Source organism: Fundidesulfovibrio agrisoli, assembly GCF_022808715.1.
Lineage (GTDB): Bacteria > Desulfobacterota > Desulfovibrionia > Desulfovibrionales > Desulfovibrionaceae > Fundidesulfovibrio > Fundidesulfovibrio agrisoli.
Genome location: NZ_JAKZKX010000018.1, coordinates 34,692 through 82,205, shown reverse-complemented (window position 1 = coordinate 82,205; position 47,514 = coordinate 34,692). Strand labels below are relative to the sequence as shown.

The 47,514-nt window shown below is 68.0% G+C and carries 43 protein-coding genes; 23 read left to right on the top strand and 20 right to left on the bottom strand.

Annotated elements, in window-relative coordinates:
* Window positions 1-97 precede the first annotated feature (97 nt).
* The 3 genes from MLE27_RS13170 to MLE27_RS13160 form a co-directional block, all read right to left on the bottom strand.
* On the bottom strand, window positions 98-1,492 hold the full coding sequence (locus MLE27_RS13170) for a CHASE2 domain-containing protein (protein ID WP_243312544.1): 1,395 nt from the start codon (window positions 1,490-1,492) through the stop codon (window positions 98-100).
* A 196-nt stretch (window positions 1,493-1,688) separates the two neighbouring features.
* Complete coding sequence (locus MLE27_RS13165) at window positions 1,689-3,095, bottom strand: methyl-accepting chemotaxis protein (RefSeq protein WP_243312543.1); 1,407 nt, start codon at window positions 3,093-3,095, stop codon at window positions 1,689-1,691.
* Window positions 3,096-3,463: 368 nt separating this feature from the next.
* Window positions 3,464-5,230 carry a methyl-accepting chemotaxis protein gene (locus tag MLE27_RS13160; RefSeq protein ID WP_243312542.1) on the bottom strand — a complete coding sequence of 589 codons (1,767 nt, stop codon included), beginning with the start codon at window positions 5,228-5,230 and terminating at the stop codon, window positions 3,464-3,466.
* Window positions 5,231-5,550: 320 nt separating this feature from the next.
* On the opposite strand from MLE27_RS13160, the gene MLE27_RS13155 reads away from it, so the two are divergent.
* Both MLE27_RS13155 and MLE27_RS13150 read left to right on the top strand, forming a co-directional pair.
* Window positions 5,551-6,465, top strand: coding sequence for an NAD(P)-dependent oxidoreductase (locus tag MLE27_RS13155; RefSeq protein ID WP_243312541.1), 915 nt, complete (start codon window positions 5,551-5,553; stop codon window positions 6,463-6,465).
* Between the two features lie 287 nt (window positions 6,466-6,752).
* Window positions 6,753-7,547, top strand: coding sequence for a YkgJ family cysteine cluster protein (locus MLE27_RS13150; RefSeq protein ID WP_243312540.1), 795 nt, complete (start codon window positions 6,753-6,755; stop codon window positions 7,545-7,547).
* Between the two features lie 50 nt (window positions 7,548-7,597).
* Here the strand turns inward: MLE27_RS13150 and MLE27_RS13145 are convergent, their stop codons facing one another.
* Both MLE27_RS13145 and mscL read right to left on the bottom strand, forming a co-directional pair.
* Entirely contained in the window at window positions 7,598-8,677 is a 1,080-nt protein-coding gene (locus MLE27_RS13145; RefSeq protein ID WP_243312539.1) for an adenine nucleotide alpha hydrolase family protein, read from the bottom strand.
* A gap of 94 nt (window positions 8,678-8,771) precedes the next feature.
* Window positions 8,772-9,185: a large-conductance mechanosensitive channel protein MscL gene (mscL, locus tag MLE27_RS13140; RefSeq protein ID WP_243312538.1), complete on the bottom strand. Its 414-nt coding sequence runs from the start codon at window positions 9,183-9,185 to the stop codon at window positions 8,772-8,774.
* Window positions 9,186-9,353: 168 nt separating this feature from the next.
* On the opposite strand from mscL, the gene recA reads away from it, so the two are divergent.
* The 4 genes from recA to MLE27_RS13120 all read left to right on the top strand — a co-directional run bounded on the left by recA (window position 9,354) and on the right by MLE27_RS13120 (window position 14,189).
* On the top strand, window positions 9,354-10,403 hold the full coding sequence (gene recA, locus MLE27_RS13135) for a recombinase RecA (protein WP_243312537.1): 1,050 nt from the start codon (window positions 9,354-9,356) through the stop codon (window positions 10,401-10,403).
* Complete coding sequence (locus MLE27_RS13130; RefSeq protein ID WP_243312536.1) at window positions 10,403-10,972, top strand: hypothetical protein; 570 nt, start codon at window positions 10,403-10,405, stop codon at window positions 10,970-10,972. The genes recA and MLE27_RS13130 overlap by 1 nt, the downstream gene beginning before the upstream one ends.
* Before the next feature lie 57 nt (window positions 10,973-11,029).
* Complete coding sequence (gene alaS, locus MLE27_RS13125) at window positions 11,030-13,675, top strand: alanine--tRNA ligase (RefSeq protein WP_243312535.1); 2,646 nt, start codon at window positions 11,030-11,032, stop codon at window positions 13,673-13,675.
* Between the two features lie 88 nt (window positions 13,676-13,763).
* The gene (locus MLE27_RS13120; RefSeq protein WP_243312534.1) at window positions 13,764-14,189 is read left to right on the top strand and encodes a VOC family protein; all 426 of its coding nucleotides are present in this window, start codon (window positions 13,764-13,766) and stop codon (window positions 14,187-14,189) included.
* Window positions 14,190-14,240: 51 nt separating this feature from the next.
* Here MLE27_RS13120 and purN read toward each other — a convergent pair whose 3' ends face one another.
* Genes purN through MLE27_RS13100 form a run of 4 tightly spaced genes read right to left on the bottom strand, consistent with a single transcriptional unit; the run spans window position 14,241 to window position 17,330 of the window.
* Window positions 14,241-14,912 (bottom strand): phosphoribosylglycinamide formyltransferase, encoded by a 672-nt coding sequence (gene purN, locus MLE27_RS13115; protein ID WP_243312533.1) that lies wholly within the window; start codon window positions 14,910-14,912, stop codon window positions 14,241-14,243.
* 5 nt (window positions 14,913-14,917) lie between these two features.
* Window positions 14,918-16,435 carry a uroporphyrinogen-III C-methyltransferase gene (gene cobA / locus MLE27_RS13110; protein ID WP_243312532.1) on the bottom strand — a complete coding sequence of 506 codons (1,518 nt, stop codon included), beginning with the start codon at window positions 16,433-16,435 and terminating at the stop codon, window positions 14,918-14,920.
* Between the two features lie 19 nt (window positions 16,436-16,454).
* A complete protein-coding gene (locus MLE27_RS13105) occupies window positions 16,455-16,829 on the bottom strand; it encodes a carboxymuconolactone decarboxylase family protein (protein ID WP_243312531.1) in 375 nt (124 codons plus the stop codon).
* 6 nt (window positions 16,830-16,835) lie between these two features.
* On the bottom strand, window positions 16,836-17,330 hold the full coding sequence (locus MLE27_RS13100; protein ID WP_243312530.1) for a peptidylprolyl isomerase: 495 nt from the start codon (window positions 17,328-17,330) through the stop codon (window positions 16,836-16,838).
* 182 nt (window positions 17,331-17,512) lie between these two features.
* On the opposite strand from MLE27_RS13100, the gene MLE27_RS13095 reads away from it, so the two are divergent.
* Entirely contained in the window at window positions 17,513-17,761 is a 249-nt protein-coding gene (locus MLE27_RS13095) for a hypothetical protein (protein ID WP_243312529.1), read from the top strand.
* A gap of 18 nt (window positions 17,762-17,779) precedes the next feature.
* Here MLE27_RS13095 and MLE27_RS13090 read toward each other — a convergent pair whose 3' ends face one another.
* The 5 genes from MLE27_RS13090 to MLE27_RS13070 form a co-directional block, all read right to left on the bottom strand.
* The gene (locus tag MLE27_RS13090) at window positions 17,780-18,832 is read right to left on the bottom strand and encodes a permease (RefSeq protein WP_243312528.1); all 1,053 of its coding nucleotides are present in this window, start codon (window positions 18,830-18,832) and stop codon (window positions 17,780-17,782) included.
* Between the two features lie 193 nt (window positions 18,833-19,025).
* Complete coding sequence (locus MLE27_RS13085) at window positions 19,026-20,189, bottom strand: ABC transporter permease (RefSeq protein WP_243312527.1); 1,164 nt, start codon at window positions 20,187-20,189, stop codon at window positions 19,026-19,028.
* Between the two features lies 1 nt (window position 20,190).
* Window positions 20,191-21,351: an ABC transporter permease gene (locus tag MLE27_RS13080; protein WP_243312526.1), complete on the bottom strand. Its 1,161-nt coding sequence runs from the start codon at window positions 21,349-21,351 to the stop codon at window positions 20,191-20,193.
* A complete protein-coding gene (locus MLE27_RS13075) occupies window positions 21,326-22,027 on the bottom strand; it encodes an ABC transporter ATP-binding protein (RefSeq protein WP_243312525.1) in 702 nt (233 codons plus the stop codon). Before MLE27_RS13075 ends, MLE27_RS13080 begins: the two co-directional genes overlap by 26 nt.
* A complete protein-coding gene (locus tag MLE27_RS13070; protein WP_243312524.1) occupies window positions 22,024-23,238 on the bottom strand; it encodes an efflux RND transporter periplasmic adaptor subunit in 1,215 nt (404 codons plus the stop codon). The genes MLE27_RS13075 and MLE27_RS13070 overlap by 4 nt, the downstream gene beginning before the upstream one ends.
* 165 nt (window positions 23,239-23,403) lie before the next feature.
* Between MLE27_RS13070 and MLE27_RS13065 the strand changes: the two genes are divergently transcribed.
* The 13 genes from MLE27_RS13065 (at window position 23,404) to MLE27_RS13005 (ending at window position 37,187) form a co-directional block, all read left to right on the top strand.
* Window positions 23,404-24,222: a tetratricopeptide repeat protein gene (locus MLE27_RS13065; RefSeq protein WP_243312523.1), complete on the top strand. Its 819-nt coding sequence runs from the start codon at window positions 23,404-23,406 to the stop codon at window positions 24,220-24,222.
* Window positions 24,219-25,037 carry a cyclic di-GMP-binding domain-containing protein, MshE-related gene (locus MLE27_RS13060; RefSeq protein WP_243312522.1) on the top strand — a complete coding sequence of 273 codons (819 nt, stop codon included), beginning with the start codon at window positions 24,219-24,221 and terminating at the stop codon, window positions 25,035-25,037. Before MLE27_RS13065 ends, MLE27_RS13060 begins: the two co-directional genes overlap by 4 nt.
* Window positions 25,038-25,134: 97 nt before the next feature.
* Complete coding sequence (locus MLE27_RS13055; RefSeq protein ID WP_272881631.1) at window positions 25,135-25,863, top strand: amino acid ABC transporter ATP-binding protein; 729 nt, start codon at window positions 25,135-25,137, stop codon at window positions 25,861-25,863.
* 30 nt (window positions 25,864-25,893) lie between these two features.
* Window positions 25,894-26,709, top strand: coding sequence for an ABC transporter substrate-binding protein (locus MLE27_RS13050; protein WP_243312521.1), 816 nt, complete (start codon window positions 25,894-25,896; stop codon window positions 26,707-26,709).
* A 104-nt stretch (window positions 26,710-26,813) separates the two neighbouring features.
* Entirely contained in the window at window positions 26,814-27,512 is a 699-nt protein-coding gene (locus tag MLE27_RS13045; RefSeq protein ID WP_243312520.1) for an amino acid ABC transporter permease, read from the top strand.
* 3 nt (window positions 27,513-27,515) lie between these two features.
* The gene (locus tag MLE27_RS13040) at window positions 27,516-28,211 is read left to right on the top strand and encodes an amino acid ABC transporter permease (protein WP_243312519.1); all 696 of its coding nucleotides are present in this window, start codon (window positions 27,516-27,518) and stop codon (window positions 28,209-28,211) included.
* Window positions 28,212-28,236: 25 nt separating this feature from the next.
* On the top strand, window positions 28,237-30,861 hold the full coding sequence (locus MLE27_RS13035) for a hypothetical protein (RefSeq protein WP_243312518.1): 2,625 nt from the start codon (window positions 28,237-28,239) through the stop codon (window positions 30,859-30,861).
* A 132-nt stretch (window positions 30,862-30,993) separates the two neighbouring features.
* Complete coding sequence (locus tag MLE27_RS13030) at window positions 30,994-31,806, top strand: methyltransferase domain-containing protein (protein ID WP_243312517.1); 813 nt, start codon at window positions 30,994-30,996, stop codon at window positions 31,804-31,806.
* A 14-nt stretch (window positions 31,807-31,820) separates the two neighbouring features.
* Window positions 31,821-32,621 carry a class I SAM-dependent methyltransferase gene (locus MLE27_RS13025; RefSeq protein ID WP_243312516.1) on the top strand — a complete coding sequence of 267 codons (801 nt, stop codon included), beginning with the start codon at window positions 31,821-31,823 and terminating at the stop codon, window positions 32,619-32,621.
* Between the two features lie 8 nt (window positions 32,622-32,629).
* Window positions 32,630-33,577 (top strand): glycosyltransferase family 2 protein, encoded by a 948-nt coding sequence (locus MLE27_RS13020; RefSeq protein WP_243312515.1) that lies wholly within the window; start codon window positions 32,630-32,632, stop codon window positions 33,575-33,577.
* Window positions 33,577-34,713 carry a dTDP-4-amino-4,6-dideoxygalactose transaminase gene (gene rffA / locus MLE27_RS13015; protein WP_243312514.1) on the top strand — a complete coding sequence of 379 codons (1,137 nt, stop codon included), beginning with the start codon at window positions 33,577-33,579 and terminating at the stop codon, window positions 34,711-34,713. Before MLE27_RS13020 ends, rffA begins: the two co-directional genes overlap by 1 nt.
* 105 nt (window positions 34,714-34,818) lie before the next feature.
* On the top strand, window positions 34,819-35,934 hold the full coding sequence (locus tag MLE27_RS13010) for a DegT/DnrJ/EryC1/StrS family aminotransferase (RefSeq protein ID WP_243312513.1): 1,116 nt from the start codon (window positions 34,819-34,821) through the stop codon (window positions 35,932-35,934).
* Between the two features lie 194 nt (window positions 35,935-36,128).
* Complete coding sequence (locus MLE27_RS13005; RefSeq protein ID WP_243312512.1) at window positions 36,129-37,187, top strand: linear amide C-N hydrolase; 1,059 nt, start codon at window positions 36,129-36,131, stop codon at window positions 37,185-37,187.
* 198 nt (window positions 37,188-37,385) lie between these two features.
* Here the strand turns inward: MLE27_RS13005 and purU are convergent, their stop codons facing one another.
* Window positions 37,386-38,270 carry a formyltetrahydrofolate deformylase gene (gene purU / locus MLE27_RS13000; RefSeq protein WP_243312511.1) on the bottom strand — a complete coding sequence of 295 codons (885 nt, stop codon included), beginning with the start codon at window positions 38,268-38,270 and terminating at the stop codon, window positions 37,386-37,388.
* 64 nt (window positions 38,271-38,334) lie between these two features.
* Window positions 38,335-41,010, bottom strand: coding sequence for a bifunctional acetate--CoA ligase family protein/GNAT family N-acetyltransferase (locus tag MLE27_RS12995; protein ID WP_243312510.1), 2,676 nt, complete (start codon window positions 41,008-41,010; stop codon window positions 38,335-38,337).
* Between the two features lie 155 nt (window positions 41,011-41,165).
* On the opposite strand from MLE27_RS12995, the gene MLE27_RS12990 reads away from it, so the two are divergent.
* Window positions 41,166-42,890 (top strand): AMP-binding protein, encoded by a 1,725-nt coding sequence (locus tag MLE27_RS12990; RefSeq protein WP_243312509.1) that lies wholly within the window; start codon window positions 41,166-41,168, stop codon window positions 42,888-42,890.
* Between the two features lie 367 nt (window positions 42,891-43,257).
* On the opposite strand, the gene MLE27_RS12985 is transcribed toward MLE27_RS12990, so the two are convergent.
* From MLE27_RS12985 to MLE27_RS12970, 4 genes are all read right to left on the bottom strand, one after another.
* On the bottom strand, window positions 43,258-44,109 hold the full coding sequence (locus MLE27_RS12985; RefSeq protein WP_243312508.1) for a zinc dependent phospholipase C family protein: 852 nt from the start codon (window positions 44,107-44,109) through the stop codon (window positions 43,258-43,260).
* A 182-nt stretch (window positions 44,110-44,291) separates the two neighbouring features.
* Window positions 44,292-44,597 (bottom strand): EF-hand domain-containing protein, encoded by a 306-nt coding sequence (locus tag MLE27_RS12980; protein ID WP_243312507.1) that lies wholly within the window; start codon window positions 44,595-44,597, stop codon window positions 44,292-44,294.
* A 68-nt stretch (window positions 44,598-44,665) separates the two neighbouring features.
* Complete coding sequence (locus tag MLE27_RS12975; protein ID WP_243312506.1) at window positions 44,666-45,583, bottom strand: DUF475 domain-containing protein; 918 nt, start codon at window positions 45,581-45,583, stop codon at window positions 44,666-44,668.
* Window positions 45,584-45,713: 130 nt separating this feature from the next.
* Window positions 45,714-46,274: a manganese efflux pump MntP gene (locus tag MLE27_RS12970; protein WP_243312505.1), complete on the bottom strand. Its 561-nt coding sequence runs from the start codon at window positions 46,272-46,274 to the stop codon at window positions 45,714-45,716.
* 137 nt (window positions 46,275-46,411) lie between these two features.
* Here MLE27_RS12970 and MLE27_RS12965 point away from each other — a divergent pair, with 137 nt between their 5' ends.
* Both MLE27_RS12965 and MLE27_RS12960 read left to right on the top strand, forming a co-directional pair.
* On the top strand, window positions 46,412-46,903 hold the full coding sequence (locus MLE27_RS12965; protein WP_243312504.1) for a hypothetical protein: 492 nt from the start codon (window positions 46,412-46,414) through the stop codon (window positions 46,901-46,903).
* Window positions 46,896-47,444 carry a MerR family transcriptional regulator gene (locus MLE27_RS12960; RefSeq protein ID WP_243312503.1) on the top strand — a complete coding sequence of 183 codons (549 nt, stop codon included), beginning with the start codon at window positions 46,896-46,898 and terminating at the stop codon, window positions 47,442-47,444. The genes MLE27_RS12965 and MLE27_RS12960 overlap by 8 nt, the downstream gene beginning before the upstream one ends.
* Window positions 47,445-47,514: the final 70 nt, after the last annotated feature.

Genomic DNA, 47,514 nt, shown 5'->3' with positions numbered 1-47,514 from the left:
TCGGCTTGCTTCAGGATGCTCAGGATCTGACTGTCGGAGTAGCGGGACGTCTTCATGTAAAATCTCCTCGCCTGGGTTTACGAGAAAATTCTACTTTTCAGAACAACCTTTTATTGGGGGGATTACCCGCCATGAGCTCCCCCGGGGCCATGCGCTCCGAAAAGGAGGTGAACCCGGCCAGGTCGGAGAAGAGCACCGTGGCCTCGGCCTCCTCCCCGCCCGGCTCCAGGAGCTCGGGCCGGGCCAGAAGCATGTCCACCACCGCCGGGGACACGTAACGCGAGAACGCGGCGCGCATCTGCCTGCGCTCCCGCGCGGCGCGGGCGTAGCCCTCCAGCAGCAGGAAACCCTCCACGGCCAGGATACCGCCGGTGAGGCCCAGGGCCGGGAACCAGGTCAGCTCGGCGGCGAAGAGCGCGTAGGAGGACCCCAGCGCGCCGCCAGCCCCGCCCAGCGAGGCCAGGGCCGCCGGCAGGGGCCGCAGGCGCCGCAGCAGGAGCGCGGCCCCAGGGACGAGCGCCAGCGCGGCCGCCGCCACGGCCCAGCCCGGGGCCACGGCCCCGGCCCGCCCGGCGAGAAGCTGGGCCAGGATGGCCGCGTGCACCTCCACCCCGGGCACGTTGGCCCCGGCCTGGCGGCTGAACGGGGTGCGGAAGGCGTCGGCCTGCACGGTGAGCTCCGGGCTGGCCGCCAGGGACCGGCCCACCAGCACGATTTTGTCCTTGAGGAAGCCGGGGGGCAGGGAGGCCCGCCAGTCCAGGGCCTGCGTGTAGGAGACCGTGCGCACGCTGCGCGCCGGGCCGGGATGGTCCACCAGCCCGCCCGCGGGGATGCTCTTCCGCCCCGGCTCCAGGGCGAGCAGGGCGGCCGCGGGCAGGGTGGCCTGCCCGGCCAGGATGCTCGAGAAGCGGCGCACCGTGCCGTCCGGGTCCGGGGTGAGCATGGCCAGGCCCGTGCCCAGGGCGGCGCGCTCGAAGCGTGGCAGGGGGCGCACCAGCATCACCCGGCTGAAGGCCGCGTCCTCGGCCGCGTCCACGGTGGAGGCCAGCAGGACGCGGCCGTTTGCGCGCAGGGCGTCCTCCAGGGCCTGATCGTCCTCCGGGGTGGAGGGCTCCGCGAAGATCACGTCCAGGACGACGAGGCGCGCGCCCGCGTCCGCGAGCTCACGCAGCAGGGCCGCGTGCACGCGCCTGGGCCAGGGCCAGGCCAGGCCCAGCTCCTGGATGGAGGGCTCGTCGATGGCGGCGATGACGATGTCCGGAGGGGCGGTCCTGGGGCCGCGCAGCAGGAAGAAGAGGTCGAGCAGTTGGGATTCGAGCTGGCGCCCTGGCGGGCTGGCCTGGAACAGCACGGCCGCCGCCGCGATGAGCAGCCCGGCGCAGAGCGCGGCGGCCGGCCCGCAGCGCCTGTTGTCGGGCGTGCTCTCGGGCGCTCCGGCGGGGGCCGTGCGCTGCGGCTTCTGGGCGCGGCTGCCGTCTGCTCCTGGGGGCATGGGTCGGCTCTCCTTCCGGGTTCTGCCTCCCGAAGGGGAGACGGCGGTTACCCGATGCTACCAGAGGAGGCGAGAGGCAGTAAATCGGAGTTTGCCCTGCTTGGGAAGTCCGAGAGAGGGCGCGACAGCGGGAGCCCGCGGCCGATCCCCTGATCGGGGGCCTGCCGCGGGCCGTTTCGTTCCTTGGGTGTTTTGGTCAGGTCAGGGCTCGCCGGGCGGCGTTGCCTTGCAGGCCCTCGATGATCTCTCGCAGCACCCGGGCGCGGCCCGCCAGCTCGTCCACGGCCCTGGCGGCCAGGGTCATGTCCTGGGCGGTGGCCCGGGAGATGTTGCTCACGTCCTCCACGGAGCGGTTGATCTGCTCGCTGGCGGCGGACTGCTGCTCGCTGGCCGCCGCGATGGAGCGCACCTGGTCCGCCGTGGCCTCCACCAGGCGCACGATCTCTTGCAGGGATTGGCCGGACTGCCCGGCCAGGCCCGTGGCCTCGTCGATGCGTTGCACCGCGCGCTCCACGCTCTGGATGCTGTGCGCGGTTCCCTGCTGGATGCCGGAGATGGCCTCGCCCACCTCCTTGGTGGCGGTCATGGTCTTCTCGGCGAGCTTGCGCACCTCGTCGGCCACCACGGCGAAGCCTCTTCCCGCCTCGCCCGCGCGGGCGGCCTCGATGGCGGCGTTTAAGGCCAGCAGGTTGGTCTGGTCGGCTATGTCGCTGATGACGTTCATGATCCTGCCGATGGCGTCGGCCTGTCCGCCAAGGTTGGCCATGTCCTGCTTGAGGGCCAGGGCCTCGGTCTGCACCTGGGCGATGCCGTCCACCACCTTGCCCACGACTCCGGCCCCGTCCTCGGCCTGCCTGCGGGCCTGGGAGGAGGTCTCCGCCGCCTGGGAGGCGTTGCGCGCCACCTCCAGCACGGTGCCGTTCATTTCGGACATGGCCGCCAGCGTCTCCGCGATGCGCGTGTTCTGCTGCTCGGCCCCGGTGTGGGAGGAGGCGACGATACCGGCCAACTGCTGCGCGGCCTGGGCCACCTGCCCGCTGATCTCGTCGGCCTGGGCCGACCCGCTGGCCACGCGGGCGTTGGTCTCCAGCAGGCTGGCCTCCTGCACGCGCAGTTCGGTCAGGTCGGCGTAGACGCACAGCGAGCCCATCAGCTTGCCGTCCAAGCCGTAGAGCGGGGAGGCGTCGATGCGCAGGCTGCGCTTGCCGCCCTTGCGCCCGGTGAGCTCCACCTCTTTGGTGATCTCGCGGTTCTCCTGCATGGCCACGCCGAGCACCGTGGGGCGGGAGGCGTCGCCGTAGAAGAAATAGGCCACGTTCTGGCCGTAGTAGTCGTTGGGGACGCCGTCCTGCTCCAGGATGCGCAGCAGGTTCTTGTTGGTGAAGCGCAGCACCTGCTCCACGTCCACCACCACGCACGGGGTGGCCATGCCCATGAGCACGCCCCGGGCGAAGCCGAGCTCGCCAAGCAGCTTGTCCACCGCGGCCTTTGCCGTCGCGGCGAAGAAGCTTGCGGTGCCGCAGGCCTCATGCTGCAGGTCTTCAACGCGCGCCGAATAGTCGCCTTCGGAGATGCGCTTGAGGGGCTTCGCGAGCGCCCGCAACGTTGTTTCGTTTTTCGATAACAGCATCGCCGTCAATATTGATAAAGATATGAAGACGAGCGATGCGACAAGGCCACCTGTGATTGATACACCAGACGCCCAAAGCAGCATCAATGTGGCGCAGGAAGATACTGTCAGAGCGGAGACCCACCATGGAGAAACGAGAAATCTTACGCCCATAGCATTACATCCCGTGTTCGAATTGTTGAAGTTTTCAATTCTTGTCTCGATAGTAGCGAAACGGAAAGCGCAAGGGAAGGGCTTAGCTGTGGCAGATGCCTGCACAATGCGGGGTGGATGCAATGAGGGATGAGGCTGAAACGGAGCCCCGGGGCCGTCAGGCGGCCCCGGGGCGGGAAAGGGATGGGCTAGGAAGCGGCGATGGCTTCGCGGCGCATGCCGTCTACGAGGTCCTTGAGGTTGGCGGCCGCGCCGGAGAGGCGCTCGAGGTCTCGCCCGGCGGAGATCATCTCCTCCGAGGTGCGAACGGCGATCTGGCTCACCGCGCTCACGGCCTGGTTGATCTCCTCCGAGGCCTGGGACTGCTGCTCGGAAGCCGTTGCGATGGCCCGGACCTGGTCCGCGGTGCCTTCGATCCGGGCCACGATCTCCATGAGGGTCCTGCCCGCGCCGCCGGCCAGGTCGGAGGTTCTGCTGGCTGCCGTGGCCGTGCCCTCCATGCCCACGATGTTCTCCTTCACGCCGGCCTGGATGGCCGCGACCACGGAGGACACCTCGCCCGTGGCCTGCATGGTCTTCTCGGCCAGCTTGCGGACCTCGTCGGCCACGACCGCGAAGCCGCGCCCCGCGTCGCCCGCGCGGGCCGCCTCGATGGCGGCGTTCAAGGCCAGCAGGTTGGTCTGGTCCGCTATGTCGGAGATGACGGTCATGATCCTGCCGATGCCCTCGGCGTGGGTGCCCAGGCTGTCCAGGCTGGTCTTCATGGCCACGGAGCGGTTGCGCACCTCGTCCGTGGCGGCCACCACCTCCTGCACGACCTCAAGCCCCTTGCGGGCCTGCTTGCCCGCCTCGCCGGAAATTTCCGCGGCCTTGGCCGCGGTGCCGGCGACCTCCAGCACGGTGGCGGCCATCTCCTCCATGGCGGTGGCGGTCTCCATGGTGCGCTGGCTCTGCTCGCGGGTGCCGTCCACCACCTGCTCCACTCGGGAGCCCAGTGCCTGGCCCAGGGAGGCCATCTCCCCGGCGAAGCTGTCCAGCCGTTCGGCGGCCTCGCGCAGGCCCTCCAGGCGGGATCGCTCGGCCATGGCCCGGGCCTCCAGGGCTTCATGGCGGGCCAGCTCGGCCTCCTCGGACTTGGCCAGGGCATCCGCCTTTTCGGCGTGCACCTCCTCGAAGGCAGCCTGAAGCTTGCAGGCCATGTCCAGCATGGCGGAGTGGACGCCCCTCTCCTTGCCGGTGCGGGCCGTGAGCACCCGGGCAAGCTCGCCCTTGGCGATGGCGTCGGCCAGCGCGGCCACCACGGCCGGCTCCGCGCCCAACTGGTTCAGGATGCTGCGGGAGACCCACACCGCCGCCGCAAGCCCGATGCACAGGGAGACCGCGAGCAGCCCGAGCTGCAGCTTGAGGTCGCCCGAGATGTCGGCGACCACGGCCTCCACCTGTTCGTCGGCCTCCTTGTACTGGCCCTCCTGCAAGGGGGCGATCCGGTCGGCAAGGGCGTCCGTCTTGGCGTCGAAATCCTTCATGATGAGGTTGCCCGCCTCGCGCCCGTCCTTCACGTAGACCCCGGCCATGCGCTTGCCCAGGGCGTACATCTCATCGAAGAGCTTGCCGATGGCCTCGACCTCGGCGAGCATCCTGGCGTCCTTCTCGCGGGTGAACATGGCTTTGAACTCGCCCAGGGCCTCGCGGAACGCGGCGGCGGACTTCTCGGCGTCGGCCAGGCCGTCCTCCTCCCCGGTGGCGGAGACGTCGGTGAGGTACTGCTGCACCTCCACCGCCATGAGCTTCATGGTGGCCGCCCGGCCCGCGAAGGGCAGGCTTTCGGAGCGGACCAGGGCAGCCCTCTCGCGGACCGTTCCCAGGGACAGGGCCATTATTGCCGCACCCACCGCCATGGCGGCGAGCACCAGCCCGAAACCGAACATCATCTTGGAACGAACGGAAAACTGCATGAACTCCTCCAAAGGTGGTCATCAACGCTGGGGTTGATTCGGGATGGTGCGTGCGAATCGGATCGCACGGCATTCATCGCAAAGAATACAATGATTTGACAATTGTGTTCAAGCGTTATGTTGAACTTGGTGACGATGTGATGGCAGACGGGTAGCCCTCTCATATCGCGCCTGCAACCGTCTCCGATTTTGGGGGGATCGGCGTCCCCGCGCCGGCTATTCGCCAGGCGAAGCAATGTCCGGGTTCGTGGCCTTTTCCGCCACTCTGGGCTATGACGCGGCGAGATCACGGAATCGTTACTGCGAAGCGAGGAACAGCCATGACGAACACGACAAACCTGCGCCCGGCGGACCCCTCCGTCACGCGCATCGGCTGGATCGGCACCGGAATCATGGGCAGCTCCATGTGCGGGCACCTGATGGACGCCGGATATGCGATGACCGTCTACAACCGCAGCAAACTCAAGGCGGAGCCCCTGCTGGCGAGGGGGGCAACCTGGGCCGACACCCCCAGGGACGTGGCCCAGGCCTCCGACGTGGTGTTCACCATCGTGGGCTTCCCCAAGGACGTGCGCGAGGTCTATTTCGGCGCGGACGGCGTGTTCGCCGGGGCAGGGACGGGGGCCGTCCTGGTGGACATGACCACCAATAGCCCCAGCCTGGCCGTGGAGATCGCGGACAAGGCCGAGGACGCCGGGATGTTCGCCCTGGACGCCCCTGTCTCCGGCGGGGACGTGGGCGCGCGCAACGCCGCGCTCTCCATCATGGTGGGCGGCGCGCCCGAGGTGTTCGAGGCGGTGCGCCCCCTGTTCGGGGCCATGGGCAAGACCATCGTGCACCAGGGGCCGGCGGGCAGCGGGCAGCACGCCAAGATGTGCAACCAGATCGTCATCGCCGGGCACATGATCGGCGTGTGCGAGAGCCTGCTCTACGCGGTGCGCGCGGGCCTGGAGCCCTCCAGGGTGCTGGAGTCCATCGCCACGGGCGCGGCGGCCTGCCCGGCCCTGAACAACCTCTGGCCCCGCATCTTGAAGGACGATTACGCCCCGGGCTTCATCATCGACCACTTCATCAAGGATATGGGCATCGTGGTGGAGGAGTCCAAGCGTATGGGCTTCAGGCTCAAAGGCCTGATGCTCGTGGAGGAGATCTACCGCGAGGCCCAGGCCATGGGCTTCGGGTCGAACGGAACGCAGGCCCTGTACCTGGCCTTGCAGAAGATCGCCGAAGACTAGCCCCGGCCGGTTGAGAAATGGATTGCGCGGCGCGCGGGTTCCCCCGCGCGCCGCGTTTTTTCGTGGGCGGGGGATCGCCGCCCTCCTGGCGGCGCATGGGGCGAAACCCGTTCCGGGCGGCGGGTCGCTTGCTTGCCCTGCCCGGGCTTGGTAGGCTGCCGGTGAGAAAGGCTGGCGAACGAGTCGCCATCGGAAAGGGCGGCGATCCTCGATCGGGCCGCCAACGCGCCTCGCGTTCACGGGGGAGATCCGACCCGGCTTGCGAGCATGCTCATTGTGGGGAAGGCATGGACATCCGCATAAGCGACGCCGCTTCGGGGAAGAATCTTCACATCGATTTTGCTTCGGGGATATCCGTCTCATGCGCGTTCTTCCCGCCGGAAGGGGAGGTCGCCCTGGTGGACATCCTGCCGGAGATATTTTCACTCTCGAACGAGCTGATCGCTCACGCATTGGCGGCCGCCGCCGCGGAAGGCTCCCGCGCGTCATGCGAGAAGGGGTGCGTCTCCTGTTGTTATCAGCTGATCGTGATGTCCGATCACGAGGCGCTGCTGCTCGCCCACATAGTCTCCTTGATGGAGCCGAAGGAGCGGGCGCGGGTGAAAGCAGCGCTGCGGTCCATGCTCCAGATCCTTGAGAGGCATGGCCTGCTGGCCGAGATGCTCGACTCCCACGCGAATTGCTTTACCGATTCGAAACGCCTGGTGGAGGTGCAGAAAAAGTATTGGGAGCTCCAGCTGGCTTGCCCGTTTCTTGTGGACGGGGCCTGCTCGGTATATGCATTCCGGCCTCTGGTGTGCCGCCAATACATGGTCAGTTCGCCTCGGGAATGCTGTGCGCAGATCTTCAAGCCGGGCAATATGATGAAAAAGATCCCTCTGGCGTACGATTTGGGAAGCGCGCTCGCCTCGTTCAATGGCGCGGCGGCAAAGCCGACGCTTGCCGTGCCCATCCCCGCCGTCCTGCTCGTCAACGGGCTGCTGGAGAGCTTCCCGCGCCCCAAGGCGAGCGCAGAAGCGATGATGGCCGCATTTCTTGCCCACCTGGAAGAGAACTTCACCAGAAGCGCCGCTCGTCCTTGAAGTCATGGCGCGCCGCGCCGCATCCCCGGGTGGCGCGGCGACCCTCCGCCTCAATACCCGTCGTCCTGGTCTCCCTCGCCGAACATGGCCCGCTTGGCGGGCAGGCAGCTCTCCCAGTCCAACTCCGCGAGCCCAAGGCGCGATGCGCGTTCGGGCGTCACTTCCAGCTCCGTGGTCTCGCCGCCGCGAGTGGCCAGCACAATGATGGGGCCGTTCCTGCTCCCGGCCGCCGCCACGGCCTTGGGCGAGTAGGAGGCCAGCAGCGCGGCGGCGTCCTCCAGGGCGGCGCGGCTCCAGTCCGCCCCGGGCAGGGGCCGGATGAGCCCGAAGGGGCTCGGGTGGTCCTTCACGTCCAGCAGGATGTCCCCGGCCTGGGCCAGTTCGGCCAGGGCGGCGTTGTCCTCCTGGTTGCGGCCCATGGCCAGCCAGTGCGGCCCGGCCCAGAACTGCCTGCCCACGTTGGCCAGGTGGAAGTCCGCTGCGCGCGGCGGGTCGGCGTGCTCGAACAGGGGCACGTAGCGTTTGGCCGAATCCAGGATGGTCAGCTTGCAGCCCCCGGCGGGCTGCGGATACTCGGTGATGCCCAGGCGCTTGGCCAGGGCGAACTGGGGCTTGCGGGTGCGGCCGTTGAAGTTGTGCAGCTTCTCGCGGTCCACCAGGCCGTCGATTTCGGCGGGTGAGGGCTTCATGTTCAGGGCCGAGAGCGGGCGCAAGAGCACGTCGCGCACGCCCGCCTGGCGGCTGATAACGTCCAGGGCGTCGCGCCGCTGGGACATGGGGCGCTGGCCCTTGACCTCCCCGGTGAGGATCATCTTGGCGCCGTAGACGGGCATCAGCTCCTTGCAGCGCCTGAGCATGAGGATTTTGCAGTCCACACAGGGGTTCAGGCACTTGCCCACGCCGTGGGGCGGGCGCGAGGCCAGCAGCGCGACGAATTCGTCGCCCACGTCCACGGTCTCGATGTCCAGCCCGTAGGTTTCGGACCAATGGGCCACCTTGTCCGGGTGGCCGAAGAAGGGGCTGACGAAGTGCAGGCCGAGCACGGAAAGCCCCTGCTCGATGATGGTTTTGGCGGCCAGGATGGAATCCAGGCCGCCGGAGAACATGGCCAGGGCGTCGTATTGTTTCATGGCGGGGAAAAGAGTCTCCTTCATGCGGATGCGGCCGCCCCCGAAGGAGCGTCGCCCGGCGCATGCCTATCAGCGAGCGCGGCAAAAGGCGAGGCTAGGCCTTTTGGGCCTTGAGCAGGTCGCGGATCTCCGTGAGCAGGGCCACGTCCGCCGGGACGGGCGGCGGCGGGGCGTCCGGCGCGGGGGCCTCCATCCTGCGCTTGAGGGTGTTCAGCCCCTTGACCATCAGGAAGATGGCGAAGGCCACGATGATGAAATCCACCAGGGCCTGGATGAAGTTCCCGTAGTTCAGGGTGGCGCCCTTCATGCCCTCGATGGGCGGGGCCAGGGTGAGCTTGAGGCTGGTGAAGTCCACCCCGCCCAGGAGCATCCCCACGGGCGGCATGATGACGTCCGCCACCAGGGAAGAGACGATCTTGCCGAAAGCCGCGCCGATGATGACGCCCACCGCCAGGTCCATGACGTTGCCGCGCATGGCGAATTCCTTGAACTCTTTCAAGAAGCTCATAGGCCCTCCTCACGGGGTTTGGGGGGAGCGTAACCGTTCCCCGGCGGCGGGACAAGCGTTGCGGCCCGGAAACGGCCTGGTTGTCCTGCAAAAATGGACGTTGCCCCGGGGCGGGGCATTTGCTATGGCCTCATGGCATTTCCCACTTTCGAACAAGGACGCACCCACATGGCCAAGAAAGCCGCTGCCAATCCCCAGGACGCCCGCCTGGAGGCGCTCGCCACCGCGCTGACCACCATCGAACGCAAGTACGGGCAGGGCTCGGTCATGCGCCTCGACGAGGACGCCCACGTGGCCATCCCCGCCATCCCCACGGGCTCCATCGGCGTGGACGTGGCCTTGGGCATCGGCGGCATCCCCCAGGGGCGCGTCACCGAGATCTACGGCCCCGAGTCCTCGGGCAAGACCACCCTGGCCCTGCACATCATCGCCCAGGCCCAGAAGAGGGGCGGCACCGCCGCCTTCATCGACGCCGAGCACGCCCTGGACATCACCTACGCCCGCCGCCTGGGCGTGAAGACCGACGAGCTGCTCATCTCCCAGCCGGACTTCGGCGAGCAGGCCCTGGACATCACGGACATGCTGGTGCGCTCCAGCGCCGTGGACGTCATCGTCATCGACTCCGTGGCCGCGCTGATCCCCCAGGCGGAACTCGAGGGCGAGATGGGCGAATCCCAGGTGGGCGGGCAGGCCCGGCTCATGAGCCACGCCATGCGCAAGCTCACGGGCACCATCCACAAGTCCAACACGGCGGTGATCTTCATCAACCAGATCCGCATGAAGATCGGCGTCACGGGCTACGGCAGCCCCGAGACCACCACGGGCGGCAACGCGCTCAAGTTCTACGCCTCCACCCGCATGGACATCCGCAAGATCCAGACCCTCAAGGACAAGGAGGAGGTCTACGGCTCGCGCTGCCGCGTGAAGGTGGTCAAGAACAAGGTGGCCCCGCCCTTCCGCGAGGCCCAGTTCGACATCCTCTACGGCACCGGCATCTCCCGCGAGGGCGAGATCATCGACATGGGCGTGGAGATGAACATCGTGGACAAGTCCGGCGCGTGGTTCGCCTACGGCACCGAGCGCCTGGGCCAGGGCAAGGAGAACGTCCGCGCCTTCCTGCTGGAGCACCCGGACATCCGCCAGCAGATCGAGGACAAGATTTACGAGCACCTGGGCCTGAAGGAAGCCTCCGAGGCGCAGGAAGCGGGCGAGGCCTGATGCTCCCGCACGGAGCGGCTGCGCGCCTCGGGGCGATACTGTGGGCTTCTCTGGCCCTGGCCGCCCTCTGCGGCTGCGCGGCGCAGAAGCGCGGCGCCGCCGTTGCGCCCGCCCCGGCCCCGGAAATGGCCGGGATGCCCTCCGTGCGCGGCATGGACGGCTACGCCTTCTACTTCGACCCGGCCCGCTGGGAAATGATGGAGGACATCTCCAACCCGGCGTACGAGTACCAGTTCGCGAACCGCTCCGGCAGGATGCTCGGCGCTGTCTGGGTTGACCAGACGCCCATCGACCCGGCCAGGATGGAGGCCGCGGCCGTGCGCAACGCCGAACGTCTGACCTTCGACGTGCGCGTCTCACAGAGCGGCGCGGTGGAGCTGGGCGGGCTGCCCTGCCGCTACCTGCGCCTGTTCGGGCGCAAGGACGGCGCGGAGATGGTGATAGAGTACACCCTGTGCTTCGTGGGCTCGCGGTCCTACGTGGTGATGACCACGGCCGTGGGGCCCCTGAACAGGGAGATGATCGAGGACATGAACGCCTTCCCCCGGGGCATGCGGCCCGGGGGCTGATTCATACGCCGGCCCGTGAGGGCCTGCGGGCATCGCCGCTTCCCAAGGAGACTTTTCGTGATCAGCGCCACTGAAATCCGTCGCAAGTTCCTGGATTATTTCGTCGCCAACGGCCACACCGAGGTGGCCAGCTCCTCCCTGGTGCCCAGGGAGGACCCCAGCCTGCTCTTCACCAACGCGGGCATGGTGCAGTTCAAGAAGGTCTTCCTGGGCCAGGAGAAACGCGACTACACCCGCGCCGCCACCTCCCAGAAGTGCCTGCGCGTGGGCGGCAAGCACAACGACCTGGAGAACGTGGGCCGCACCGCCCGCCACCACACCTTCTTCGAGATGCTGGGCAACTTCTCCTTCGGCGACTACTTCAAGGAGGAGGCCATCCGCCTGGCCTGGGGCTTCCTCACCGATGAGATGAAGCTCCCCAAGGACAAGCTCTACGCCACCGTCTACCTGGACGACGACGAGGCCCACGGCCTGTGGCGCAAGATCGCCGACGTGCCCGAGAAGCGCATCATCCGCCTGGGCGACAAGGACAACTTCTGGTCCATGGGCGACACCGGCCCCTGCGGCCCCTGCTCCGAGATCCTCATCGACCAGGGCGAGCACATGAGCTGCGGCCCGGATTGCGGCATCGGCAAGTGCGACTGCGACCGCTTCCTGGAGATCTGGAACCTGGTGTTCATGCAGTTCGACCAGATCGAGCCGGGCAAGCGCGTGCCCCTGCCGCGCCCCTCCATCGACACGGGCATGGGCCTGGAGCGCATCTCCGGCGTGTGCCAGGGCGTGTACTCCAACTTCGATTCCGACCTGTTCACCCCCATCATCGCGGCCACGGCCGAGCTGGCGGGCGTGAAGTACCGCGCCGACGAGGAGAGCGACACCGCCCTGCGCGTCATCGCGGACCACAGCCGGGCCATGGCCTTCCTCATCGCGGACTCCATCCTGCCCTCCAACGAGGGCAGGGGCTACGTGCTGCGCCGCCTGATCCGCCGCGCCTTCCGCTTCGGCCGCCTCATGGGCCTGCGCGACCCCTTCCTGCACCGGGTGGCCCCCGTGGTGGTGGACGTCATGGGCGTGCAGTACCCCGAGATCGTGGAGGGCATGGACTTCATGACCCGCGTGGTCCGCGAGGAGGAGGAGCGCTTCTCCGCCACGCTGGACAAGGGCCTGGAGATCCTCGAGGAGGAGATGGCCGCCTCCCGCAGGAACAACGTGAACATCATCTCCGGCGAGGCCGCCTTCAAGCTCTACGACACCTACGGCTTCCCCCTGGACATCATCACCGACGTGGCGGGCAAGCAAGGCTTCGGCGTGGACGAGGCGGGCTACACCGCCTGCATGCAGGAGCAGAAGACCCGCGCCAAGAAGGCCTGGAAGGGCTCCGGCGAGACCGACGTGGCCGGGCAGTTCAAGAAGCTCCTGGAGACGGGGCTCAAGTCCCGCTTCGTGGGCTACGGGCAGCTTGAGGCCCAGTCCCGCGTGATCGCCCTGCTGGGCGAGGACGGCCTGCCGGTCGAGCGCATCATCCAGGGCGAGGGCGGCAACGCCGTGTTCGCGCAGACCCCCTTCTACGGCGAATCCGGCGGCCAGATGGGCGACAAGGGCAGCGTGGAGACCATGACCGGCTCCGCCGACGTGCTGGACACCCTCAAGCCCAGCCCCGAGCTGACCACGCATCGCGTGTTCGTCAACGAGGGCGAGCTGCTGCTGGACCAGGAAGCCAAGCTCATCGTGGACGAGGACCAGCGCCTGGCCTCGGCCCGCAACCACACCACCACCCACCTGCTGCACGCCGCCCTGCGCGAGGTGCTGGGCGAGCACGTGAAGCAGGCGGGCTCCCTGGTGGGGCCGGACAGGCTGCGTTTCGACTTCACCCACATCTCCGCCCTGACGCCCGAGGAGCTCTCCCTGGTGGAGCGCAAGGTCAACGAGGCCATCCTGGCCGACATCGCGGTGGACCGCGCGGTCATGGGCTACCAGGAGGCCCAGGCCAAGGGGGCCATGGCCCTCTTCGGCGAGAAATACGGCGACGAGGTCACCGTGGTCTCGGTGCCCGGCGTCTCCACGGAGCTGTGCGGCGGCACCCACCTGCGGGCCACGGGCCAGGCCGGCGGGTTCGCCATCATTTCGGAGACCGGCGTGGCCGCCGGCGTGCGCCGCATCGAGGCCGCCACGGGCTGGAACCTGCTGGGCCAGATGCAGGCCGCCAAACGCGAGCTGGACGAGGCCGCCGAGGTGCTGCGCGCCCGCCCGGGCGAGCTTGTGGAGCGCCTCAAGGCCATGCAGGCCCAGGTCAAGGCCTTGACCAAGGACAAGGAGCAGCTCCAGGCCAAGTTGGCCTCGGGCCAGGGGCGCGACCTCATGGACTCCGTGGAGGAGGTGGGCGGCGTGAAGCTGCTGGCCGCCGAGGTGCAGGGCGCCACCATGAAGTCCCTGCGCGACACCATGGACGACGTGCGCTCCAAGATGCCCTCGGGCGTGGCCTGCCTCATCGGCGCGGGCGAGGACGGCAAGGTGGCCCTGGTGCTGGCCGTCAGCAAGGACCTGCACGCCAGGTTCACCGCCCAGACCCTCATCAAGGATGTGGCCGCCCTGGTAGGCGGCTCCGGCGGCGGCAGGCCGGACATGGCCCAGGCCGGAGGCACCGACGCCTCGGGCATCCAGGCCGCCCTGGCCAAGCTCAAGGAGTTGGTGGGCAAAGCCTAGCGGCTGGACGCAATTCGGAGATAACCTGGCCGGCAGTCGTATCCAAACGGCTGCCGGCCTTTTTCAATTCTCAGCGGAGGTGAGGCCCATGGCCGCTCAATCCATCACCACAAATCTCATGGTCGGGGACGTCAACCGCTCCATCGACTTCTGGGTGGGCCTGCTGGGCTTCAGCGTGGCCGAATGCGTGGACGTTGAGCACAGGATGTACCACGGGCGCATGCCCGGCGCGGACCTGATCTGGGCCATGTTCGTCTCCGGCCCGGCGGCGGTGATGGTCAACCGCCGCGACAGCCTGGAGCGCGAGCTGCCCCTGTTCACGGGCCGGGCCACGGGCGGCACGCTGACGCTCTACGTGGTCGTGGAGGACCTGGAGGGCCTGCACCGGCGCATCCAGTCCATCGTGCCCACCATCAAGGAGCCGGAGACCAGCTTCTACGGCATGAGGGAGTGGTACGTGCGCGACCCGGATGGGTACGTGGTCTGCCTGGCGCAGAAGGTTGGGGAGGACTAGGAGGGCCGCTTCAACAGCGAGAAACTTGGCGGCCAGGTGACGAAAAACGGGCTAGAATCCTTGCTCCAGCGGCGGGTTGACCAGCGCGCCCTCCACCACGGCCTTGGGCAGCCCCGCGTCTCGCAGCCGCACCTTGCGCCCTTCGATGCTGAGCCTCCCGGTGGCCAGCCACTGCACGGCCTGGGGCAGGATGCGGTGCTCCATGGCCAGGATGCGCTCGCCCAGGCTGGCGGCGTCGTCGTCGGGGTAGGCGGGCACGGCGGCCTGGATGACCACGGGTCCGTGGTCCATGATCTCGTCCACGAAGTGCACGGTGGCCCCGGAGATGGCAACACCGTAGTTTGCGGCGTCCCGTTGCCCGTGCGCGCCCGCGAAGCTGGGCAGCAGGGCGGGGTGGATGTTGATGATCCGGCCGGGGAAGGCGTGGATGAACACCGGGGTCAGCAGCCGCATGAACCCGGCCATGACCACGGCCTCGGCCCCGGACTGCCGGATGGCGGCCACCATGGCCGCGTCGAACGCGGCCCGGTCCGGGTAGTCGGCGTGGGGCAGGGCCACGGCCTTGATGCCGCAGGCGCGGGCGCGCTCCAGGGCAAGGGCCTCGGGCTTGTTGGAGAGCACCAGGGCGATGCGCGCGTCCAGGGCTCCGGACTCCACACGCTCGATGAGCGCCTGGAGGTTCGACCCGGAGCCGGAAACCAGGACGGCGATGGGCAGGGTCACGGCGCTCAGGATTCCTTGGAGCTTTCCGCCACGGCCTGGGCCAGGGCCGGGATGGTGTAGCTCTCGGGCTGGATGTCCGGCGTGAAGCCGTACTTGGCCAGGGTGGCGGCCGTGATGGGCCCGATGCAGGCGATCTTGATCTTCTCCCGCAGGGGGGTAAGGCGGTCCGCCGGGATCATCTGGAAGAAGTTGTCCACCGTGGAGGAGCTGGTGAAGGTCAGGTAGTGGATCTCGTCGCCTTCGATGCCCGCCACGATCTCGTCCGGGTCGTGGCTGGCCAGCTTGGTCTCGTACACGGGCAGCACCTCGACCTGGGCTCCGGCGCGGCACAGCTCGTCCGGCAGCACCTCGCGGGCCTTGAGCGCGCGCGGGATGAGCACGCGCTTGCCTCCGATCTGCAAGGCCAGCAACCCCTCCACCACGGACTCGGCCACGTACTTGTCGGGCACGAAGTCCGCGCGGATGCCGCGCTCGGCCAGGGCCTGGGCCGTGGCGGGACCGATGGCCGCCACCATGAGCCCGCCCAGGGCGCGGGCGTCCTTGCCCATGGCTTGCATCTCGTGCCAGAAATATTTGACCCCGTTCACCGAGGTGAACACCAGCCAGTCATAGCAGCCCAGGTTGCCCACGGCCTCGCGCACCGGGGTGGTGTCGGCCAGGGGGGCCACCTCGATGGTGGGGAACTCCCAGGTGCAGGCGCCCAAGTCGCTGAGCACGCGGGTCAGGTCGCTGGCCTGCTCGCGGGAGCGGGTGACCACCACGCCCTTGCCCAGCAGGGGGCGCTGCTCAAACCAGTTGAGCTTGTCGTGCAGCTGCACCACCTCGCCCACCACCAGCAGCGACGGGGCCTTGAAGCCCTTCTCGCGGGCCTCGCGGGGGATGTCCTTCAAGGTGGAGACCATGGAGCGGTGGCGGCAGGTGGTGCCCCAGCGCACCAGGGCGGCCGGGGTCTCGGGGCTGCGCCCGCCCTCGATCAACCGGCGGGAGATGTCTTCCAGATTCTTCACGCCCATGAAGAAGACCAGGGTGGACGCGGCCTTGGCCAGGGCGTCCCAGTTGTGGGCGGATTCGTCCTTGGTGGGGTCCTCGTGGCCGGTGATGAAGCTCACGGAGGAGGCGTACTTGCGGTGCGTGATGGGGATGCCCGCGTAGGCCGGGGCGGCCACGGCGCTGGTCACGCCGGGGATGACCTCGAAGGTCAGGCCGTCTTCCAGCAGCTCCTCGGCCTCTTCCGCGCCGCGCCCGAACACGTAGGGGTCGCCGCCCTTGAGCCGGGCCACGACCTTGCCCTCCTTGGCCTTGGCCACCAGGAGCTTGTTGATCTCGCCCTGGGGCAGGGTGTGGTCCCCGCCTTTCTTGCCCACGTAGATGATCTCGGCGCCGGGGCGGCAGTAGTCCAGGAAGGCCTTGTTGGCCAGGTAGTCGTAGACCAGCACGTCGCAGGTCTCGAGGATGGCCTTGGCCTTGACGGTCAGAAGTCCGGGGTCGCCGGGGCCTGCGCCGATGAGGTACACGTTGGGCATGGTGATGTGGCCTTGGGGCTTAGCGTTTGTTCTGCTGGAAAACGCCCTTGGCCGTGGCCAGGGCGTTGAGCGAGGCAGGGAACCCGGCGTAGCCGGATATCTGCACGAAAATCTCCGTGATCTCCTCGGGCGTGAGCCCCGCGTTCAGGGCGTTCTTCACGTGGGCCTGGAGCTGGGGCTGGGCGTGGCCCAGCGCGGCCAGGGCCGCCAGCGTGACGATCATGCGCTCGCGCAGGGGAAGGCCCGGGCGGGTGTAGACGTCGCCGAAGAAACCCTGGATCATCTCCACCATCTCCGGGGCCAGGCCGTCGAGCAGGCCCCGGAGCAGGCGGTCGTTATCGGGGTTCAGGCGGGCCAGGAGTTCCCGGCCCCGCCCGATGCGATCTTCAGCCACGCGGGGCTATTCCTCGCGCAGCACGCTGTTGATGGTTACGGGCTCCACGGGCACGTCGTCGTGGAAGCCGGCCCTGCGGGTGCGGACCTTCTTGATCTTCTCCACCACGTCCATTCCATCCACCACCTTGCCGAACACGCAGTAGCCCCAGCCGTCGGGGGTCTTGCTCTTGTGGTCGAGGAAGAGGTTGTCGTTGACGTTGATGAAGAACTGCGCGGTGGCGCTGTTGGGGTCCATGGTGCGGGCCATGGCGATGGTGCCCTTCACGTTGGAGAGCCCGTTGTCGGCCTCGTTGATGACGGGGGCGTGGGTCTGCTTCTCCTTCATGGTGGCGGAGAGGCCGCCGCCCTGGATCATGAAGTTGGCGATGACCCGGTGGAAGATGGTGCCTTCGTAGAAGCCCTCGTCCACGTATTTGAGGAAGTTAGCCACGGTCTGGGGGGCCTTGTCGGGGAAAAGTTCGATGGTGATAAGGCCCATGGAGGTTTCCATAAGAACCATGTGTGCTCTCCTTGCTGGCGCGTTCGGTGTGCGGGGCATTTATCCCACATCCGGCCCGGAGTCCATCCCTGGCCCGGCTGGCCCGCAAACCTGCAACAATTGCTAAAATTGTAAATTTCAGGTGCAATCCGGGCGGCAAGGTGCTAGCTTGCTCCCAGATCGTTTCCTCAAGGAGAATCATTATGAACAAGTCTACATGGGAAAAAGTGTTCGAATACGCCTCCATGCCGGTGCACGGAACCCTCTCCCGCAAGCTGCGCAAGGGCCTGAAGATCCAGATCAACGAGGGCAAGGTCTACGAAGGCGCCGTGCTCTTCCTGGGCGAGGACTTCCTGCGCGTGACCGAGAAGAGCGGCACCGAGTCCATCAACACCTACTACGACTGGGAAAAGCTGCTCTGCGTGCGCACCATCGGGCAGACCGAGGAATAGGCGCGATTACGCTTCGTTTCAGCACGGCCGGGGGGCGCGTCCTCCCGGCCGCAGTTTTTTGAGCTCCTGCCGGGCCACCAGGGCCAGCAGCAGCGCGGCGCAGGCGTACCCGAACCAGCCGTCGGCCTCCTCCATCGAGGCGTGCACCCACCCCGAGACCCCCAGCCCGAGCCCCAGATAGAGGGCGTCCACGGCCAGGCCGAACAGCAGCGAACAGCCCGCGATGCAGGCCAGGTAGATGCCCGTGGCGCGCAGCCCCAGCATGCGGGCCACCACGGTGATCCCCGCGGCGTTGGTGGCCGGGCCCGCCAGCAGGAAGACCAGGGCCGCGCCGGGGGAGAGCCCCTTCATGGCCAGGGCTGCCGCGATGGGCGTTGAGGCAGTGGCGCAAACGTAGAGCGGGATTCCCAGGGCCAGCATGGCCAGCATGGGCCACAGGCCCGTGCCCAGGACGCGCTCCATCCCGTCGGCGGGCAGGATGGCCCCGATGAGGCCCGCCACCAGCACGCCCAGCAGGAACCAGCGCCCGATGCCGGAGAGCATCTCCCCGAAGGCGTACTCCAGCCCGGCCCGCAGCCTGGAAAGCAGCGGCGGCTTGCGCACGGCGAAGGCGTCAAGGGGGATGAGCGGCCTGGGCCTCGCCCCGGCGGGGGCTTCGTCCGGGGCGAAGCGGTTCACCAGCACCCCGGCCAGCGCGCCGGTGACGAAGGCGGCCACGGGGCGCACGATGGTCATCAACGGGTCGAGCAGGGCCCAGTTCACGGCGATGGAGTCCACGCCGGTCTCGGGGGTGGAGATCATGAAGGCCGCGGCCGCGCCCTTGCTGGCACCGGCGTCGCGCAGCCCGGCGGCGGCCGGCAGCACCCCGCAGGAGCACAGGGGGATGGGCACGCCCACCAGCGCGGCCTTGAGCACGGGCCAGAGGCCGGTGCCGCCCAGGTGCTTGGTCATCAGGGACGGGGGCACGAGTGCTTTGAGCAGCCCGGCCAGGAAGAAGCCGAACAGCATGAACGGGGCCGATTCCAGCAGGACGGCCCAGGATTCCGTGAGGATGTGGAGAATGAAATTCATTTTCAAAATCTAGTCCCGGTAGCCCGGAGTGTCAAGCGGGTGGAATGCGACGAGGGCTTTGTCAGCCAAGTCGAGCCAGGAGGAGGGATTCGCACCGTCACAAACGCGAAGCGAGAAAGGATTCCAAAGGAACAAAGTTCCTTTGGCCGCCGGAGGCCTCCACCTTTCTCTGGTTCTCTCTATCTCCAGCTTCTCACCCCGAACGCAGCGCCTCCACGATCACCAGGCGCGAGGCCCTGAGCGCGGGCAAAAAACCGCCCACCACGCCCATGAACAGGGCGAAGCCCACGGAGGTGGCCGCGATCTCCCCGGTGAGGGTGAAGCCGAAGGCCAGCTCGGAGAAGGTCTGGAAGTTGGTTGTCGAAAACGTCAAAAATCCGAGCAGGGACGAGGCCGCGACTCCCGCCGCGCCGCCCAGCGCGCCCAGCAGCAGGGCCTCGGCCAGGAAGGCCAGCAGGATGTCCCTGCGCCGGAAGCCAAGCGCGCGCAGGGTGCCGATCTCGGCGGTGCGGGTGGCCACGGAGGAATACATGGTGATGCTCGCGCCCAGCATGGCCCCCACGGAGAAGATGCCCGTGAGCGAGACGCCCAGCACCTTCAGGAAGCGCGACAGGGCCTTGGACTGGTCCTCGTAGTACTGGCGCTCGCGCTTGACCTCGGCCTGCAGCCTGGGGTCGCCCTCGATGCGGGCCTTGTAGGGCTCGAAGCCGTCCGGGTCGCGCAGCTTGGCCACCACCACGGAGAAGGCCTGGCGGCGGAAGGCCTGCATCAGTTGCTCCGCGTCGCCCCATATTTCCGAGGAGAAGCCCGTCCGGCCCGCGTCGAACACGCCCACCACGGTCCAGAGGCGCTGGCCGAAGCGCATGGTCTGGCCCAGGCCCACCCCCGCGAACTTGGTGAGCACGCTCTGGCCCACCATGATCTCGGTGGAGCCGGGCGCGGGCATCCTGCCCTCGATGAGGCGCACCTGGGGCCGAAGCTCGAGAGAGGTTTCCCCGACGCCCCGGATGACCACGTTGGATTTTTCGCCGGTGCGCTTGGGCAGCACGAAGAGCACCACCACCTCGCGGGCGGCCATTGTCCTGCCCTGGGAGTCGGTGGCCAATTCCGGCTGGGTGGCGGCGATGTTGGAAACCTGCCGGTCCAGGGTGGACTGCACCTCGGTCTCGGAGCTCTTGCGCAGCACCACCACGTTGTCGGGGCTGCCGGTGGAGACGAGCGTCTGGCGCAGGCCTTCGGCCAGCATGAGCGTGGCCGTGAACACGAAGACCACCAGGGCCATGCCGCCCGCGGTGAGCACGGTGGTCACCCGCCGCGTGAGCAGGTTGCGCCAGGAGTAGCTGAGCGGGATGGCCACGTCAGCCCACCTTGCGAAGGGCCTGGGCGATGCCCACCCGGGCCGCGTACAGGGCCGGGTACGCGGCGGAGAGCAGGCCCACCGCCACCCCGGCGGCCAGGCTCAGGGTGATGGTCTGGTCGGAGACGAGGAACACGGGGAAGAAGTCCGTCATGAAGGAGCCCACTGCCTTGGCGCAGGGCAGCACCAGGGCCAGGCCCAGGCAGGCCCCGGTGACGGAGAGGGCCAGGGCCTCGCCCGCGATGAGCAGCGCCAGCGTGGAGGAGCCGAAACCCAGGGTCTTGAGCACGGCGTACTCCCCGCTGCGCTCCCGCGCGGACATGGCCATGGTGTTGGCCGACACCGCCAGGATGATGAGCACCACCACGAAGCTCACCAGCTTGATGGCCAGAATGATGGCGGAGGACATGGAGACGAAGCCCATCTGGAAGGCCTTCTCCGTCTCGGTGAGGGTTTCGGCCAGGGAGTTGGCGAACTGGGCGTCGATGGCGCGGGAGATGTCCGCCGAGCGGGAGGGGTCGTCGATGCCCACCATGTAGAAGCCCACCTGGCCCGCCCGGGTGGGCATGGTGGCGCGCAGGGTCTCGTCGAGGTAGGTCCAGTGGAAGAAGAACTGGCTTTCGTCGATGCCCGCGCGGGTGGCCTTGTAGAGGGCGCGGATGGTGAAGTCCCAGTCGCCGATGAAGATGGTGCCGCGCAAGGTGACCTGGTCCCCGACCTTCCAGCCGAAGCGCTTGGCCAGCTTCTCGCCCACCAGCGCGCCCTTGCGGTCGCGCAGCAGGGAGGAGAGCTGGTCCTTGTCCTTGACGGAAATCTCCGGGTAGATGGCCAGCAGGGAGGGGATGTCGTAGGCGAAGTTGGCGAAGAAGTTCTTCTCGTCCACGTAGATGCCGCCGAACCAGTTGCCCTGGCTGACTTCGGTGACGCCGGGCACGGCGCGGATCTTCTCGCGGTAGGCCAGGGGCAGGGAAAAGGTCAGGGAGATGGCGTTGCGCGTCACCAGACGGTCGGCGGCGCTGGCCTCCACGCCGGAGTACCAGGCGTCCACCACGGTGCGCAGCAGGCCGAAGGCCAGGATGGCCACGGCCACGCCCAGGATGGTCAGCACGGAGCGCAGCCGGTGGCGGAAGGCGTTCTTAACGGCCAGGCGTATCAGCAGCACGGGAGAGCTCCCCCTTGTCCAGGTGGCGCAGCACGTGGGCCTCCTGGGCGGCGCGCGGGTCGTGCGTGACCATGATGATGGTCTTCTCCAGCTCCTGGTTCAGGCGGTTCATCAGGGTGAGGATCTCCTCGGCGGAGGTGCGGTCCAGGTCGCCGGTGGGCTCGTCCGCCACAAGGATGTCCGGGTCCGTGACCACGGCCCGGGCGATGGCCACGCGCTGCTGCTGCCCGCCGGAGAGCTGGGCCGGGTAGTGGTCGCTGCGGTCGGAGAGGCCCACGGCGGCCAGGGCGGCCGCGGCGTGCTCGCGGCGCTCCCGGCGGGTGAGGCCGGTGAGCAGCAGGGGCAGCTCCACGTTCTCCAGGGCCGTGAGCACGGGGATCAGGTTGTAGAACTGGAAGATGAAGCCCACGCTGCGGCTGCGCCAGCGGGCAAGGTCGGTTTCGTCCAGCAGGGTGATGTCCTGCCCGTTGACCACGATTTCACCCGAATCCACCCGGTCGATGCCCGCCAGGCAGTTGAGCAGGGTGGACTTGCCCGAGCCCGAGGGGCCCATGAGGGCCAGGAACTCCCCGCGCCCGATCTCGAAGGAGACGTCCGTGAGCACGGGGATGGCCTGGCCGCCGCGCGTGTAGGACTTGTACAGGCGGCGGATCTCGATCAGGGGGCCGGAGCTCATTTCCCGGCGGCCTCCACGCGGCCGCCGTCCTTGAGGGTGTCGGGCGGGGAGAGCACCACCTTGTCCCCGGCGCTCAAACCCGAGGTTATCTCCACCATGTCGCCCAGCTTCATGCCCAGGTTCACCGGGGTCAGGCGGGCCTTGCCGTCCTTGGCCAGGAACACGGCCCTGGCGCTCTCCGGCCCGGTCAGGGCGCGCAGGGGCACGGCCAGGCGGGGCGTCTGCTCCTGGGGGGTGGGGGCGCGCTCCAGGAAGGCCACCTTGGCGCTCATCTGCGGCAGCACGCGCTGGTCCAGCTCGTCGAAGCGCACCTTGACCATCACCGTGGCCTTGGCTTTGTCCGCCGTGGGCACGATCATGTGCACATGCCCGGGGAAGCGCTCCTCGCCGTAGGCGTCGAGCATGATCTCCACGGGCTGGCCCTGGCGCACCTTGGCCAGGTTCGATTCGGAGACGTCGGCCTCGATCTGCAGGGAGCCCAGGTCCGCCAGGGTGACCACCGAGGCCTTGGACGTGGCCGAGGCCGAGAGCGGGGTCACGATGTCGCCCACGTCCGCGCTCTTGGTGAGCACCACGGCGTCGAAGGGGGCGCGCACCACGGTGTACTCCAGGTTGGCCTTGGCCAGCTCCAGGGCGGCCTTGCGCGCGGCCACCATGCGCACGGCGTTCTCGTGGGCGGCCTGGGCCTTGCGGTAGCGGGCCACGGCCTGGTCGTATTCGGAGCGGGCCACCACCTTGCGTTTGTCCAGTTCCCGGAAGCGGTCGTGGTTCAGGGTGGCGTCGTCGAGTTCGGCCCTGGTCTCGTCCACCATGAAGCGGGCGGCGGCCAGGTCGGCCTCGGCCTGCTTGAGCGCGGCGGCCACGTCTTCGCCTTCCAGCCGGGCGATCACGTCGCCCTTGCGCACGCGGCTGCCTTCCTCCACGCCCAGCCAGACCAGCCGGCTGGTGATCTTGGAGGCCACGGCGGCCTTGCGGTCCGCCACCACGTAGCCCGTGGCGTTGACCAGGGTCAGGGCGCGGGTGGGGTGCACCAGCACGGCCTGCACCGTCTCCACCTGGGTGGTGCGGGGAACGAACCACCACAAGGCCAGGGCCAGGAGGGCCAGGGCGGCGAACCATGTCTTGGCGCCGGGCCGCCAGCGGCGCGCGCCGGCGGCGGGGGCGCCTTCGGCGTCGCGCGTGATGCGCAGGGATTCGAGGTCGCTCTTCATGGCTGCGGTCTTTAGCCCATCGAAGCTCCGGGGTCATCAGCAATTTCGGTCAGGCGCAAACGTTCTCGGACAGCCGGTTCGCCTCGCCCGGGGCGGCAGGTCCGGATCGGCAGCCCGCATGCGTGCGTGGACGGCTGATGGGTAATTTGCTAGACAATGGTCACGATGACCTTCGATACCCACCAGCAGTCCGGGCAGGCCATCAAGGGCGTATTTTCCACCGTGAGCGTGACCGTGGTGGGCTTCGGCGCCACCAAACGCCGGGTGAAGCAGACGGTGTACGTCTACGTGGAGGAGTCCCCCACGGGCGAGATTGTCTGCCAGCCCCTCTCCCAGCAGTATGTCCCCCTGGGGCGCAAGCGCGTCATCGACAAGGAGAAGCTGTTCAAATCCTTCATCCCCGCGCCCGACATCTACCTGGAGCACATGCTCCCGGCCCTGGCCTCCCTGGAGAAGACGGTGGACCAGGCCGAGAGCCTGCGCCAGGACGGGGCGCTGTTTTCCGCCGAGTTCGAGTTCAAGAACGCCCTGCGCCTGGACGAACACCACGTGCGCGCCAGCTTCGGCCTGGGCCTGACCTACCTGGACCGGGGCGAGAAGGAAGGCGCGCTTCTGGTGTTCCGGCGCATCTCCCGCCTCTCGGGCGCCACCGCCCCCGAGCACAAGCACCTCTTCAACGAGTTCGGCATCAAGCTGCGCAAGGCGGGCATGCACCGGCAGGCCATGATCCACTACTGCAAGGCCCTGCGCCTGAGCCGCGAAGACCAGAACCTCTACTACAACCTGGCCAGGACCCTCTACGAGGCGGGGCGGCTCCGGGCCGCCAGGCGCATGCTGGATGAGGCCCTCAAACGCCAGCGGGATTTTCCGGAAGCCCGGCTGTTCGTGGACTACATCCGGGAGAAATCCCTGGAAACCATCGCCGCCACCAGCCTGGAGCTCCCCAGCTTCGAGGCCGGGGCCGCCAAAAGGGGTGGGGAATGAGGCGATTGTTCCTGGGGCATTACCTGCTCAAGCAGGGGCTGGTGACGCAAGGCCAGCTCGACCAGGCCGTCGCCCTGCAGATGGAGGCCAACCGCAGGCTGGGCGACCTGGCCGAGGAGGCGGGCCTGCTCACCCCGGATCAGGTGCGCTCCATCCTGGCGGCGCAGCGCGCGGCCGACCTGAATTTCGGCGAGCTGGCCGTGGCCGAGGGCTTCGTCACGCGCGCGGACATGGACGATCTTCTTTTCCGCCAGCACGTGCATCAGGTGCACCTGGGCGAGGCCCTGCTGACCCAGAGGGCCTTGACCATGGAGCAGTTCAGCCTCGTGCTGGAAGAGTACTCCCGCCAGGAGGAGGCCCGCCGCAAGGAGCTGGACGCGGTGCTCGGCCCCCGGGGGGAGGGCCGGGCCGTACGCAGGCTGGTGGAAGCCCTGGAGCGGGCCTTCCCACGGTTCGTGGGCTGCCCGCTCAAGGCCCTGGGCGCGCTTGGCCGCGATGAACTGGCGGGCATGCGGTATTCCTACGATTCCCTGGCTCCGCTGAAGGAGGGCGGCGTGCTGCGCTACTCCCTGCATCTTGGCGAAAGAATGCAGGCGGTGGTGGCCGAAGCCCCAGGCGCGGCGCGGATGGTATGCGCCGGGCCGGAAGGGGCCGTAAGGTCAGTGCTGGCCACCATTTGCGCCCATGTGGGGTTGGTGCTCTCGGGCGCGGCGCCGGGGGCGGACCGCGCCGGGGAGGCGCGGGGGGATGTGCTGCTGCGCCTGGGCTGCCCGGAGGCGGAGATGGGGCTGTGCGCCTCCCCGGAGGGGCGCTGAAAGTCCCGGAGGGAAGGCCAGCCTTGACATGGCGGGATTTCCGGGTAGTCTGCCGAGTTTGTCGATCGTGTTTATTTTTGCCGGAGGAACCAAGCTGATGCCCATGATCGAATTCAAGGATGTGCACAAATGGTACGGGGATTTCCACGTGCTCAAGGGCATCGAAGAAGCCGTGGAGCAGGGCGAGGTGCTGGTCATCTGCGGGCCCTCGGGCTCGGGCAAGTCCACCCTGATCCGCTGCGTCAACCGCCTGGAGGAATACCAGCGCGGCACCATCCTCTTCGACGGCCGCGACATCCACGACTCCTCGGTTGACGTCAACCTCTTGCGCTCCGAGATCGGCATCGTCTTCCAGCAGTTCAACCTCTATCCGCACCTCTCCGTGCTGAGGAACGTCACCCTTGCGCCCATAAAGGTGCGCAAGATGGACAAGGCCGACGCCGAGCGCCTTGCGCTGGACCTGCTCGAGCGCGTGGGCATCCACGACCAGGCGTACAAATATCCGGCCGAGCTCTCCGGCGGCCAGCAGCAGCGCGTGGCCATCGCCCGCGCCCTGGCCATGCGCCCCAAGGTCATGCTCTTCGACGAACCCACCTCCGCGCTGGACCCGGAGATGATAAACGAAGTCCTCAACGTCATGAAGGATCTGGCCCGCGACGGCATGACCATGCTCTGCGTGACCCACGAGATGGGCTTCGCCCGCGAGGTGGCCGACAGGGTGATCTTCATGGACGGCGGGGAGATCATCGAGGAAGGGCCGCCCAGCGAGTTCTTCAAGAATCCCAAACACGAGCGCACCCGCGCATTCCTGAAGGAAATCCTCTAGCCCAACCTGCAACCGCGAGGAGGTTCGACGATGAAGCGTTTTGCCGTGGCTGTTACGGCCATCCTGGTCCTGGCCTTGTCTGCGCTTCCGGCGCTGGCCAACAAGTTCGAGGACATCAAGAAGAAGGGCGTCCTGGTTGCCGGCGTGAAGGACTCCCAGCCTCCCTTCGGCTATGTCGACGAGGCCAGCAAGCAGATCGTGGGCTTCGAGATCGACCTGATGGCCGCCATCGCCGAGAAGATGGGCGTGAAGCTCGAGATCAAGCCCGTCACCTCCTCCACCCGCATCCCCATGCTCAGCCAGGGCGAGATCGACGTGGTGGCCGCCACCATGACCCACTCCCGCGAGCGCGACAAGACCATCGACTACTCCATCACCTACTTCTCCACCGACCAGAAGCTTCTGGTGAAGAAGGACGGCGGCATCAAGTCCATCAAGGACCTGGCCGGCAAGAAGATCGGCTCCGCCAAGGGCTCCACCTCCGAGAAGAACGCCAAGGCCGCCCAGCCCCAGGCCACCATCATCTCCTTCGAGACCTACCCCGAGGCCTTCCTGGCCCTCAAGCAGGGCAAGGTCGAGGCCGTGACCACCGACGAAGCCATCCTGCACGGCCTGCGCAACAAGGACGACAAGCCCGACGACTTCGCCGTGGTCGGCGAGGCCATTTCCGCCGAGCCTTACGGCCTGGGCATCGTCGAGAACGAGTCCAAGCTGCGCGACGCCATCAACTTCGCCCTGATGGACCTCTGGACCGAGGGCAAGTACCAGCAGATCTACAACAAGTGGTTCGGCAAGGACACCAAGTACTACATCCCCCTGACCTGGACCATGGAACTCTGGCCCTAGCAGAAGCGTGACCGCCGGAGGGGCCCTGTCCCCTCCGGCTTTCCCCGCGCGAGGCGACGCCTCCGTGCGGGACCGGGGCCCAAAACCCCGACAGGAGCAGCACGTTGGCGTATCAATTCGACTGGGGTCTCGTGGTGAGCGGGGAGTACGGCGTCATGCTCGCCGATGGCCTTGTGACCACCCTCAAGATTTCCGCGCTGTCCATCGCCCTCTCACTGACGCTGGGCACCATCGTCTGCGTCATGCGCCTGACCAAGGTCAAGGCGCTGGAATGGCTCAGCGCCTCCTTCACGGAATTCTTCAGGAACACGCCGCTGCTCGTGCAGATATTCTTCTGGTATTTCGGTTCCGCCGCGGTGCTGCCCGTGTCCTGGAACAAGTGGCTCTACGCCCAGGATTTCGAGTTCGCCGCGGGCGTCATCTCGCTCACGGTGTACACCGCCGCCTTCATCGCGGAGGACCTCCGCTCAGGCATCTACGCCATCCCCAAGACGCAGCTCGAGGCCTCGCGGGCCTGCGGGCTCTCCTTCCTGCAGGCCATGGGCTACGTCATCCTGCCCCAGGCCTTCAGGATCATCATTCCGCCCCTGATCTCGCAGTTCCTGAACCTCATCAAGAACTCCTCCCTGGTGATGACCATCGGCGTCATGGACCTGACCTACATGGCCCGCCAGATCGAGTCCCAGACGTTCCACGGCTTCGAGGCCTTCACCGCGGCCACGCTCATCTACCTGAGCATCTCGCTGCTGGTTTCGGGCGCAATCCAGATCTACAACGTGCGCGTGCTGCGCCTGGGAAGGTAAGCCATGCACTGGGACGTAGTCTGGAACAACATGAGCTACCTGCTCCTGGGGGCCTACCCCAAGGGGCCCCTGGGCGGCCTGGCCCTCTCCATCGTCATGGCCCTGGTGGGCATCTTCGGCGCGTTCTGGCTGGGCCTGCTTGTGGGCGTTTTCCGCCTCTCCAAGAAGGCGTGGCTGCGCGTGCCCGCGCTCATCTACATCGAGATCATCCGGGGCACGCCGCTGCTCATGGTCATCTTCTGGTTCTATTTCCTGGCGCCGGTGGTCCTGGGCAAGAGCCTGCCGGGCGAGCAGGCGGCCATGATCGCCCTGATCGTGTTCACCAGCGCCTACATCGCCGAGATCGTGCGCGCGGGCGTGCTCTCGCTGCCCAAGGGGCAGATGGAGGCCGCGCGCGGCTCGGGCCTCTCCCACACGCAGGCCATGATCTACGTGATCCTGCCGCAGGCGCTGTTCAACATGATCCCGTCCTTCGTGAACCAGTTCGTCTCCCTCACCAAGGACACCTCCCTGGGCTTCATCATCGGCGTGACCGAGCTGACCAAGGCCGCCACGCAGATCAACAACAGGACCATGAACGCCCCCTCGGAGATCTTCATCGCCATCGCGGCCATGTATTTTCTGATCTGCTACGTGCTCACGGCCTTCTCCCGCAGGCTGGAGGGCAAGATAAACCGCTACCAGGCCCGTGGGCGTTAGGGGCGCGGCGCACCGAGGGGAAAGCATGACGACAGGCCGCCGTCCTCCCGGGAGCGGCCCGGACCAGGGGGGCGGGGCCGTTCGGCCGCCGGCGGCGGCGCTACTGGCCGTGCTCCTGCTGCTGATCGTCCAGCTCGCGGCCATCTCGGGCCTGCGCGGCGCGGCCGACCCCGAGGGCTACCCGCTCAACACCTCCAAGCCCCTGCGCGTCAACACCTTCGAGGACGACGGCGTCATCGGGCTGCGCGCGGCCCTGGGCTACTCCACCCTGCACGAGGACCGCTTCTCCTACCTGTTCGGCGTGGGCGGGCCGGTGCTGCACGTTGCGCGCCCTGTCATGGCCGCGCTGGACCGCCTGGGCCTCATCACCCGCTTCGAGGACCCCTCCCTCTACCTGCTCTACCCCAGGGAGCTTACGCGCGCCTACAAGGCCTTCGCCGTGTACCAGCTGCTGGCCTTCACCATGTGGCTGCCCCTGGCCGGCTGGCTGCTGCTCTCCCGCCACGTCTCCCGCCCGGCGGGGGTCTGGGGTGCCTGGCTGCTGGCGCTCACCCCTTTCCTCACCGGGTTCGAGACGCGGCTCAAGCCGGACAGCGCGGCCCTGCTCATGGGCGTGTTGAGCCTGCACTTCGCCCTGAACCATTTCCGTGACGGAGGACGGCGCAACCTGCTGGCGGCCTGGGGCCTGCTCGGGCTCTCGGCCTCCATCAAGCTGACTTGCGTGCCCTTCGCCGGGGTGCTGCTCTGGCTGGGCTTTGTTCGGGCGCGGCGCGAGGGCGCGCCTATGCTGCCCTGGCTGGCCCAGGCGGCCGGGGCCTGCGCCGCGGCCTTTCTGGTGGCCAACCCCCTGCCACTGTTCGGGCTTGGCAACATCGCGCGCTGGCTTGGCGGCTACATGCAGGTGATGCACGCGCCCCAGGCCCAGGCTACGGGGGGCCAGGCGGCGGCGCAGGGCGGCTATTACGGCCAGATTCTGCGCCATCTGTTCACCCTGGACGTGTTTTTCGGCCCGGCCCTCAAGTGGGCCTACCCGGCCGCGCTGATCGGCGCGGGGCTGCTCTGGGTCCGTGCGCGCTTCGCGGTGTCGGCCTGGGCCGCGCTCTGGGCGGCCTGCCTGCTCCAGATGGGCTACATGGCCGTGGCCGCCGGGCGGACCTTCGCGGAGATCACCTACTACTATTACACCTCCTCGGCCTTGGGCCTTTTGCTGCTGGCCTGCGGGCTGGGCTGGGTCCAGGCCAGGATCGGGGAAAGGCTCGGGGAGCGCGGCCCGGCCCGTCGGGCCATGACGGCCGTGCTGGCTGTTGCGGTCCTGGCACCTTTGGCGAACGCGGACCTGGCGGCGCTGCGCTACGCGACCTCGCCCGCCAACCGCCAGCTCTGCCACGCCTGGATCGAGAGCAACGTGCCCGGCGGCGCAAGCGTGGGCGTGCCCCTGGGGGATACGGGCCAGCCCGTGTCCCAGTTTTTGCGGGTGGACCCCTTCCGCTGGGCCGTGGTGGCCGTGGGCGCGCGCCTGGAACTGCTGGCCGAGCGCAGGCCCGAATATCTGGTGCTGGTGTCGGACAAGCTGGGCGAGCCCGCGCCCGAGGTGCCCGGCTACCGGCTTGCGGCCTGGTTCGACGAGGGCGGGTCGCTGCCGCGCGACCAGATCGGGCTCTTCCAGGACGAAGTCTACCGGGTGTACCGCTGCGAGGGGCGGCCCCTTCCCCCCGTTGGGCGGGCCTCGGCCGAACTGGCCCTGGGCGATCTGGCCCGGCGCGACCCGGAGCAGGGCTTCCAGGTGCTGCAATACCAGGCGACCCGCTTCTACCCGATCACCCTGGACCTGTTCGCCAAGTCCGGCGGCACGCTCCTGCCGTACCCCACGGCGGCGTTGGCGGGCAGCCTGCGCCACGCCTCATCCCCGGCGGCGTTCGTGCACCACGTGGGGCCGCTGGCCCTGACCCTCTGGGGGGTGAAGTACGTCTACGCCCGGCAGGACGGCGAGTTCCGCGAGAACGCCCTCGGCCCCTACGGTTTGAAGCGTTTGGACGCCCCCGGGATCGGAGGCGTGGAGAACGAACCCGCCGCCTTCCTGTATCCGGGCTACGGCGGGCAGGCCTTCTTCGTGCCGTACACGCCCTGGACGGCCCAGGCGGCCCTGCGCGGCCTGATACGCCTGCGCCCCCTGCCCAACGCCGGGCGGCTGCTGGAGAACCCCGGCGGAGGCCCCGTGGAGCTGCGCCTGGAGATCGAGTCGGACGGCCCCGCTGACGTGGTGCTCACGGGCGGCCCTGCGCGGCGCTCCTTCCTGGCCGGGCCTGGCGCCACGGTGCTGCGCGTGCCCTACGAGGGCGGGGAGCATGTTGATTACGAACTCAACCCAGCCAAGGCGGGCGGCACGGTGCGCCTGCTCAAGGCCGAGGCCAGACCCATGCCCCTGGCCGGGGCTCCGCTGGTCAAGCGGGCGAGCGTGGGAGCCATGGCCGCCTTCGCGGAGCTGGAGCCCGGCCCGCAAGGGCGGGTGCTCTTCGCTCTGCCCTGGCACCACCGCTGGGCGGCCGAGGTGGACGGCAGGGCCGCGCGCCCCGAGCCCGGCCCCGCCGGGGTGGTGGCGGTGCCGGTGCCAGCGGGAGCGCGCCAGGCGGCCCTGCGTTTCGTCGATTGAACCGGGCTTGGACCGGGCTAGAACAGGGATTGAGCCGGAATTCAGGCGGAAGCGCCGCCCTTGCGGTCGCCTTGGCCTTGGAGTAGAAGCGGCGAGCTTCCGACAGGAACCCTCCAGGACACGCAACCCCATATGTCCAAGCACGAGATCATCCTTTCCCTGCTGACCAAGCCCTACACCCTCGTGGATGGGGTCTTCCACTGCGTGGAGGCGGTGCCCACCGCCAAGAGCGCGGGCGGCGGCCTCGCGGGCGGGCTCCAGGGCTTCCTCAAGCGCTGGCCCAGGCTCTACCGCTTCCTGGTGGAGGCCTTCTCGCCGGTGCTGGTCTCCCGCGCCATGCGCCAGGGGCTTGAGAAGGCCCTGGCCGAGAGCGCGCCGCCCATGACCGTGGTCAACCTTGGCAGCGGCCCCCTGGGCCTGCCCGGCCGCCCGGACATCATCAACGTGGACATCACGCCCTTCGACTGCGTGGACATCTGCGCCGACGCGGCGGACCTGCCCTTCCCGGACGCCTCCGTGGACTGTGTCTTCAACCTGGCCATGCTCGAACACGTGCCGAACCCGCAGGCCGTGCTGGCCCAGATGCGCCGGGTGCTCAAGCCGGGCGGGCGCGTCTGCTGCTTCATCCCCTTCGGCCAGCCCTTGCACGCCGCCCCCTCGGACTACAACCGCTGGACGCGAAACGGCGCGCTTGAGCTGTTCAGGGATTTCGAGCAGGTGGAAGTCGCCATCGGGGCGGGCCCCACGTCCTGCTGGCTCTGGATGACCGTGGAGTGGCTCTCGCTGCTCTTCAGCTTCGGCAACGCCAAGGCTCGGGACCTGCTGGCCCTGGGGCTCATGCTGACCCTTTTCCCGCTCAAACACCTGGACCGCCTGTTGGAGCGCCAGCCCGGCGCGGAGCGCATCGCGTCCGGGTTCTTCGTCACCGCCGTCAAGGCCGGATGACCGCTGGAGACACCATGAAGGCCAAACTGGAAGATTCCGGCATCAAGGAGCATTGGACGAGCCAGGCCAAGCGCCACGGCGCGTCGCACTGCGCCTCCTGGTCCGACGCCCACGCCATCGAGATCGAGAAGCGGGTCATCGCCCCGCGCCTGCGCGAAGGCTCCCGCGTGCTGGACATAGGCTGCTCCAACGGGCACGCCACCCTGGCCTACGCCCAGGCCCTCGACATCGACATCACCGGCATGGACTACGTGCCCGAGATGATCGAGGCCGCGCGCGGGCACCTGCGCGAGGCCGCCCCCGGCCTGCGCGGCCGCGCCAGCTTCGAGACCGGCGACATCCGCGCGCTGCCCTTCGCAAGCGACAGCTTCGACACGGTCATCACCACCCGGGTGGTCATCAACCTGCAGAATCTCGAAGCGCAGGAGCAGGGCATCCGCGAGTGCCTGCGCGTGGCGCGCCCCGGCGGCGAGGTGCTGCTCTCCGAGGCCACCCTGCAGGGCCTCGAAGCCCTGAACCGCCTGCGCGCGGAGCTGGGCCAGAAACCCCTCTCCATGCCCGCCTTCAACCTCTACCTGGACGCCGACACCCTGGCCGCCAAGGACTGGGGGCCGGGCGTCACGGTGGAGACGCTGGAGTTCTCCAGCACCTATTACCTGTTCACCCGCGTGCTCAAGCCGCTGCTGGAGCACCTGCCCGGGTCCCTGGTCAAGGCCGTCGACCCCCTGAGCGAGGTCAACCGTCTGGCCGGGATGCTGCCCTCCTGGGGGGACTACGGGGTGCAGAAGCTGTTCATCCTGCGCAAAAACGGCTAGGAAGCCCCATGTCCATGCTGGATATTTCCGTCGTCATCCCCGTGTACAACGGCCGCGCCACCGTTCCCGCCCTGTGGGAGCGCCTGCGCGCGGTGCTGGACATCTGCGCCGGGAGCTATGAGGTCGTCTTCGTGGACGACGCCAGCCCGGACGGCAGCTGGAGCGTGCTGGAGGAACTGGCCGCCATCGACCCGCGCTGCAAGGCCATCCGCATGATGCGCAACCAGGGGCAGCACAACGCGCTGCTCTGCGGCATCCGCGCGGCAACGTACCCGGTCATCGTGACCATGGACGACGACCTGCAGCACCCCCCGGAGGAGATCCCCCGGCTGCTGGAGGAGTTCGCCAAAGGCCACGCCGTGGTCTACGGGGCCTGCGCCCAGGAGCAGCACGGCCTGCTGCGCAATCTGGCCTCGCGCCTGACCAAGCGTGTGCTCCAGCAGGCCATGGGCGTGGCGGCGGCTCAGAGCGTCTCGGCCTTCCGGGTGTTCCGCACCGAACTGCGCGACGCCTTCGCGGACTGCCGCAACCCCCTGCCCAACATCGACGTGATGCTCTCCTGGGGAACCACGCGCTTCGGCGCGGTGCAGGTGCGCCACGAGCCCCGGCGCGAGGGCGTCTCCGGCTACAACCTGCGCAAGCTGCTCATCCACGCCGTGAACATGATCACCGGCTACACGGTGCTGCCCCTGCAACTGGCCAGCCTGGTGGGCTTCGTGCTGACCCTGGCGGGCGTGGGGCTCTTGGCCTTCGTGCTGGGGCGCTACCTGATCCAGGGCACCACCATGCAGGGCTTCCCCTTCCTGGCCTCGATCATCTGCATCTTCTCCGGCGCGCAGCTCTTCGCCCTGGGCATCATCGGGGAATATTTCGCCCGCATGTACCTGCGCCTCATGGACAAGCCCGTGTACACCGAGGCCCAGCGCCTGAACTTTCCGGAGCCCCCCAAGCAGTGATGAACTACCGCATCCCCTTCAACCGCCCCTGTTTCGCCGGGGCCGAGCAGCAGCACATCATCGAAGCACTGGCCAGCGGCAAGATATCCGGCGACGGGCTCTTCAGCCGCAAGTGCCACGAGCTTCTTGAGCGCGAGCTGGGCGCCGCCAAGGTGCTCCTGACCACCTCCTGCACGCACGCCCTGGAGATGGCGGCCCTGCTGCTGCGCCTGGAGCCCGGCCAGGAGGTGGTGGTGCCCTCGTTCACCTTCGTCTCCTCGGTGAACGCCTTCATCCTGCGCGGGGCCAGGCCCGTGTTCGCGGACATCCGCCCGGACACGCTCAACCTGGACGAGAACGCCCTTGAGGGCCTGCTCACCCCGGCCACCAAGGCCGTGGTGGCCGTGCACTACGCCGGAGTGGGCTGCGAGATGGACCGCATCCTGGAGCTTACGGCCCCAATCGGCGCGGCCCTGGTGGAGGACAACGCCCACGGCCTGTTCGGCAGCTACAAGGGCAGGCCCCTGGGCAGCTTCGGGGCCCTGGCCACCCAGAGCTTCCACGAGACCAAGAACTTCACCTGCGGCGAAGGCGGGGCCCTGGTCGTCAACGACCCGGAGCTGGCCGCCCGCGCCGAGATCATCCGCGAGAAGGGCACCAACCGCTCCAGCTTCTTCCGGGGCGAGGTGGACAAGTACACCTGGGTGGACCTGGGCTCGAGCTACCTGCCCTCCGAGGTGCTGGCCGCCTTCCTCTACGCCCAGTTGGAGCAGCGCGAACGCATTCAGGCCAAGCGCCGGGCCATCTGGGAGCGCTACCGCGACGGCCTGGCCGGCTGGGCCGACTCAAGCGGGGTGCGCCTGCCCGTGGTCCCGGAGCACTGCGGCCAGTCCTACCACATGTTCCACATGCTCATGCCTTCGCTGGAGAGCCGCCAGCGCATCATCGCGGAACTGAAAGCGAAATCCATCCTGGCCGTGTTCCACTACGTGCCCTTGCATCTTTCCCCCATGGGCCGCGGCTTCGGCGGCCGCCCCGGGCAGTGCCCCGTGGCCGAGGACCTCTCGGACCGCCTGCTGCGCCTGCCCTTCTACAACGACCTGGACGAGGCAAGCCAGGACGAGGTCATCGAGGCGGTGGCTTCGTTCACGCCGTGAATCTCCACATCCTGGACTTTTCCGGCCCCGTCCGGCAAACCACCCCGGAAATGGCCGCCCCGCCGCCTGGACGGGGCCTGGGCCAAACTCCCAGCGAGGACCGCCATGAAGGTTGAATTCTACCGCCACGCCCTGGACCAGGCGGACATCGACAAGGTCGTCTCCGTGCTCGGCTCCGTGTTCCTGACCACAGGCCCGGTCACGGCCGAGTTCGAGCGCAAGTTCGCCGCCTACACCGGCGTGCCCCACGTGGTCTGCGTGAACTCCTGCACGGCGGCCATGCACCTGGCCCTGGAGGGCCTGGGCATCGGCCCCGGGGACGAGGTCATCACCACGCCCATGACCTTCATCGCCTCGGCCACCTGCGTGGAGCACGCCCGGGCCAAGCCCGTGCTCGTGGACGTTGACCCCGCCACCGGCTGCATCGACCCCGCCGCCGTTGAGGCCGCCATCACCCCGCGCACCAAGGCCATCATCCCGGTGCACCTCTACGGCGTCATGTGCGACATGCACGCCCTGCGCGCCATCGCGGACAAGCACAAGCTCTTCCTCATCGAGGACTGCGCCCACTGCGTGGAGGGCGAGCGCGACGGCGTGCGCCCCGGCCACCTCTCGGACGCGGCCTGCTACAGCTTCTACGCCACCAAGAACCTGGCCTGCGGCGAGGGCGGCGCTGTCGTCACCCGGCACGAGTCCCTGGCCCGGGACATCAAGCTGCTCACCCTGCACGGCATGAGCAAGAACGCCGCCGGGCGCTACCACGGGGCCTACCAGCACTGGGACATGCTGCGCCTGGGCTGGAAGTGCAATCTGGACGACATCCACTCCGCCCTGCTGGTCAACCAGCTCGACCGCCTGGACGGGCTCTGGGCCAGGCGGCGCGAGATTTTCAATCGCTACGAGGCCGCCTTCGAGGGCAAGGTGCCCCGCCCCACGGTGGTCGGCAAGAGCGGGCACCACCTCTACACCGTCTGGGCCGAGCCCGAGCGGCGCGACCAGATCCTCCACGGGCTGCAACAGCGCGGCGTGGGCGTGGCCGTGAACTTCCGGGCCATCCACAACCTGACCTGGTTCAAGGAGACCTTCGGCTTCAAGCGCGGGGACTTCCCCAACGCCGAAGCCATCGGCGACAGGACCATCTCCATCCCGTTCTACCCGAAGATGACGGACGCCGAGGTGGAGTACGTGATCGAGAGCGTGCTGGCGGAGTTCGCCGGGTAGAAGAGCGAAAAAGCTGCGGAAACGACGACGGGGCGGGCCTGATGGCCCGCCCCGTTTTTCGTCGGGCCGGCGGGGATGCGCCGGGCCGATGTGCATGCCGGGCGGAGCTGGGGCGGCTTCGTCTGCGAACCTGCGGCTGGACGGGCCGTTTGCGCTCGGATAATATTGGCCGCAAGTATTATCGTGGAGGTTTTATGGCTTATCGCGCTGACTTCCGGGCGGCACTTGTCGCAATTGTCGCGTTCATGGCGCTCGGCGTGTCGTTCCCCGGCGCCTCGCACGCCTGCTCCCGCGTGTTTTGGAACAATTCCGGCGCGGCAATGGTCACGGCGCGCACGATGGACTGGTCGCACACCTTTGACGACTGGCTCTTCGTCTACCCGAGAGGGCAGCGGATTCGAGGCGATGCCGGGCCCAAGGCCGCAACCTGGACCTCCAAATACGGCAGCGTGGTTTGCGGCATCTACGGATTCGCAAGCCAGCTTGGCTTCGACGAGAGCGAAGGAGGGACGGACGGCCTGAATGAGAAGGGGCTGGCCGCGCACCTGTTGTACCTCGAAACCACGAAATACGCCGCCCCCGGCGGAAAGCCCGGCGTGAACTACATGCGCTGGCTCCGCTACATTCTGGACAACTTCGCCACGGTCGCCGAGGCCGTGGAGGGCATGAAGAAGGTCGACATCGTGAGCGTCAACTTGGGGAGCGAGGTGCTTGGCGGGCACATGGCCATCGAGGACCCGAGCGGCGATTCGGCCGTCTTCGAGATCATCGACGGCAAGCTGAAGGTGCACCACGGCGCGCAATACACCGTGATGACCAACGACCCCCCGTACGACGAGCAACTCGCCAACGCCAAGCAGTTCATCGGGCTTGGCGGCGAGAAGGATTTGCCGGGCGACACCGAAAGCGCCAACCGTTTCGTGCGCGCGGCGTACTATCTGCAATATCTCCCGGCCCCGGCCGACAGCGAACAGGCCGTGGGCCTGGTGATGAGCGTCGCGCGTAACGTCGCCGTGCCCTTCGGCGCGCCGTACAGGGGGCGCACCGGCGAGGGTGTGTACCCGACCTGGTGGCTCTCCGCCACGGATGTGAAGAACCGCATCTTCTATTTTTCCTGGGTTCAAAACCCCAACGTGATCTGGGTCGACCTCTCCCGGATTGATTTCTCCGCAGGCGGCCAAACCAGAAAGCTCAACCCGCGAAACCCCGCCCTGGCCGGAGACGTGACCCGGAGTTTCGAGCCCGCCCGATAAGACGGCCGGTCAACCGCAGGGCGGCCGCCTCAGTACGAAGACGCCCCCTCCCGGAGCAACCGGGAGGGGGCGTTTTATCGAGAAAGGGGGCGCTGTCGCGGGGTTTGCGTCCAGGCCAAGCCGGACCGGCCTGACCGGGAAGGCTTTCCCCGCCCCGCCATGAAGACCACGACCCGGATCTTTTCTCCGCTAAACCCGCTAGAACACCACGGTCTTGTTGCCGTCCACGATGATCCTGTCCTCCAGGTGCGCCCGCACGGCGCGGGCCAGCACCTGCCGTTCCAGGTCGCGCCCCAGGTCCTTCAAATCCTCCACGCCGTGGCGGTGCGAAACGTGCGCCACGTCCTGGCTGATGATTGGCCCGGCGTCCAGCTCGGCGGTGACGTAGTGCGCCGTGGCCCCGATGAGCTTCACCCCGCGCTGGAAGGCCTGGCGGTACGGGTCGGCCCCGATGAACGCGGGCAGGAAGGAGTGGTGGATGTTGATGATGGGTACGCCAGTGCCCGCGATGAATTCCGGCGAGAGGATCTGCATGTACCTGGCCAGCACCACGGCGTCGGCCTTGCCCCGGATCAGCTCCAGGGCCTGCTCCTCGGCCTTGCGCTTGGCCTCGGGATCGCGCGGGGGCACCGGGATGTAGTGGAAGGGCACGCCGAAGCGCTCCACGGCCTCCTTGAGGTCCGGGTGGTTGCTGACCACCATGGCCGCCTCGCAGGGCAGCTCCCCTCGGGACCAGCGCCACAGCAGCTCCATCAGGCAGTGCTCATGGCGAGAGACCATGATCGCCAGCCGCTTTGCGGGCCTGGCGTACTGGATGGACCACTGCATCTCGAAGGGCTTGGCCACCACCTGGTCGAAGGCGGCCATCAGGGCCTCGCGCCCCAGATCCAGGTGCGGGGTCTGGAACTCCAGGCGCATGAAGAACTTGCCGCCCTCGGGGTCGGTGGAGTGCTGGTCCAGCTGGGTGATGTTCGCCCCGTGGGAGAAGATGAACTGGCTCACGGCCGCCACGAGGCCGGGCCTGTCAGGGCTTGTTATCAGCAGGCGGGCGATGTTGCGCCCGGAGTCGTCGGAGGTGTTCATGGGGAAGGTGCTGTCTAAAAGACAAAGATTAACGGTTGGATAGTAATGGTAGCTTATCGGAAAGCTATCGCTTGTTCAGCTCCAGGCGCATGTCCGCGATGTCCTCGTCGGTGTTGCGCCAGACGTCGAAGCCCACCTTCTCGGCCAGCCCCTGCATGCCCTTGTTGTCCAGCAGGGCCTGCCCGGAGAGCACCGCGGTGCCCCGGTCCCGGCAGTAGCGGATGATCTTCTCCATGAGCAGGCGCCCCATGCCCAGGCCTTTCTGGTCCGAGCGCACCAGGATGGCGAACTCCGCCTGGGAGTTGTCCGGCTTGGTGGAGGCCCGCACCACGCCCAGGGTCTCGTTGTGGCCTTCCTCGTCGGGCGCGGTGGCGATGAAGGCCATCTCGCGCTCGTAGTCGATCTGGGTCAGGCGGGCCATCTCCATGTGCGAGAGCTCGCGCACCACGCCGAAGAAGCGGTAGCGCAGGTCCTCGGGGGTGATGCGCTTGAGCAGCTCGTAGTGGGCGGGTTCGTCCTCGGGGCGGATGGGCCGGATGAGGATGTGCCGCCCGTTCTTGAGCACGGCCTCCTCCTCCAGTTCGCGGGGGTAGGGGCGGATGGCCAGGCGTTCCTGCCCGCCGGACATGGCCTCGGCCACGCGGATGCGCGCGCCCAGCACCGCCACGCCCTGGCTGTCCGCGAACATGGGGTTCACGTCGATCTCGATGATCTGGGGGATGTCCGTGACGAGTTGGGCGATTTTGATGAGGGTCAGGCAGATGGCGTCCATGTCAGCCGGGGGGCGTCCGCCCAGGCCGCGCAGGAAGGCGGCCACGCGGGTGCGGTTTATCAGGTCGCGCGCCAGGCTGGCGTTGATCGGCGGAAGGGCCACGGCCTTGTCCTGCGAGAGCTTGGCCGCAAGCCCGCCCTGGCCGAAGCGCAGGAAGGGCCCGAAGACGGGGTCCACCTGGGCCTGGATGAGCAGCTCCTGCGCGCCGCGGCGGCCCATGCGCTGCACGATGAAGCCCTGGATGTCCGCACCGAGCTGGAGCTTGCGCGCCCGGGTGCGGATGGCCACGGCGGCCTGGCGCAGCTCTTCCTGGTCCTCGATGTCGAGCACCACGCCGCCCACGTCGAAGGGCTGGGGGATGTCGGGCGAGAAAATCTTGAGGGCCACGGGGAAACCCAGCTCCTCGGCGGCGGCGGAGACCTCCTCCACGGTCCTGACCAGTTTGGAGCGGATCACCGGGATGCCGTAGGAGGCCAGCACCACCTTGGCCTCCGGCTCCGTGAGCTCGGAGCGCCCGGCCTCCAGCACGGAGAGCACCACGCCCTGGGCCACGTCGGTGTCGGGGCTGAAGCCCGCGGGCAGGTCCGCGGGCATCTCCATGAGCAGCTCCTGGGTGCGGCGGTGGTTGGCCATGTCCAGGAAGGCGCGCACGGCCGTGTCCGGCGTGGCGTAGCTGGGTATGCCCGCCTGGTTGAACATCGCCCGGGCGGTTTCGGCCACGGCGTGCCCCAGCCAGCAGGTGAACACAGGGCGCTGGCTCTTGGAGGATGTCTGCACCACGGCCTGTGCCACGTCGTCCCCGGTGACGGAGGCGAAGGGCACGTGCATCACCAGGATGGCGTTGGGCTCCTTGTCCTTGAGCAGGGCGGCGAGCACTTGCGAATACAGTTCGGGCGTGGCGGTGAGCCCCATGTCCACGATGCCGTCGCGCAGCCAGTTGGGGCCGATGATCTCGCGCAGGTGGGCGGCGGTCTGCTCCGAGAGGGTGGCCAGCTTGCCGCCGCCCTCCACCAGGGTGTCGGCGGCCATGACGCCGATGGAGCCTCCATTGGTCAGGATGGCCAGCTTGTCGCCCTTGAGCTGCTGGCTGCGCGCCAGGGTCTGGGCCGCGTCGAACAGGGCGTCGATCTCGAACACGCGCAGGATGCCCGCGCGGCGGAAAGCCTCGTGGTAGACCTCGTCCAGGCCCTGGCCGGGCTTGGCGATTGGCTCCCCGCCGGGTCCGCGCCTGCGCCCCGGTTTGACCACAAGCACGGGCTTGTTGCGCGCGGCCGCGCGGGCCGCACTCATGAAGGTGCGGGCGTCGCCAACGGACTCGATGAAAAGAAGAATGGAGCGCGTGTTGGGGTCGGAGGAGAGGTAGTCGAACAGGTCCTGGTATTCCAGGTCCAGCCGGTCGCCCAGCGATACCACGCAGGAGAAGCCGATACGGTGCGCCCTGGCCCAGTCCAGGACGCCGGTGAACAGCGAGGCCGACTGCGAGACGAAGGCGATGCGGCCTTTGGGCGGCTCCGCCTTGACCAGGCTGGCGTTGAGCCCGATGGGCGGGATGATGAGCCCCAGGCCCGAAGGCCCAAGGATGCGGATGCCTTCCTCCTCGGCGGCGGCGAGCATCTTCTCCTGAATCTCCCACTTCTCGCCTGCCGACAGCTTTGTGTAGCCGGGGCACAGGGCCACGGCGGCCTTCACCCCGCGCCTGCCCAGGCGGTAGATGTATTCGGGAGCGGTGTCGGGCGGCGTGCAGATGATGGCCAGATCGGGCGTAAGGGGGAGCGTATCCACGCTCTTGTAGGCCTCCACGCCCAGGACCGTGTCCTCGTCGGGGGAGAGGGGCATGACCGGGCCCAGGAAGGCCCCGCCCAGGAGGTTCTCCATGACCACGCGACCAACGTGGCCTTCCTCGTTGGTGGCTCCGACCACTGCGACCGAAGTGGGCTTGAACAGCCCTTCGAGATTGGCAACGCTCATGGTTCGCCGCTTGTTGATGTCCGGGGGTTGCGCTATAAGTTTCAAGCGATTGCGGCCAGGCCGGATTCCGGCCGACGGTCGCGTGCACGTCGGCCGCAGGATAGTAGGCCGCCACCGATCCGGCAAGCCTCTTTTAGCAGACGCCAAGGAGAGCCATGAACCCCCACGACCGCGAACGCTTCTGGAGCGACCGCGCCAGCGAACTCCTGGCCTGGCGCGCCCCATGGGAAAAGGCCTGTCCCGACACCTTCAGCTCGCCTTCAGGCTGGTTCAAGGGTGCCGCCATCGACGTGTGCGCCAACTGCCTGGACCGCCACGTGGCCGCCGGGCGCGACGACGTGCCCGCTCTGATCTGGCAGGGCGAGCCCGAAAACCAGGCCGTCGTCTTCACCTACGGTACCCTGCTGGAGCAGGTTCGCCGCGCGGCCGTGGTGCTGGCCGGGCTCGGCGTGAGCAAGGGCTGCGTGGTGGGCCTGAGCCTGCCCGCCCTGCCTGAGCTGGTAGTGGCCACCCTTGCCCTGGCCCGGTTGGGCGCGGTGCACCTGACGTTCCCGGCGGGGCTCTCCCCGACGGTGGTCTCCGAGCGGTTGTCCGCCTGCGTGGCCATGCTCGTCATCACTGCGGACGGATATTTCAAGGCCGGGCGGGCCGTGGCCGTCAGCCAACCCGAGGGGGGCCCCAGGAGGGTGGTGGTCCGGCGCACGGGCCAGGCCCCGGAGGCGCTGCGCGAGGGCGACCTCTGGTGGCACGAGCTCATGGAGGCCCACGCCGTTGTCCCGGCCTTGCCCGGAGCCGTGCACGGCGCGGCGGACCCCTTGTTCATCCTCTACACCTCGGGCTCCTCGGGCCACCCCAAGGGCGTGGTGCACGCCGCGGGCGGATTCCTGGCCGGTTGCGCCCACTCCGCGCGGCACGCCTTCGGCGTGGGCCCCGGCATGACCATGTGGTGCCTCTCGGAGCCGGGCTGGATCATGAACACGGCCTACGCGCTCTACGCCCCGCTTAGCCTGGGGGCCACGACGCTGCTCTACGAGGGCTCGCCCCTGCACCCCAAGCCGGACCGGCTCTGGCGCATCGCCCAGAAGCACCAGGTGGCCACACTCATCACCACGCCCGCGCTCACGGGGCAGCTCATGCGCGAGGGTGAGGCCTGGCCCGCCGGGCGGGATCTGCCAGCGCTCAAGCTCATCGTCAGCGTGGGCGAGAAGCTCACCCCCGAGAACAGGCAGTGGCTGGCCCGCTCGGTTGGCAAGGGCCGCGCCCCGGTGGTGGACGCCTGGGGCCAGACCGAAACGGGCGGCGTGCTCATGCTCTCCGGCAGCCGTGGCGGGCTCACGCCCCTGCCCGGGGTGGAGGCCTCCATGAACCTGCTGGGTCATCTGGCCCTGGACGCGCCCTGGCCCTCCATGGCCTCGGCCCTGGTGGGCCAGCCGCTGGAGGCCGGATCTTCCTACGACACGGGCGATCTGGCGCAGACGACCCCGGACGGGACTTTTGTGATCCTGGGCCGCTCCGGAATCGCCGGGGCGGAGCTGCCCGTGGCCGCCGTGGAGGCCGCCGTGGCCGCGCATTCCGCCGTGGCCGAGGCCGCGGCCGTGGGTTCGGGCGACACCGTGGTGGTCTACGTCACGCTGCGCGCCGAGGCCGGTGAGCCCTTCGGCCTGGAGGAGGAGCTGGAGCAGGCCGTGCGCGCCCAGGTGGAGGAGTTCGCGGGGACGCTGTGCATCCGCGTGGTGGAGGAACTCCCCAAGACCCGCTCCGGCAAGATCGCGCGGCAGGCGTTGCGCGGGGCAGCGGAGGGCCGCATGGGCGACACTTCGGCCCTGGCAGACCCCTCGGTGCTGGCCGCCCTGCTGGAGGACCCGGGCAAGCTGTTCTGATCCGTTATTTCGGTGATTCGGCTGATAAAGGCGCGGCGTTCTGCCGCGCCTATGTTTTGGGCTGGGGCAAAGTGAGGCGCAGGAAGTGGGGCGAGGAATGTGGGGCGCTGCCCCACGCCCCGCAAGGGGGCGTGGCCCCCTTGACCCGCAAATATCATTCACTGGGGAGATCGCTTGTTGGAGGGCGTGTGGCGTCCGGTGAACGCCCGTTGCGAGGCGGGAAGCGTCAACCTGCCGCCTGATCCGTGGTGGGAGAAAAGGGAATCATTCTATGGGATTCCAACGGGAGGAACTCCCTTTGGCGGGGTCCAGGGGCGGCGCCCCTGGCCGCCGGAGGCTCTTCCTCCCCCGGCTCCAACGTTGATCGCTAGGCCACTTCCTGCTGCAGGTCGGCCCCGGGCAGGGCGGGCAGCTCATCCAGGCAGGGGTGCACCGCGGGGCGCACGCCGCGCTTGGCGCGGGCCAGTTCGCGGCTGCCGATGGGGTCGAAGCCGCGCAGGGTGGTGCCGTTCACGTCGCGCAGCACGTCCAGCACGGAGCGCAGGCTCAGGGTGAACATCTCGTCCAGGTCGTGCCAGCCTTCGGGCAGGGGCATCAGGCGCTGGGCCAGCATGAGGGAGCGGTTCCAGCCGGGCAGGCAGCTCAGGCGCTCCCCGCTGCGGAACACGCGCTTGCGGCACTGGTAGCTGAGGGGGTTCTTCTCAAGCGCGCAGACCATGCTGCGGTCCACGGCGCGCTGCAGGCGGCGCGAGAGCTTGCCCGCACGGCCGAGCCCGCCCGTGAGGCGCGAGTCGGCCTGCATCTCGATGTAGACGTGGGTGGGGCCGGAGGGCAGGTGCGTGGAGGCCAGCACGCCCGGCACGTAGATGGAGTGCGCCACCACGTCGGCGGCCAGGTGGCTGGCGTAGCCCAAAGCGTGGGACATGAGCTGCGGCGTGTGCGCGGCCTCCAGCAGGCGGTCGGCCGAGTCCCAGTTGTGGCTGTGGCCGGGGCGAACCCGGGTGCCCTTGCCCACGAAGAAGTCGGCGCTCAGGCAGCCGTAGAAGAACGAGTTGGGGAACTGGGCCAGAACGCCGGCAACGTGCACGGGCAGCAGATCCAGGTTCGCCAGCACGAAACGGGCGGCGGCTGTGTGCACCCCTGGACCCCAGGCCAGCGCGTCGGCGGGCATGGCCAGCAGGGCCGCAAGGGCACAAAGGAAGACAGAGATCAGTATCAAGGCGCGCCTCCACCTGTATCGTGAACGGGGTCTTTGTATGCCCGTTCGCGCCCGTGTCAAGTGACAGGGCGTTTAGTTGGAGGGCACGGGGCGGCCGGCGGACAAAACCGCAACAAATACAGCGGCCCGCCCCTCTCGCACATCAGGGAGGCGGGCCGCGAAAATGGCCGGTGCCGCGGGGGCTACTGCTGGGCGGGCGCGGGCGCGGCGGCCTTGGGGGCGCGGCGCTTGCCCTTGGCCTGGGCCAGTTCGTCCTTGGTGAGCACGCCATCGCCGTTGGCGTCGAGCTTGATGAAGCGCATCTCGGCGCGCTTCTTGGCGGCGTTGAGGAACTCTTCCTTGCTGATCTTGCCGTCGCCGTTGGTGTCCATGGCCTGGAAGGCCTTCTCGCCCTTGGGGGCGGCGGGGGTGTCGTCCTGGGCGGAGGCGGCCGCGCCCAGGCCGAGGACCAGGCCGAGCGCCAGAATCAAGGTTATCGCACGTTTCATGTGAGGCTCCTTCCGATACAAATTTGCGGCACTATACAGGCTGTGCCGAATGCTGTCCAGGGCGAACGCTAGGGATTGACCTGGAGGAACCGGCGCGACTTGAGGAAGAAGTACCCGACAACGCCGAAAGTGATCACCGGGGACACCCAATGCGGGATGTGCACCCCGAAGGCGTCCAGGATCATGATCCAGCCCAGGAAGAGCACCGAGTACATGGCCCCGTTCTTGAGGAAGCGGTAGCGCTTGATGGTCTCCACGTTGCGCACGGTGAGCTCGCGCACCACGAACGCGCCCAGGCCGTTGCCCACCAGGATCAGCGGCACCGAGAGCGTGAAGGCGAAGGCCCCCAGCACGCCGTCGATGGAGAAGGTGGCGTCGATGATCTCCAAGTAGAGGATCTTGGCGATGTCGGACTTGTGGGAGTGCAGCAGCTCCTGCTCGCTCTGTTCCGCGTTCTGCTTGAAGCCGTGGGTGATGAAGAAGGCCGTGGAGCCCACCACCGCGCCGAAGGCCAGGGTGTCGTTGACCTTCATGGCGTACCAGACCACCACCGTGAGCAGCACCGAGGCCAGGGCGTAGAACCAGACACCCTGGCGCATCAGGAAGCGCTCGCCCGGCAGGCCGAAGTTCTTTTCCTCCAGGAAGACCCAGTGCAGGAAGAGCATCACCAGGAAGATGCCGCCGCCCATGAGCAGCACCGGGGAGGAGCTGTCCACGGCCTGCATAACGCGCGGGTCGGAGGAGAAGGTGGCCGTCAGGGCCTCCCAGGGGCCGATGCCGGGCGTGACCACCCAGACGATGAGCCAGGGCAGCAGCCCGCGCACGGCGAAGACCGCGATGATGATGCCCCACACCAGGAACCAGCGCCGGTATTTCGGGCGCATGGTGGAGAGCACTTCGGCGTTGATGATGGCGTTGTCTATGGAGCTGATGGTCTCGAACAGGCACAGGCCCGTGACCGTGAGAACGATGCTGAAAATGTCCATGGGCGCTCGGTAGCTTAAAACGTGTTCAGCCTCAAGCGTCCTGTGGGAGCCGTCGCGGAGTGGCGGGCGTCGGGTTGGCCCGGCCCGTATGCGAAAGCGAACGATGCCGGGCTGATGCGGCGCCGGGGGGCTAGAGCACCAGCTTGACGCCGATGGCCAGCAGCGTGGCCCCGCCCAGCAGTTCGGCGTAGCGGCTCACGGCGGCCAGGTGGCCGATCATGCAGCCAAGGCGCACCCCGAGTCCGGCCACGATGAAGCAGACCACCCCGATGACCAGCGCCGGGAACCAGATGGCCTGGCCCAGCACGGAAAAGCTCAGCCCGACGGCCAGTGCGTCGATGCTGGTGGCCACGGCCAGCAGCAGCAGGCGCGAGCCTTTGGTGGGATCCTTGGGGGGGCAGGAGTCGTCCTCGTCCTTGGCCTGCAGGCCCTCCCAGATCATCTTGCCGCCCACGAAAGCCAGCAGGGCGAAGGCCACCCAGGCCGCGTAGGACTCCACGAAGGAGCGCACGACAAGGCCCAGGAACCAGCCGATGACGGGCATGGCGGCCTGGAAGAAGCCGAACGCGCCCGCCATGCGCAGGGCCTGGGCGGTGGTGGGGGTGCGCAGGCAGATGCCGGTGGCCAGGGAGACGGCGAAGGCGTCCATGGCCAGGGCAAGGGCCAGGGCCAGAAGGGTGAGAAATGGCATGCGATGTCCTTGGGTGCGGGTCGGGGCGCGAGGATGCCAAATGACGGGCCGATGGTCGAGTGAAAAAGACGCGCTTGACTTGTCTACAGCTTCACACCCCAGCAATGCCCGCGTCACACAACAAGGAGGACAGAAGCATGTCGACGATTCAGGCGAAACGCGTAGTGTTGCAGGATGTCATGGAGCTGTCGGGCACGCCGCGGCAGGTGTTCCCGCTGCTCTGCCCAGTGCTGGAGTATGACTGGATTCCAGGCTGGAAATGCGTGATGATTCATTCGGACTCAGGCGTTGCCGAGCTGGACTGCATGTTCCGCACGGACTTCCCTGGCGAGGAGGGGCGCGTCTGGCAGGTCAGCCGCTATGAGCCGCCTCAGGGCATAGGGTTCGTGAGCTTCGTTCCGGGCGTCATGACCATCGCGCTGCGCATCGGGCTTGAAGCCGTGGATGGCAATCGCACCAGGGCCGAATGGACGAGGGTGTTTACGGCGCTGTCGGCGCGGGGCGAAGAGCTTCTGGAAGTCTATGCTTCCGGCGGACGACCGCACTCCATGGCCGCTCTTGAGAACTACCTGGAAACCTATCTGCGCACGGGCCGCATGGCTCCCGCAGCAGGAGAACCGCGTGGCTGAATGGACGGTCGGTAGGCTTGCGAAACGCTTCGGGCTCTCCCGCAGCACGCTGCTCTATTACGACTCCATCGGGCTTCTGCGTCCCAGGCATCGGGCATCGGGCGACTACCGCGCCTACGGCGAGGCCGAGGCCGGGAGGCTTGAGCGCATACTGCTCTATCGGAGCCTCGGGTTGAGCCTAGCCGAGATCAAGGCCGCGCTGGACGCCCCGGAGACGGCCGTCTCCCGGGCGTTGGCGGCCAGGCTGAAGGCCCTGGAGCGCGAGGCTGCCGCCGTGCGCGCCAAACAGCGTCTGGCTCTCTCCCTGCTTGGGGGCGGGCCGGAGCTGCCCCCGGCCGGTCTGACCGACCGGGCCTCGCTCACGGCGCTTCTGGAAGCCGCCGGCATGGACCGCGAGGAGATGCTCGCCATGCACCGGGAATGGGAGCGGCGTTCCCCGGACAAGCATCGTCGGTTGCTTATGCTTTTGGGCTTCGCGGGGGAGGAACTGGAGGACGTGCTGCGCAGCAGCCGGGAAGAAGACCTGCGAGAAGGCGAATGAAAAAGTTTCGGCCCGCCGCGCGTGGCGCGGCGGGCCGCACCGGTTCCCCGCGGTGGGAACCCTAGTCGCG

What these genes read in the sequence shown, in the direction of transcription:
- MLE27_RS13170 (WP_243312544.1), bottom strand. Translation starts at nt 1,492, where the DNA reads ATGCCCCCAGGAGCAGACGGCAGCCGCGCCCAGAAGCCGCAGCGCACG.
- MLE27_RS13160 (WP_243312542.1), bottom strand. Translation starts at nt 5,230, where the DNA reads ATGCAGTTTTCCGTTCGTTCCAAGATGATGTTCGGTTTCGGGCTGGTG.
- MLE27_RS13155 (WP_243312541.1), top strand. Translation starts at nt 5,551, where the DNA reads ATGACGAACACGACAAACCTGCGCCCGGCGGACCCCTCCGTCACGCGC.
- MLE27_RS13150 (WP_243312540.1), top strand. Translation starts at nt 6,753, where the DNA reads ATGGACATCCGCATAAGCGACGCCGCTTCGGGGAAGAATCTTCACATC.
- MLE27_RS13145 (WP_243312539.1), bottom strand. Translation starts at nt 8,677, where the DNA reads ATGAAACAATACGACGCCCTGGCCATGTTCTCCGGCGGCCTGGATTCC.
- mscL (WP_243312538.1), bottom strand. Translation starts at nt 9,185, where the DNA reads ATGAGCTTCTTGAAAGAGTTCAAGGAATTCGCCATGCGCGGCAACGTC.
- recA (WP_243312537.1), top strand. Translation starts at nt 9,354, where the DNA reads ATGGCCAAGAAAGCCGCTGCCAATCCCCAGGACGCCCGCCTGGAGGCG.
- MLE27_RS13130 (WP_243312536.1), top strand. Translation starts at nt 10,403, where the DNA reads ATGCTCCCGCACGGAGCGGCTGCGCGCCTCGGGGCGATACTGTGGGCT.
- MLE27_RS13120 (WP_243312534.1), top strand. Translation starts at nt 13,764, where the DNA reads ATGGCCGCTCAATCCATCACCACAAATCTCATGGTCGGGGACGTCAAC.
- cobA (WP_243312532.1), bottom strand. Translation starts at nt 16,435, where the DNA reads ATGCCCAACGTGTACCTCATCGGCGCAGGCCCCGGCGACCCCGGACTT.
- MLE27_RS13100 (WP_243312530.1), bottom strand. Translation starts at nt 17,330, where the DNA reads ATGGTTCTTATGGAAACCTCCATGGGCCTTATCACCATCGAACTTTTC.
- MLE27_RS13095 (WP_243312529.1), top strand. Translation starts at nt 17,513, where the DNA reads ATGAACAAGTCTACATGGGAAAAAGTGTTCGAATACGCCTCCATGCCG.
- MLE27_RS13090 (WP_243312528.1), bottom strand. Translation starts at nt 18,832, where the DNA reads ATGAATTTCATTCTCCACATCCTCACGGAATCCTGGGCCGTCCTGCTG.
- MLE27_RS13075 (WP_243312525.1), bottom strand. Translation starts at nt 22,027, where the DNA reads ATGAGCTCCGGCCCCCTGATCGAGATCCGCCGCCTGTACAAGTCCTAC.
- MLE27_RS13070 (WP_243312524.1), bottom strand. Translation starts at nt 23,238, where the DNA reads ATGAAGAGCGACCTCGAATCCCTGCGCATCACGCGCGACGCCGAAGGC.
- MLE27_RS13065 (WP_243312523.1), top strand. Translation starts at nt 23,404, where the DNA reads ATGACCTTCGATACCCACCAGCAGTCCGGGCAGGCCATCAAGGGCGTA.
- MLE27_RS13060 (WP_243312522.1), top strand. Translation starts at nt 24,219, where the DNA reads ATGAGGCGATTGTTCCTGGGGCATTACCTGCTCAAGCAGGGGCTGGTG.
- MLE27_RS13055 (WP_272881631.1), top strand. Translation starts at nt 25,135, where the DNA reads ATGCCCATGATCGAATTCAAGGATGTGCACAAATGGTACGGGGATTTC.
- MLE27_RS13050 (WP_243312521.1), top strand. Translation starts at nt 25,894, where the DNA reads ATGAAGCGTTTTGCCGTGGCTGTTACGGCCATCCTGGTCCTGGCCTTG.
- MLE27_RS13040 (WP_243312519.1), top strand. Translation starts at nt 27,516, where the DNA reads ATGCACTGGGACGTAGTCTGGAACAACATGAGCTACCTGCTCCTGGGG.
- MLE27_RS13035 (WP_243312518.1), top strand. Translation starts at nt 28,237, where the DNA reads ATGACGACAGGCCGCCGTCCTCCCGGGAGCGGCCCGGACCAGGGGGGC.
- MLE27_RS13030 (WP_243312517.1), top strand. Translation starts at nt 30,994, where the DNA reads ATGTCCAAGCACGAGATCATCCTTTCCCTGCTGACCAAGCCCTACACC.
- MLE27_RS13025 (WP_243312516.1), top strand. Translation starts at nt 31,821, where the DNA reads ATGAAGGCCAAACTGGAAGATTCCGGCATCAAGGAGCATTGGACGAGC.
- MLE27_RS13020 (WP_243312515.1), top strand. Translation starts at nt 32,630, where the DNA reads ATGTCCATGCTGGATATTTCCGTCGTCATCCCCGTGTACAACGGCCGC.
- rffA (WP_243312514.1), top strand. Translation starts at nt 33,577, where the DNA reads ATGAACTACCGCATCCCCTTCAACCGCCCCTGTTTCGCCGGGGCCGAG.
- MLE27_RS13010 (WP_243312513.1), top strand. Translation starts at nt 34,819, where the DNA reads ATGAAGGTTGAATTCTACCGCCACGCCCTGGACCAGGCGGACATCGAC.
- MLE27_RS13005 (WP_243312512.1), top strand. Translation starts at nt 36,129, where the DNA reads ATGGCTTATCGCGCTGACTTCCGGGCGGCACTTGTCGCAATTGTCGCG.
- purU (WP_243312511.1), bottom strand. Translation starts at nt 38,270, where the DNA reads ATGAACACCTCCGACGACTCCGGGCGCAACATCGCCCGCCTGCTGATA.
- MLE27_RS12995 (WP_243312510.1), bottom strand. Translation starts at nt 41,010, where the DNA reads ATGAGCGTTGCCAATCTCGAAGGGCTGTTCAAGCCCACTTCGGTCGCA.
- MLE27_RS12990 (WP_243312509.1), top strand. Translation starts at nt 41,166, where the DNA reads ATGAACCCCCACGACCGCGAACGCTTCTGGAGCGACCGCGCCAGCGAA.
- MLE27_RS12980 (WP_243312507.1), bottom strand. Translation starts at nt 44,597, where the DNA reads ATGAAACGTGCGATAACCTTGATTCTGGCGCTCGGCCTGGTCCTCGGC.
- MLE27_RS12975 (WP_243312506.1), bottom strand. Translation starts at nt 45,583, where the DNA reads ATGGACATTTTCAGCATCGTTCTCACGGTCACGGGCCTGTGCCTGTTC.
- MLE27_RS12970 (WP_243312505.1), bottom strand. Translation starts at nt 46,274, where the DNA reads ATGCCATTTCTCACCCTTCTGGCCCTGGCCCTTGCCCTGGCCATGGAC.
- MLE27_RS12965 (WP_243312504.1), top strand. Translation starts at nt 46,412, where the DNA reads ATGTCGACGATTCAGGCGAAACGCGTAGTGTTGCAGGATGTCATGGAG.